This is a genomic window from Sphingomonas chlorellae (genome assembly GCF_056485145.1).
On sequence record NZ_JBQXXM010000002.1, the window covers coordinates 438,174 to 495,844 of the forward strand.

The following is a 57,671-nucleotide window of genomic DNA, read 5'->3' on the forward strand; positions in this document are numbered from 1 at the left end:
GACGCCGGCCGCGCCGACCGTGGCGAATGTCAGCGCCGACGTGCCCTATAACAGTGCGGGCCAGGCGATCACGCTGCTGCCGAGCGGCGTCTACACGACGCTCGCCGTCGGGACCGCGCCGAGCAAGGGGACGGTGACGATCAGCGGGACGAGCGCGACCTATGTGCCGACCGCGGGCGCCTATGGCACAGACAGCTTCACCTATACCGCGACGGGCCCGGGCGGCACGTCCGCACCCGCGACCGTCAGCGTGACGATCGCGACGCCGGCCGCGCCGACCGTGGCGAATGTCAGCGCCGACGTGCCCTATAACAGTGCGGGCCAGGCGATCACGCTGCTGCCGAGCGGCGTCTACACGACGCTCGCCGTCGGGACCGCGCCGAGTAAGGGGACGGTGACGATCAGCGGGACGAGCGCGACCTATGTGCCGACCGCGGGTGCCTATGGCGCAGACAGCTTCACCTATACCGCGACGGGTCCGGGCGGCACGTCCGCACCCGCGACCGTCAGCGTGACGATCGCGACGCCGGCCGCGCCGACCGTGGCGAATGTCAGTGCCGACGTGCCCTATAACAGTGCGGGGCAGGCGATCACGCTGCTGCCGAGCGGCGTCTACACGACGCTTGCCGTCGGGACCGCGCCGAGCAAGGGGACGGTGACGATCAGCGGGACCAGCGCGACCTATGTGCCGACCGCGGGCGCCTATGGCACAGACAGCTTCACCTATACCGCGACGGGTCCGGGCGGCACGTCCGCGCCCGCGACCGTGAGCGTGATGATCGCGACGCCGCCGCCGCCCGCCGCTGCGCCGGTCAACGTCAACGCCGCCGGGACCACCGTCGAGGGCGGGGCCAGCGTCGGTATCGATCTCGGACGGCTTGTCTCGGGCAACTTCGACACCATCGAGGTGGTTTCGCCGCCGTCGAACGGAACGCTCACGCTGACCGGGCCGAACGGTGCGCGCGCTGCGGCGCGGCGGGCATTTGCTGCTGCGCAGCCGGAATCGGTCTCGGGCTGGACGGCGACCTATTCGCCGCGGCCCGGCTTTTCGGGCAAGGACAGCTTCCAGTTCGCCGCGGTGGGGCCGGGCGGGCGCTCGGCACCGGCGACGGTGGAGATTACCGTCACCGGGCAGGCGCCCACCGCACAGCCCAAGACCGCCAAGATCGGCGATGCCCAGACCGTCTCGGTCGACCTGACCGAAGGAGCGGTGGGCGGGCCGTTCACCGGAGCGGTGGTCGACAGCGTGACGCCCAGCGACGCGGCGACAACGCGGATCGTGCAGGGCGGAAGCGCCAACGATCCCAGCTATCGCCTCGACATCACGACCAAGGCGCATTTCGGCGGCACCGTCACCGTGCGCTACCGCCTGTCCAACGCCTTCGGCAACTCGGCACCGGCCGTGGTGACGGTCAGCGTCACGGCGCGGCCGGACCCCGCGTCGGATCCGGCCGTCCGCGCGATCTCTGACACTCAGGCCGAGACGGCACGCCGCTTCGCCAGGGCACAGGTCGCCAATTTCATGGCGCGCGCGCAGCAGCTTCATCACGGCGGCGGGGCGACCAATCCGCTCGGCATCTCGCTCAACCTGCGCGATGCCGTGGCGGTGCCGCGCACGCCGGACAATATCGGCCAGGATCCGGCACTATCGGGCGACGACCGCAATCGCGGTATCGCCGGGCGGGCGATGGGCAGGACGGGGGGGCTCACCGATCCGGCAATGCCCGGCCGTCCGATCGAAAGGGCAACCGATCGCGCAAACGCGGCGACGGCTGGTGACGGCGGGGCGGGGCGTCAGAAACAGGGCGCAGACGAAGACGACGGGCGCTCCGGCGCCCGGCCGATCGGATCGATCGCCTTGTGGAGCGGTGGATCGATCGAGATCGGGACGCTCGATCGGCGATCGGGCCGCGCCAAGATCACGCTGTCGAGCGGCGGCCTGTCGGGCGGTGCAGACCTGCGCATCGCCGAGTGGGCGACGATCGGCGTCGGCGGTGGCTATGGCAGCGACGTCAGCCGTATCGACGGCGATGCGGCACGTGTTCGCAGCGATACCAAGGTGTTCGCCGCCTATGGCAGCTTCACGCCTGTCGACGGATCGTTCGTCGACGCGATGATCGGGCACGGCAGTCTGGACTATCGGACGCGCCGCAACGTCGCGGCCACCGGCGCTGTCGCGCTGGGCAGCCGCGGCGGTGACATGACTTTCGGGGCACTGTCGGTCGGGATCGACCGGATCTCGGACGAGACGCGCTGGTCCGGCTATGGACGTTTCGAGTTCCTCGACGGTACGCTCAATGCCTATTCCGAAAGCGGTGCGGATCGCTACTCGCTGCGGTTCGATGCGCGCAATGTCCGGTCACTGACCGGGGTGCTCGGCGGGCGATTCGAGTTCACGCGCGACCTGGGCTTTGCCAAGGTCACCCCGCGCGTCGGGGCGGAGTGGCTGCACGAGTTCAGCGGCGCCGGCGTGCAGGGGCTCGACTATGCCGACTTCGCCGGCAGTTCGACCTATCGCATCCGGAGCGTCGGCTGGGAGCGTGAACAGTATCAGCTGCTGTTCGGCAGCCGGCTGAGTCTGGTCACGCGCTGGATGATCGATATGGAACTCGGTCTGCGCGGCGCGGCGGGTGAGCGGACCGGGCAACTCCGGCTGCGCGTCAGCAAGCAGTTCTGACGTCGGACGGGGCCGCCCGCGCGGCCCATGAACGATCGGGCAGGTTCGCCTGCGGTCGCTGACGGCCACATTGAACCTGCCCCGACGGCGGGCGAAGCTTGCGCTCGCGGCTGAAGCCTTGCCGTGAATGAACTTGCCGGGCGTTCGTGCATTGCCGCGCTTTGACCCGATCGGCGATCCATGGTTGAAGGCTGACATGGCAATTTCCGCATTTTCCGTTTCGCGACGCCTGTTTATCGGTGCTTCGCTGGCCTTGGGAATCGATCCCGCCCTTGCGCGTCCGCGACCGGGTGGTGCGCGATTGATCGCCGGCACTTATGCCAGCGAGGGTGGTCCTGGGCTCGCCCTGCTGCACGCGGAGCGTGACGGATGGCGGGCGGGCAATGTGCTGCGCAGTATCCGCAATGCCTCTTTCGGCGTGCGTTCGAGCAGCCTGGGTGTGCGCTATCTGCTCGACGAGCAGCCGCAAGGCGGGCTTGGGATCTATGACCGGGGGCTGCGACAATTGGCGCGCTTTTCGACGCACGGCGCCGATCCTTGTCATGCCGCGCTGAGCCCGGATGGGCGGATGCTTGCCGTGGCCAACTATACGAGCGGTAGCGTAGCGCTATGGCAACTCGATGCGCGCACCGGCCTGCCGACCGGCGAGGCCAGGCGGATCGAGCACCGTGGCAGCGGCCCCAATCGCGAGCGCCAGGCGGGGCCGCATGCGCACTGGGTGGGATTTGCAGCCGAGGGACGACATCTTCACGCCGTCGATCTGGGTGCGGACGCGATTTTCCTGCATCATGTTACCCCCGGCACACGGAACATCGCCGAAAGTTCGATCGCCTATCAGGCCGAACCCGGCTCGGGACCGCGGCACCTCGCACGGCATCCGCGGCTGCCGATTGCCTATCTGGTGGCCGAACTGGCCAATACGGTGACCATACTCGTGGCCGAACCGGATGGCCGGTTCAACGCCAAGGCGACGGTGGCAACCTTGCCGACCGGATTCGCGGGTGAATCAGCGGCGGCGCATATTGCGCTGAACCGCACCGGCACGCGGCTTTATGTTTCCAATCGCGGACATGACAGCATCGCCGTTTTCGCGGTGGCGTTCGACGGGACGTTGACGCCGATCCAGCATGCCGCATGCGGCGGGCACTGGCCGCGGCTGTTCCTGCTGGACGAGGCGCGCGGCGAGATGCTGGTCGCCAACGAGCGGTCAGGCAACGTCGCCCGACTGCGCTTGCGCGCCGACGGCCGCCTGGCACCGGCGGAGCGTGGCGTGGCCCTGCCGGGCGTGGTGTTTCTGGCGCGCTGAACATTCCTTGCCAGGGCCGCCCTGGCCGGGCGTTCAGCGGCTTGGGCGGTCGAACGGGGTGGCCGGCGGCTCGAGCCCGCGCCAGAAATAGACCATGGCACGCACGGTCTTGCTGATCCAAGCGAGAAACGCACCGTCCTGTGCAGGGTCGCCGCGATCGACCCAGCGAACATAGGCGTCGAGCAGGAAGTTCGTCACCGATCCGGCCAGCACCGCGTTATCGCCCGGCGCCTGCCCCCGCGCCGGATCCATGATCGCAAGCTGCCGTTCGTCGACGCGCGCAATCAGCGCTGCGGTCAGCCGTTCGAGATGCACCCCGAATTCGGGGTCGTGCGCGGCGTGCCGGATCAGCAGCCGCATCGCCGCGGCATGTTCGCGCACGACCGGAAGCGTGTAGGCAAGCCGTTCGGTCCACCAATCGGCGTCCTGCTGATCGGCGAGGAGGATCGCCTCCACGACTTCCTCGAGCACCGCATGGACCAGCTTATCCTTCGATCCGAAATAGCGATAGAGGATCACCTTCGACACGCCTGCGCGCTGCGCGACATGATCCATGGTCGTGTTGCGGATGCCACGCGCGTCGAGCACTTCGGCCGCGGCCAGCAGCAGTTGCTCGCGCCGCCGCACCCGGTGTGCGTCGAGCATTTCCGCATAGCTGGCAGTCTCTTCCTGGTCGCTCACGCACTTGCCTTAACATCGTCGGGGGGGATGCCCAATGCCCCGCCGATAGCATGTTTACTCGAACGGAACACCCTGTTACGCTGAAGTTACAGCGAATCGGCCGCCAAAAGGCCGATCGTGACGGGAGAGAATGATGATGGGCATGATTGCGTGCCGCCACGCCCTGTGGGCGGGGGCAGCCGTTGCGGCATTGGCCTGTGGGATCGCCGGGCCGGCGCAGGCACAGACGACTTCAGCGGAAACCGGTCAGGACAGCACGTCGGCAGCGGCTGCACACGCCGAGCCGTCGTCGGTGACCGACGACATCATTGTCGTGGCGCGCAAACGCGCCGAGTCTATCGAGGATGTTCCGTCGTCGGTGAGCGCGTTGAGTTCGAACGACATCGAACGACTGGGTGTGCGCGATCTTGCCGATCTCACGCGTCAGGTGGCGGGTGCCATGCTGGTGGCGTCGGGGCCGGCCTATCTCAACGATATCACCCTGCGCGGTCAGGGCGGCGGCCGTCTCGGCTTTTCGGAATCGACGACGGGCATCTATCGCGACGGCGTCTATGTCGCCGGCGGCGGCTTCGGCGGTCGTGGATACGACCGTATGGACTTCTATGACATCAATCGGCTGGAGGTCTATCGCGGGCCGCAGGGGGCAATGTACGGCCGCAACGCCGTGGGGGGGGCGACCAACCTCATCACCAACCGCCCGGTGCTGGCGACGCAGGTGTCGGGCAAGATCGGCTATAATTCGGTCGACGAACTCGACGCCGAGGCGACGCTGAACCTGCCGGTTTCCAGCGCGGTGGCGCTGCGCGTCGGCGGCTATCGCGACAAGCAGAGCGGCGGCTTCTACACCGACCAGGTGACCGGCCAGACGATCGACAAGCAGCTCAACTGGGGTGTGCGCGGTACGCTGGGTGCGGGAATCGATACGGCGTCGACCGCGTATCTGACGATCGAGCATTCGCGCTCCGAAGCGCCCGGCTATACCTCGCTGGGGCGCAACAAGGTGCTTGATCCAGATCCGTTCGTCCGGACCGGGCTGAACGTCGTCGACCGGATCAATATCGACAAGACGCGCGCACTCGGCGAGTTCACGCACGATTTCGGTCCGTCGGCGCTGACCGTGCTTGCCGATTTCGAAAGTCGCGACGGCGCGCGAACCGCTGCGGATTTCGACCATTATCTCGGCATTCGCGTCCCCTTTGCCCAGCTTTATGACGCGCAGGGCGAGACGTTCGACCGCTATGGCGGCGAACTGCGCTGGGGTTCGACCGGCAAGGCGCGGTTGTCGTGGCTGGCGGGCGGCGACTTCATGACGTTCACGTCGGAAGTCTATTCGAACCGGACCGGCACGATCACCGGAACCAGCGCCACCGCCAACACGCTGCGCAAGCAATTGCGGTTGCAGCAATCGCGTCAGGAGACGACGTCCTATTCGGTCTATGGCCTGATCGGTTACGACCTGACCAGCCGCCTCAATCTTACCGCCGAGGCGCGGTTCCAGGTGGATCGGATCCATTTTACCTTCCAGCAGATCGACCTCGACCTCACCACCAACGAGGCGATCCCGCTCACCAATTTCGACCGGACCTGGCGGCGCTTCCTGCCGACGGTGTCGCTCAACTACCGGGCATCGGACCGGTTGAGCTTCTATGCCCGTGTCGCGACCGGTTATCGTGCCGGCGGTTTCAATCAGACCCCGGCACAGGGTTATTTCGATCGCGTTCCCTATAATCCCGAGGATATTGTTCAGGGTGAGCTGGGCACCAAATGGCGGGCCGCGCTCGGGCCGGTCGATTTCCGTGGCCAGTTGGCGCTTTATTACGGCGTCACGAAGAACGTGCAGCAGACCACACCGCTGACGGCGGTGAATCCCACCTTCACGCTCGAAAATGTCGGCGACAACCACATCTACGGCGCGGAACTCGAAATGAACGCGTCGACGCGGGTCGCGGGCGGGCGGTTCAGCCTCGGCTTCAACCTTTCCGGAGAGCGCGGTCGTTGGCATGACGGCGCGACGATCATCTATCAGGGCCGCGTCCTCGATCTTTCGGGTCGCTCGACCCCACGCACGCGGGACTACATCATCAACCTGACCGGCAACTATGATCACGAACTGGGCGGCGGGCTGAGTGCTGTATTCACTGCGAGCTATCAGACGGCAGCAGGCGGGTACGACAACGCCTCGCTTGAGCGGGAAAGCCAGAATTATTCGATGCTCGATCTTTCGGCCGGAATCCGGGCCGAACGCTGGTCGCTTCTCGGCTATGTCAAGAACGTTACCGACGACCTGTTCTATACCGTCGAGGTCAGCGGCAACGACTTCTACAACACGCCGCGCACCTACGGCGCGAAGTTCAGCTTCAACTGGTGATGGGGGAAGGCAAGGTGGCGACCGTGCCGCAACCCGTCCGCCCGGGCGTCGTCGATGCCCTGTTGCGGGCGACCGCGCAGCGGCTTCCCGGCGCTGCGGCGATCGGTCCGCGGGATGCGGCGATCGACTTCGCCACGCTTGACGCGCGCGTCACGCGGCTCGCCGAACGTCTGGGGATTGCGGGACGGCCTGGCGACCGTGTCGCGATCCTTGGCCGGAACTCGCGGGAGCAGGTCGAATTGCTGTTCGCCTGTTTCCGGGCGGGGCAGGTGGCGCTGCCGATCAACTGGCGACTGAGCGCGTCGGAGATCGGCTATATCGTGCGCCATGCGGGGGCGAGCAGGATCTTTGCCGATCGCCAGTTCGCCGCCGCATTGCAGGCGGCCGCGCCAGATCTTCCGGTCTGCTTTTTCGACGATCCCGGGGCTGATGGGTTCGCGGCGTGGCGCGATACGCCCGCAACCGCGCGCGCACCGGAACTGCCGACGCCGCAACCGGACGATGTGGTGCTGCAGATGTACACCAGCGGGACCACCGGCCTCCCCAAAGGCGTGATGCTGACCAACGCCAACGTGATGGCGTCGATTGCGGCGTTCAGTGAGGGGGTGATGGCGCTCGATGCCAGCGACGTGATCTATGCCCCTGCGCCGATGTTCCACATTACCGGGATCGGCCCGGTGTTGCGAAGCGCCCAATCCGGCGCACGGCTGGTCTTCGATTCCGGGTTCGATCCCGATCGTGCCGTGCGGCTGATGGCCGATGAGCGCGTAAGCTATACCACACTTGCGCCCGCCATGATCCAGGCATGCCTGGCAGCCCCTGCGATGGCGGATGCCGACCTGTCGGCACTGCGGCTGATCGTGTATGGCGGTTCACCGATCGCGCCCGCAGTGCTGATTGCAGCGCAGACGCGGATGGGCTGCGACTTCGCGCAATGCTATGGCCTGACCGAAGCGACCGGTCCGGTGACGTTGCTCGATCCCGACGATCATCGCGGCGACGAGGCGTTGCTGCTGTCGTGCGGTCGCGCCGCAGCAGGGATCGAGATCCGGATCGTCGACCCCGATGGAGCGCCGCTCGGCGCCGGGGAAACGGGCGAGATCGTGATCAGAAGCGCCGTCGTCATGCCCGGTTATGCAGCCGATGCGGACGCCACCCGCACCACCATCCGCGACGGCTGGCTCTACACCGGCGATGCCGGCTATCTCGACGCGGACGGCTATCTCTACATCCGCGACCGCGTGAAGGACATGATCGTCACGGGAGGCGAGAATGTCTATCCCGTCGAGGTCGAGAATGCGCTGCACGATCACCCCGAGATACGCGACGTCGCCGTGATCGGCATTCCCGATCCGCATTGGGGCGAGGCGGTGACGGCGCTGGTCGTGCCCGCGCCTGGCTCTGCATCGGTGGACGGCGCGGCGATCATCGCCTTTTGCCATCAGCGGATCGCAGGGTTCAAATGCCCGAAATCGGTGCGCTTCGTCGACGCGATCCCGCGCAACGCGGCGGGAAAGATCATGCGGCGCGAATTGCGGGCGCCGTTTTGGGAAGGGCAGGCGCGCGGCGTCGGCTGAACGGTCTCGCATGGATCGCACCCGGGCGATGGGGCTGGTGCGATCCGTGCGAGACCGCCAGTCTGGCGCCGCCGGGAGATGCTGGAATCGAAAGCGCGCCGCGAAGGCGCGTGCGACGGGAGAGAGGGATGATCGAACTGGAATCGGAGCGCCCGTTGGCGCTGGCACGTCGCCGCGAGTTGCTGATGGGACTGGCCGCCGCCCCCCTGTTGATGAGTGGGGCCGCGAGCGCTGCCGCACGTCGGTTCGGGACCGCCGAGGACGAGGGCGACCCGGCGATGCGTGCCGCATTCTTCTATGCCTTCACCCTGTACGAGTTCGCGCGGACCGAGCAGACATTGGCCCGATGCTTGCGACAGTCGGGCGTAATCAATCAGATCACTGCGCGCACGGCGCTTTCCGATCCCACCAAACGGGTGGTGACGGCACCCAACAATGATACCATCTATTCCTCCGCATTCCTTGATGTGTCGTCGGGGCCGGTGGAGGTCGTGGCGCCGGACGTGCCGTCCCGCTATTTCTCGATCCAGTTCATGGACGCCTTCACCGACAATTTCGCCTATGTCGGCACCCGGGCGACGGGCGGCCGTGGCGGCCGTTTCTGGGTGGTCGGGCCGCAGTGGCGCGGCAGCGCGCCGGCGGGCGTGACATTGTTCCGCTCAACGACCAACGACGTGTGGATGCTGGTACGGATCCTGGTCGATGGCCCCGACGACCTGGCGGCCGCGGTGGCGATCCAGCGCCAGTTTGCGGTCGTGGTGCCCGCCGACCGGGCGCCGCCGCGCGGCTTTGTGAACGAGGCGGTGCGTGAGGTCAGCGATCCGCGCAACTTCCTGGCCGTGGTGAACGAGATGCTGGCGCGTTCGCCTGGCGCGCAAGGGCATCTGGCGCGGGCAAAGCGGTTTGCCGCGCTGGGTATCGGTACCGAACGCGAGCCGGATGCAGCGGTGCTCGCGCGCTGGGCTGCCTATTTCCCGATCGGGCTCAAGACGCTGCGCGATGCCTTCCTCTTTCGCGACCTGGTTGTCGGCGGCTGGACGTACCAGCCGCGCGGCGTCGGCAATTTCGGTGACAATGACCGGCTTCGCGCCGCGATTGCACTGGGCGGCATCGCCGCACTGGGTGAGGAAGAAGCGATGTACTTCCACGCCAGCTTCGATCCTGCCGGCCAGCGATTGTCCGGACGCGACGCCTATCGCTGGCGGATCCCCGCGGCGGGGATTCCGGTGCGGGGATTCTGGTCGTTGACGATGTACGATGTCGAGCCGGACGGCCGCTATTTCCTCGTCGAAAACCCCATCCACCGCTATTCGATCGGCGATCGCACGCCGGGGCTGGTGCGCGGCGCCGATGGCAGCCTGGAGATCGTGATCCAGCACACCCAACCCAAGGGACCGCTCGCGGCGAACTGGTTGCCGGCACCGGACGGACCGATGCGGCTCGCCTTGCGTGCCTATTATCCCGACCGGTCGCTGATCGACCGGCGCTGGAAGGTGCCGCCGCTTGTTCGCGCCCAGCCCCTGTAACGATATGGTGAAGCCGGGAGCGCAAGGAGAACGGTGATGGCCGGATCGGGCGGAACGACCCGACGCGAAATGCTCGGCGGCGCGGTGGTGTCCGCCGCGCTGCTGGGGCCTGCAGCGCAGGCGGCGGCGACGACGCCAACGACAACTGCAACGGCCGGGGATCGGGTCGCAGCCGATCTTGACCGCTATCTTGGCTTCGGCAGCATGGCCTCGGGCGGGCCGGGCGATCGTGCGTGCGGCGAATGGATCGAGGCGGAGGTGCAAGCGGCGGGGTATCGTACCCTGCGCCAGCCCTTCGATGCGCCCTATTTCGAGGCGACGCGTGCCGAACTGGCGATGCCGGGTACCCGCACGCCGGTGCTTCCGCAGGCGATTGTCGTGCCCACCGGAGCGGCAGGGACAAGCGGACGGCTGATCCGGATCGACCCGCGCGTGCCGGTTGGCCGTGATCTCACCGGATGCATCGCCCTGATCGACCTGCCCCATGCGCGTTGGTCGAGCCTGCTCGCGCGACCGATCGCGACGACGCTGGCGGCGCTGCGGACGCGCGGCGCCGCGGCGGCGGTGCTGATTCCCAACGGGCCGACCGGCAAGGCGATCGCGTTCAACGCGCGGGCGGACGCGCCGATTTTCGATCGCCCGCTCGCGGTGCTCGCACCCGAGGCGGCAGGTCTCTGGCTGGCGGCCGCCGAGCAGGGCGTCGTCGCCACGCTGACCGTCGACGGGACTGGCGGGCGTCGGCCCGCGTTCAACGTCATCGGGCGGCTCGAGCGCGGCGCGGCATCATGGCTGGTGCTGTCGACGCCGCGTTCGGGCTGGTATGGCTGTGCGGGAGAACGCGGACCGGGCGTCGCGGCATGGCTGGCGCTCACGCGCTGGGCCGCGCGTGCCTTGACCGGCGTAAACGTGATAACGCTGTGCAATAGCGGTCACGAATATGAGTATCTGGGCGCCGAGCATGCGCTGTCGCTCGTCCCGCCGCCGACGCAGACGCGACTCTGGTTTCACCTGGGCGCCGCCGTGGCGGCGCGCGATTGGCATGAACTGGGTGGGGGCCGCCTGCTGGCGCTGCCGACCGCAGATCCCCAGCGTTACCTGATGGCGAGCGCGCCGCTGGTTGCCGCTGCGCGTATGGCATTTGCCGGCCTGCCCGGGTTGGAGGCTGCTTATCCGGCCAACGGCAATGCCGCAGGCGAATTGGCGAACATCGTGGCGGCAGGCTATTCGGCCGCCGGCATCGTCGGTGCGCACCGTTATCATCACACGGTCGAGGATGACCGGCGCTGCGTCGATCCGGCATGGGTGCGGCCGGTGATCGCGGCAGCGCAGCGTTTTCTGGCGGAATAGCGTAATCGCGTCGCGCGACTGGTCTGTGGACGGACCGGGCCGAGGTGATGACGCGCCCCCGCTGCGCGGTCGCACGGCGGGGGCGCATGTTCCGATCAGCGCTCGATCACGTCCTTGACGAACTGGTCGAGCAGCCGGACACCGTAACCGGTGGCACCCTTGTCGTAGAGCGTCCCCGCCTTGTCGGCCCAGGCGGTGCCGGCAATGTCCAGATGCGCCCAACGGACGCCGTCCTGGATGAAGCGGCCGATGAACTGCGCGGCGGTGGTCGATCCGCCTTCACGCGGACCGACATTCTTCATGTCGGCGATCGGCGAATCGATCAGCTTGTCGAACGCCGGACCCATCGGCATCCGCCACAGCTTCTCGCCCACCTTGTCGCCTGCGGCCGCGAGCGCCGTGGCCAGTCCGTCGTCGTTCGCGAACAGACCGGCATATTCGTGGCCCAGGCTGATGAGGATCGCCCCGGTCAGCGTCGCCAGATCCACGATCGTGCGGACCTTGTACGTCTGCTGGACCCACCAGATCGCGTCGCACAGCACCAGCCGGCCCTCGGCGTCGGTGTTGATCACCTCGATCGTCTGTCCCGACATTGAGGTGACGACGTCGCCGGGGCGCTGGGCGTTGCCGTCGGGCATGTTCTCGACCAGTCCGCAGACGCCGATGACGTGCGCGCGCGCCTTGCGCAGGGCGAGTGCCTTGATCGCGCCGGCGACCGCACCGGCGCCGCCCATGTCCCACTTCATCGACTCCATGCCGGCGGCAGGCTTGATCGAGATGCCGCCGGTGTCGAAGGTGACGCCCTTGCCGACAAAGGCGACCGGCTCGGCAGTGCCGCCCGTACCGTCCCATTTGAGGCAAAGCAGCCGGGGCGGGCGGGCCGAACCCTGCGCGACCCCGAGCAGGGCACCCATGCCGAGCTTGTGCATCGCGGCCTCGTCGAGCACCTCCACCTCGACGCCGAGTTCGGTGAGCGCCCGGCAGCGCTCGACGAAGCTCTCGGGGTAGAGAATGTTCGCAGGCTCCGCGACCAACTCGCGCGTGAAGGCCGCGCCCTCGGCGGCGGCACGAAGCGGCGCCCATGCTGCCTCGGCGGCAGCGATCGCCGCCTCATCGACGACGATCTCGACCGTGGTGAGCGTCGCGCGCTCCCGCTCGGGCATGCGCGTGCGATAACGGTCATGGCGCCAGCTGCGGATCACCGCCCCTTGCGCGAAGCGGGCGGCGGTTTCGCCCTGAAGCGCCGCATCAAGGCCGCGCAGGTCGATGACCAGCCCGGCTTCGCCCGACGTCAGCAGCCGCCCGACCAGCGCCGCACCGGCGGCTTCGGCTGCGTTGTCGCTGCCCGTGCCGACAATGAGCAGACGACGCAGCGTGCCGTCGAGCGTGGCAAGGACGTCGATCAGGCTGCCGGGCTTGTCTTCCAGACGTTCGGCGGCAGCTTCGACCACGGCCCGCGCCGTGTCGTCGGCGACCAGTGCGGCGAGCGGCTGTCCGGCCGCACGCGGCAGCGCGCGCGCGCGGATATCGGCCGTCGGCGTGGCGGTGAAGTGGATGGTGAGCAAGCGGGAACCTTTCCAAACTGGGCCGGCATCGTGCCTGCGCCTGGCGCAGGGGGAGGTCGGCCAGAACCGAGGATCGGGCGCGCGGCGGATCGATGCCGACACACCCCATGGCCGATCAGCATAGTCGCGCAACGGGGCGGAGGGAAAGCACCGATCGCCCGACGCGGCGTGCTGTGGTTCGCCGCGTCGGGGAAGCTAAGGGTTGCCGCAGGGCCGGTTGAGCCTCAGCGGGCCGGGGATCCGCGCCAGACAAGCGTCACCGCGGCGTGGCGCGGCAGCTGGTGCTGAAACGCTGACGCGCCCTGCGCGACGGTGAACGTCTGCGACCGATCAGCGGCATTATAGACGAGCAGGACCAGGCTGCCGTCGCGATTGGCAAAGGCGACGCTCGACAGGTCGGCGGTGCTCGTCGATTCGATCCGGACCGCCCCCGGGCGGACGAAACGGCTCAGATGTCCCAGCGCATAATATTCGGGCTCACGGACCACGGTGCCCTTTGCCGGATCGATCGTGACCACGCCGCGGCAGTTGCCGCAGCCGCCCTTGTGCGGGCCGGAATCCGGATCGAGTGCGAGATTCCACAACAGCACGCCGCGGGCCCAACCCCGCGTCGATCCGATCATCAGGTTCTTCACCACGTCGCCGAAGCCGGTATCCCAGCCGGGACGCCAGCCCCCGCCCGAACATTCGGTGAAGAAGGTTTCCTTGTCGGGATATTTTTCGTGCACGCGTGTCTGGGCGCTCACGTCTCCGCCATAGCAATGCCAGGCGATGCCGTGGACATAGCGCGCCGCCCGCGGGTCGCCGAGCACGGTTTCGGGCTGCTGCGGCTGATCCCAGTTATGGTCCCATTCAAGGATCCGGGTGTCGAGCCGTGCGGCGGCGAGCGCAGGGCCGAGATGGCCGCCGACGAAGCGGGCGCGGTCCGTGGCGGGCCAGCGCATTCCCGGATAGTCGCCGGGCGAGAAATCGGGTTCGTTCTGGATCGTCAGATAACGGATCCGTACCCCCTCGGCTGCATAGGCCTGGAGATAACGGACGAAATAGCGCGCATAGACGTCATAGGCGTCGTCGCGCAGCGTTCCGCCGATCATCGAACCGCCGGTTTTCATCCAGCCGGGCGGACTCCAGGGGCTTGCCATCACGACCAGTCCCGGGTTGATCCGCAATGCATGGCGCACGGTCGGCAGCACCGTGGTGCGATTGGGGGCGATCGAGAAATGACGCAGCTCCGGATCGCGTGCGCCCGGCGGCATGTCGTTGAAGCTGTAGTGCGTCGGCGAGAAGTCCGACGCACCGATCGTCAGCCGGGTGAAGTTGAGGCCCAGCCGGCCCCGGCCGACGCCGAACAATTCGTCGAGCAGCGCAGCGCGCCGTGCCGGCGGAAGTTGCTGGATCAGGATCGCCGACGCGTCGGTGATCGACGCCCCGAAGCCCACGATGCTCTGGAAACGGCGCGACGGGTCCACCGTGATCCGCGGGCCGGCGGCCGGGCCCCGCGTCACCGTGACGGGCGCCAGGCGCTGTTCGGTCGCCGGGTCGGTCTGCCACGCGGTGACGCTGGGCCGCGGCGCCGGCGGGCGCGCCTGGGCGACGCCGCCCAGCGCGCCCGCGGCGGCGAGCACCGCCCCGATCAGGCGGCGGGCGTTCACGGCTGCATCTCGACGGCATCGAGCGCGACGGTGCCGCTCAGCGCAGCATCGCCCGCATGGTGCCCGACGGCGACCGGATAACGTCCAGCAGCCACGCGCCAGCGCTGGGCCTTCGTGTCGAAGTCGGCGATCACGCGGGGGTCGACCGTGACCGTGACGCGGCGCGTCTCGCCCGGCGCGAGTTCAACCCGCTGGAAGCCAGCCAGGCGCACCGTCGGCCCGTCGCGGCGGCCCGCCGTCGCATAGACCTGGGGCGTATCCGCGCCCGCCACCTTGCCGGTGTTGGTGACGGTGAAGCTGACGCGGAGCTGGCGCCCGCCTTCGAGCTTGAGCGCACCATAGCGGAACTGGGTGTAGGACAGGCCATAGCCGAACGGGAAGAGCGGCTTGATTCCGCGCTTCAGATAGCTGCGATACCCGACGGCCGCGCCTTCGGCATAGGGAACGTCGGGCGACAGGTCGCGCTCGACCATGCCATAGGTGCTGCCGGCCTTCTGCGCGGCATCGGCCGCCTTCATCGCTGCGAGGCCGGGAATGGTCGGCCGGGGCGCCTGCGCCTCGCTTGCCGGGAAGGTCATCGGCAGGTGGCCCGAGGGATTGACGGCGCCGAACAGGATGTTGGCGATCGCCTCACCCCCGCGTTGGCCCGGATACCAGGCCTGCAGCACGGCGGGGACGCGCGCCAGCCAGGGCATCAGCACCGGGCCGCCGGTTTCGAGCACGACCGCAGTCCGGCGATTGGCCGCCGCGACCGCCTCGATCAGCGCATCCTGGTTGTCGGGCAGCGCCAGCGTCTCGATATCCTGCGCCTCGGTGCGCCATTGCCAGGCAAAGACGATCGCGAGGTCGGCGTCACGGGCCGCGGCGGCGGCGGCCTTGGCGTCGAGCCCGTCGAGATAGGTAACGGTCGCGCCCGGCGCCATCGCACGGATCGCGGCCAGCGGCGACGAGGCGTGCCAGGTGACGCGCGCGAACGACGCGGCGGCACCTTCCTTGAGCGGGATTTCGACCGGCGCACCACCCACCGAGCGAACCTGGCTCGACCCGCCGCCCGACAGCACGCCGACATCGGCATGGGCGCCGATCACCACGATGCGCCGCGCGGTGCGGGCGAGGGGAAGCAGGTTCCCTTCGTTCTTCAGCAGAACGCTGCCCTTTTCTGCCGCTTCCTGCGCAACGCGCGCATGGCTGTCATAATCGATCGGCTGCGCCGTCAGCGGCACCGGGTTGTTGATGAGGCCGGTGCTGACCACGCCCCACAGGATCCGACGGTTCATGTCCGCCAGCCGCTCGGCCGGGACGCTGCCCTGCGCGATCGCGTCGGCAAGCGGCTGGCCGAAATACATGGCCTTGTCGAGTTCGCGACCCGATTGCTGGTCGAGACCGGCATTTGCCGCCTTGACCGTCGAATGCACCGCCCCCCAGTCGCTCATCACCCAGCCGCGATAGCCCCAGTCGCGCTTGAGCACCTGGTTGAGCAGCCAGTCATTCTCGCACGCCCAATGGGTGTTGATCTTGTTGTACGAGCACATCACCGAGCCCGGCTGACCGCGCTCGATCGCGATCTGGAAGGCAAGCAGGTCGCTTTCGCGCAGGCTTGCCTCGTCGATCTGGGCATTCATCGTCGTACGCAGCGTTTCCTGCGGGTTGAGCGCGAAATGCTTCACAGTCGACACGATATGGTTCGATTGGACGCCGCGGATCGATTCACCGGCCAGGATGCCGGCAAGCAGCGGATCCTCACCCAGATATTCGAAAGTACGACCACCCCAGGGATCGCGCGTCAGGTTGACGCCCCCGGCGAGCAGGACGTTGAAGGTCTTGGCGCGTGCCTCGGCGCCGATCATCGCACCCGAGCGATAGGCGAGATCGGGATCGAAGCTGGCGGCAAGCGCGAGGCTGGCGGGCAGGGCGGTCGCGGTATCGCCCTTGCGCTGTTCGACCTGATTGGCGACGCCGAGGCTCGCGTCGCTTTCGCGCAGCGTCGGGATGCCCAGCCGCGGGATACCGGGAACATAGCCCGCCGAGGGGATCATGTCCGCCGGGCGATCCTTGCTCATCGGCGGGAAATAGCCGAAGACGTAGCGAAGCTGTTCCTCGCGCGTCATCTGCTGGACGAGGGCATCGGCCCGGCGGCCGGCCTCGTCAGCGACCGGGGCGGATGCGCCGGGAGCCTGCTGGGCGACGGCGGGCAGTGCGGCGGCAAGCGCCATCGCCGAAGCCGCGAAAAACGACAGCCGGATATGGTTGGACGGCATCATGATCCTCCCCATTCTTATTGATTCTTCGATATTGGAAGCGCTTCCAACGCTTCAATCATCCCCGGTGGGACGTTGAATGTCAACGCTGGACAGGCTGGGCCACCGATGCGCGCTCGACGATCGAGAAGGGCAGTTGCTCGCACGATCCCGTCGACGCGGGGGGCGCAGTGCCGGTGCGGAGCCCGGCGATGATCTGCATCGCGCGCGCGCTCATTTCCTGGATGGGCTGATGCACGGTGGTAAGCGGCGGCCAGACCAGTGCCGAAACCGGCGTGTCGTCAAAACTGGCGATCGAAAGGTCGCGGGGAACCTGGAGCCCGTCGCGATGGGCGGCGAACAGCGCGCCGACGGCGGTATCGTCGTTGGCACAGAGGATGGCCGTCGGCCGCGGACGGGTGGCGATCAGCACCGGCAGCAATTCGGTCCCCGACCGAAAGGTGAAGTTGCCGCGGCACGATACGACAGCGTCGCTTTCCAGTCCCGCTTCCTTCAACGCGCGCCATGCGCCGGCGAAACGCCGTTCGGCGGCAAGATGTGCCGCCAAGCCCCGGATGAAGCCGAAGCGGTGGTGGCCGAGCCCGATCAGGTGACGGGTCAGCGCAAAGCCTGCGGCCTCGTCGTCCATGCCGACCGCCGGGACGCTGCAACTGGCAGGCTCGCCGGGGGAGATGCACACGACGGCACGACCGTCGACCGCCAGCGTCTTGACGAGCCGGGGCCAGTCCGAGAAGGGCGGGGTCAGGATCGCGCCCGAACAGCGGCTTTCCTCGACCAGGTGGCGGATGCGCGCCTCGACGTCCGCGCCGGTCTGGACGACCGAATGGGTGACGAGTTCGAACCCCGTCTGCGCGCAGACGCGCAGCGCGCCGATCTCGAGCGCGGCGTGGTAATAGGAATTGGGTTCGTTCTCCGTGTCGCAGGAGGTGATGAGGAGCACCGTGCGGTTGGCGCCGCCCGCCAGAAAGCGCGCCTGGAGGTTGACCTGATAGCCGAGGGTCTGCACCGCCTCGAGCACACGTTCGCGCATCCGCGCGCTGACGTTGGGACCGTCGTTGAGCACGCGCGACACCGTCGCCCGCGCGACGCCCGAAAGGCGCGCGACATCGTCGATCGTTGGCCTGCGTTGCGTCAAATCCGCCTTCCCCCACCCGACCTTAGCGTCGCAAAGCGGCGGTGCGAAAGTCCTTTGACGCGTATCAATGTGTGTCAGGCCGAAGGGGCCGCGGCGGGGCAGCAATCGGCGACGAAATCGGCGTGCGCCGGCATGACGGCGACGCAACGTTCGATCACGTCGGCGATGTTGGCCAGATAGCGTTCGATTTCGGGAAGCGGCGTCACATCGACCAGCGGATCGGGCGCGCGCGGGATCACGCCCTGGCCGATCAGCACCTGAATCCAGCTTTCCTCCGCAAACAGTTCCTCGTCCTCGCGGAAGATGCGGCCGTTGGCGGCGAACAGCGCCATCTTGCGCGCCAGTGTTTCGGGGACGTCCATCGTGCGGACATGGCGCCAGAACGGCGTGTCGTCGCGTTCGGTAGCCTTGTAGTGCAGGATGATGAAGTCGCGGATCCGCTCGAACTCGAACTGGGTCTGGCGATTGAACTCGGCGATATTGGCCGGATCGAAACCGGCGTCGGGAAGCAGGCGGACCAGCCGCAGAATCCCCGACTGGATCAGGTGGAGCCCCGTGGATTCGAGCGGTTCGAGAAATCCCGCCGACAGGCCGATCGCGACGCAGTTCTTGACCCAGGCGGCGCGACGGCGGCCGGGGACGAAGCGCAGCCGCCGGGGTTCGCCGGCGATCGGCGCATCGAGATGGTCGAGCAGGATCGTCTCGGCCGTCGCGTCGTCCATGTAGCGGCTCGAATAGACATGGCCGTTGCCGGTGCGATGCTGGAGCGGGATCCGCCACTGCCACCCGGCGGGCCGGGCGCTGGACCGGGTATAGGGCGTGAAGTCCGCCGACCGCGCACTCGGCACGGCGATGGCGCGGTCGCAGGGTAGCCAGTGGCTCCAGTCCTCGTAACCCGCGCCGAGCGCCTGTTCGATCAGCAATCCGCGAAAGCCGGAGCAGTCGATGAACAGATCCGCCTCAAGCCGGCTGCCGTCGGCGAGCGTGACCGATTTCAGAAATCCGCTGTCGCCGTCGACCGCAACGTCAACGATCCGGCCCTGGCGCCGTTCGACGCCGCGCGCCTGTGCATATTCGGCCAGATATTCCGCATAAAGGCCGGCGTCGAAATGGAAAGCATAAGCGATCTGGCCGATCGGGCTTTTCGGCATGTCGGGTCGCGGCCGCATGAAGCGATTGGCAAGCGCGGCCGAACAGTTGATCGAATAACGATCAAACGGCGCGACGCGCCCTTCGGCGCGGAGACGAAGCCAATAATGATGGCAGCGGAGCCACTCCAGATCCTGCCCGATCGGGCCGAAGCCGTGGACATAGCTGCTGCCCGGGCGCAGCCAGTCGTTGAACTGAATGCCCAGCTTGAAGCTGCCCTGCGTGCGGCGGAGGAAAGCGTTCTCGTCGAGGCCCAGCAGATCGTTGAAGATCTTGATCGCCGGAATCGTCGCCTCGCCGACCCCGACGGTGCCGATTTCGTCCGATTCGACCAGCGTGATCGCGTACAGGCCCTTGAACAGCCGGGCGAACATCGCGGCTGTCATCCAGCCCGCCGAGCCCCCGCCCGCAATGAGGATGCGCTGCATCTGCTTCATGGCCTGCAGACCTAATGGAAAAGAGGATCAAAAGGCCAGGGGCGACGATCGCCGCCGCCCCCGCAGGAGGAGACTATTAGAAGCGGTAGTTGAGCCCAAGCAGGAACTGCCGCCCGTACTTTTCATAGGTTTCGAGCAGCGACCCGCCATTCTGGGTCTTGGTGCCGCCGCCATCGAGGCCGATGCGCGTGCGATAGGGCGAGTCGGTCAGGTTGTTCACCTGGAACAGCACGCCCAGTCCGTTGAGCGCGCCGCTCTGGAAGGTATAGCCGATCTGGGCGTCGACCTGCTTGTCCGCCAGAATCTCGGTAAACCCGCGCGTGGCGAACAACTGCACCACCTCGCCCTTGAAGCCCGAACGGTAACGCTGGCTGATCCGCGCCTGGAAACCGTCGCGCTCGAAATAGGCGGTGAGGTTATAGACGGTGCCCGACAGCCCCGGAATCCGCACGGCCTGCGTCGGATCGGGGTTCGACGTCGGGTTGAGGTCGGAGTCGGTGAGCGACAGGCTGCCCTGCAGCCCCAGCCCGTCGAGCGCGTGCGTCAGCGTGCCGAAGTTGAAGGCGCCGCTGAATTCGAGCCCCTTGACCGTGCCGCCCTTGCCGTTCGCCGGCAGCGTGATCTGGCCGATATTGCTGATGATCACGCCCGGCGGGATCGACGAGGCGTTGGTCGGCAGCGGAATACCGGTGAAGTCGAACGTCCCCGACTGGTTGTAGATGTAGGTCTTGATGTCCTTGTAGAAGCCCGCGATCGAAATATAGGTCGTGGGCGTCACATACCATTCATAGGCGACGTCGAGCGCGTTGGCCCGCCACGGCTTGAGCTTGGCGTTGCCGCCCGATGCCGACCACGGGTTGACGGTCGTGCCGGGGGCGCAGGGCTGGCCCGAGCAGACAAGCGCATTGAACCCGGGCGAGACGTTGGCGCGGAGATCGTCCATGCGCGGACGCGCCATCGTCTTCGACGCCGCAAAGCGCAGCCGGTGCCCGCCGCCAAGATCATAGATCAGGTTCAGGCTCGGCAGCACGTCGGTATAATCGGCACCGTCGCGCGTGGGCGTCGGCACCACCGGCTTGCCGGCCTCCAGGGCGTTGATGATCATGCCCTCGGAACGCTGGCTCTGGTTGACGACCTGAACGCCGACATTGCCGCGCAGCCGGCCCCAGTCGATGTTCGCCTTGGCGTGCCAGGTGATCACGTCCTCGCGGATCGACCAGCTCTTGTCGTAATAATTGGCATCGCGGATCGGGCTGACATTGTAATAGGTGCCGATCAGGTCGGTCGGATTGAACGACAGCACCGGACCCAGCCCGACAAAGTCGAGATTGGTCGGCTTGATGAGCATCGACGGGTCGACATAAACCTGCTGGCGGCCGTTCTTGAGGAACAGGTCATTGTCGTCGACGGTCTTGTTCTTGTCGCGGTGCGTCCAGTTGACGCCGATTTCGAACCCGCTGAAAAAGCCCTCGACCTCGTGGCTGAGGCGCAGGTCGAGCGAATAGACCTTTTCCTCGACCTTCGGGAAACGGATCGCGCCGTCATGGCCCCAGCCGCTCCACGGCGCGCGGTCGCCCAGCGTCATCTTGGCGGCATCGGCATAGTCGAGCCCCGCGGCATAGGTCGGGAAACCTTCGTCGGGGGTGCGGAACTTCATGTTGTCAAAGGTGCGCCCGACGTCGGGCGTGGCCTGGCTCACGAAGCCGATGCCGCGGCCATAGCCGGCATAGGTTTCGAGAATCTGCTCGTCGCGCTTGTTGCGCGAATAGGACAGGTCGGCGACGAAACGCGTGCGATCGTCGAGCTTGAACTCGTTGTTGAGGCCGATCGAGAACAGCTCGTCGTTGCGCTTGTTGTTGTCGTTGCGGATGATCGGCGCGACGCCGACCTGCGTGCCGCTGACGCCCAGCTTGGAGCCGCCGCGATCCTCGGTCGTGACATCGGTGAAGATGAGATTGTCCGCCCAGGGGTTCGAGAACCACTGCGCGCCGCGCGTCACTTCGTTCTGCTTGAACTTGGAATAATAGACGTCGACGGTGCCGTGATAGGCCTCGCTCGGCTGCCATTCGAGGATGCCGATGAACGCGTCGCGCTGGTTCGAGCGCGAGGTGACAAAGGCTTCCTGGCCGTTGAGCATCAGCGCGCCGTCAGCGCTGTCTGGCAAAATCACGTTGCGGTCGGGCTTGCCGTCGCCGTTGGTGTCCTGATCGGCGAAGGCTTCATAGCCATAGGCCTTGAAGTGACGGTTGCCCGACGGGGAATCGAGCCGGGCATAGCCGAGCGCGATCCCGAGCGTGCCGTTGGCGAACTGGTCGATATAGCTCGCGCTCGCGCGATAACCCCAGTTGCGGACGTCGTCGTTGAGCTTCTTGCCCTCGGTGCGCTCGCCGCGCAGGTTGAGCGCGATCGCACGCTTGCCGAAGCTGAGCGGGCGCACCGTGCGCAGGTCGGCGGTACCCGACAGGCCCATGCCCGAAATCTGCGCGTCGGGCGTCTTGTAGATGACGACGCTCGACAGCAGCTCCGACGGATACTGGTCGAACTCGACGGCGCGGTTGTCGCCCGAGCTGGCCTGCTGGCGGCCGTTGAGCAGCGTGGTGGTGAAATCGGGCGCGAGGCCGCGGATCGAGATCACCTGGGCGCGGCCGGCGACACGCTGGGCGGCGAGGCCCGGCAGGCGCGCGATCGATTCGGCGATCGACACGTCGGGCAGCTTGCCGATGTCCTCGGCCGAAACCGCCTCGACGATCGAGGTCTCGTTGCGCTTGAGGCTGATCGAATCGGCGATGCCGCGGCGGATGCCGGTGACGACGATTTCATCGCCCGCAGGGGCATCGGCCTGGGCGACGGCCTGTCCGTCGTCGGCAGGCGTCTCCTGAGCCGCCGCAGCGACGGGGAAAGCAAGCGCGGAAGATGCGAGATAGAGCGAAAACAGCGTCGTAAAACGACGCGCGGACGCGGTGCGGATCATTGTCTCTCCCCTGCCCGGCGCTGGAGCCGGTGTTCTGTTGCGACGCCAATTGGAAGCGCTTCCAATGTCGCTACGCAGAAACAATGCGACACGCAACGGTTTTTAGTCAGACGCACGCGGGCGGGGATGACGTCGCGCAAAATCGAGGATGACGAGGTAACAGAGCGCAGGCAGCGCGAGCGCGGCGACAAGCCCGAAGCGATCTGCGGCGAACCCGGTCAGCGGCGGTATGACCGCACCGCCGACCACTGCCATGCACAGCAGCGTCGCGCCGGGCGTTGCCTGTTCGGGACGTGCCGGCAGCGCAAGCACATAGATTGTCGGGTACATGATCGAATTGGCAAGGCCGACCGCAATCAGCGCCGCGGCGGCGGCGATGCCGTGTCCTGCGACTGCCGCGCCGGTCAGCAAGACCGCCAGCGCAGTCGCCGCTGCGAGCAGCCGGCCAGGCGCGATCCGTCGCAGCAGCGCGGCACCCGCGAAACGCCCCAGCATCGCTGCCCCCCAGTAGAGTGCGACCAGCCGCGCCGCCGGAACGGGCGCAAGAGCAAGCGCATGCGGCAGCATCAGGAAATCGGTGAGCAGCGCGCCGATCGCTACCTCTGCGCCGACATAGGCAAAGATCGCCACCGCACCGTGGCGTAGCCGGGTGTCACGCAGCGCGGCGATCCAATCGGCACGGCGGGCGCGCGAGCCGGCGGGGGCAAGGCCGCGCAAGAGATCCCGATCGCGGAAAAAGGCAAGGGCCAGCCCGGCGAGTACGAGCCCGGCGAGCCCGAACGGAACCACCAGTGCCGGCAGTCCGGCCCCGCCGATCCGATCCGCGGCGCCCGCCGCGAGCACGAACGGCGCGCCGACCAGCGGTCCGGCGACGGTGCCGATCGCGTTGAAACCCTGAAGCAGGTTCAGGCGGAAGGCGGCACGCGCCGGATCGCCCACCAGCGTGACGGCGGTATTGCTCGCGATCTGCAGAAAGCTGCTTCCCGCGGACAGGACGAGCAGCGCGGCGAGCACGCCGGCAAAGCTGCGAAAGGCAAACCCCGCGACGATGAGGCCGCAGCCGACCGCCATCAAACCAAGGCCGATGGCGTGCGCGCGCATATAGCCGCGTGCCGCGACGACTGCCGCGATCGGGAGCGCGAGGAGCAGATAGCTGGAATGCGATCCCAGCTGGATGGCGGTCGCCCCGGCATAATCGAGCCCGAGCGTCAGCCGAACGCGGGGCACCAGCAGACTGATGAGCGCCGCGACGAACCCGCCGATGAAGAAGACGCCGATCGATAGCCGGAACAATCGGGCCGCGACCCGTTCGGGAGAATGCGCAACCATGACCGACCCCGGCGTGGCCGGGGCGTCCGCCCGGCGTCGTCGCGGGGCTAGCAGATCGGCACCGCGCTCGCCACTGCCGGCGGGCGTCCGGTCAACTTCCGCGGGCATTGCCGCCCCGTTTCCCCCCGGGGCAGGCAGTGCGCGGTGCCGATCCACCGCTCCGGCGGCCGGCGCATCGGGGTGGAGCGATGCGGCCGGTGCCGGAGGGGGCGGGCGGGGCAGGCCTTGGTTGCTGTACCTGTCCCGCGCCGACTTCGCTCAACGACCCGAGGAGCGAAGGGGGGGCGCCCGGGCCGTCCCGGGCGCGATCTCGATCCCGATCCTGCTATTTGCGATAGTCGAGCGCAGGCTTGCGGTCGCCCAGCAGCGGTGCATAGCGGAAATCGGGGCCGCGCCGCTGGAGCAGTTCGGCACGCGCCGCCGCCAGCGTTTCGGGCGAACCGAACAGTTCGGCGGCGGTCAGCGCGATGGTCTTGGCGGCGACCACACCGCCCTTGGCACCGATGCTGTTGCCCGAGGCGGCCACGGCCTGCCAGCTATGCGCGGGGGTGCCGGGCACCCAGGTCGCGGCACCGAGCCCGACTGTCGGCACGACCCAGCTGATGTCGGCGACATCGGTCGATCCGCCGCCGTCGCCATTCTCGATCGGACGCACCTCGGCAGCGCGTTCGAGCGGCACCCGGCTGGGCAGGCTCGCCTGGAGGCGGGTCGCCCAGGCGCGTTCGGCATCGTTCCACTGCGCGCCGCCGACCGTGCTCAGATTCTGGTGCATCACCCGTGCGAGCGTTTCGTTTGCGAGCATCGAATAGACGCCGCCCGTCGCCTCGAACTCGACGCTGGTCCCCGTCGCGATCGCCGCGCCCTCGGCCGCCTTGCGTACGCGATCCATCACCGATCGCACCACGTCCGGATTGGTGTGGCGGACATAGTAATAGCTTTCCGCGAACGCCGGAACGACGTTGGGTGCCTCGCCGCCCTGGGTGATGACATAGTGGATGCGCGTGCCGATCGGGACATGCTCGCGCAGGAAGTTGACCGCGACGTCCATCACCTCGACGCCGTCGAGGGCCGAGCGGCCCTTGTCGGGCGAGGCGGAGGCGTGCGCGGCGACGCCATGGAAGCGGAACTTGCCCGAAATGTTCGCCTGGCTCTTCCCCAGCGACACTGCGTTCGAATCGCCCGGATGCCAGTGCAGCACCGCCGACACGTCGTCGAACAGGCCGGCGCGCACCATATAGACCTTGCCCGATCCGCCCTCCTCGGCCGGCGTGCCATAGATGCGGATCTCGCCCGATACCTTGTGGGCGATCATCCAGTCGCGCACCGCGATCGCCGCGGTGACTGATGCCGCGCCGAACAGATTGTGGCCGCAGCCATGGCCGGCGGCGCGGCCCGGGATCGCCTCGCGCTCGGGCGCGGCGGTCTGGGCAAGGCCGGGAAGCGCGTCGAATTCGGCGAGGACGCCGATGACGGGCCCGCCGGTGCCCTGACGAAAGCGTGCGACGAACGCAGTCGGCATGCCGGCGACGCCCGCCTCGACGGTGAAACCGGCCTTGCGAAGCTGGGCCTGAAGCAGCGCCGAGCTGCGCGTTTCCTGGAAACCGACCTCGGCAAAGTCCCAGATCGCCTTCGCGGTTTCGGCGAGCGCGGGCGCCCGCTGGTCGACATCGGCAAGGATCGCCTGCCGTGCGGCGGGGTCGAGCGGCTCCGCCGCAGCAGGAAGAGCGGTGACGAGCGCAAGTCCGGAGACGGCGGCGGCGAGCAACGGGCGGATCATCGGCAGCTCCAATCGGGCAGGAAGGGTATCAACGGGCAGGGACGGCTTCGGCATCGGGGCGCCGCGTGTCCGCGCTGCCCAGGAAGCGCTCCCCGACGATCTGGATCGACTGGACGCTCCCCATCGTGTTCGAACGCTGAACCTTGTGCCCGCGCGCCTCGAGCAGCGGCACGAGGTCGGGCGAGAAGCCTTCCTCAAGCTCCAGCGGCGCGTCGCCGCCGCCCTGGTTGATGCGGGGCCGCTCTGCCGCCTCGGCGACGTTCAGGCGGTGATCGATCACGTTGACGAGCATCTGGACCATCGTGGCGATGATATAGCCGCCGCCCGGCGTGCCGGTCACCAGCCACGGCTTGTCCTGATCGAACACGATGATCGGGGTGATCGTCGACCCGACGCGCTTGCCGGGAACCGGCCGCGTCGCCGCTCCCGAGGGTCCGCGGCGGCCCCAGGCGAGGTTGCCGAGCGAGTTGTTGAGCAGCACGCCCGTTCCCTCGGCGACGACGTGCGCGCCGTAGGACGCCGACAGCGTATAGGTGTTGCTGACGGCATTGCCGTCGGCATCGGCGACCGAGAAGTGCGTCGTGTCCTTGCTCTCGAACGGATAGGGGTTGCCGTCGGGCACATCGTCGGCGCCGAGCGACCGGTCGGCGCGGATCAGCTTGGCGCGTTCGGCGGCGAAACCCTTGCTTGCAAGCCCCAGCGTCGGCGTGCGCCAGTCGGGGCCGCCGCCGACCAGTCGCCGATCGGCCGACACGATCTTCATCGTTTCCGACAGCAGGTGGAGGTTCGCGACGCTGCCCCAGCCTGCCTGCGCCACCGGGAAATGCTCGAGGATGTTGAGCGCCTCGGCCACGCTGACCCCCGAGGCGGTGGGCGGCATGAACGCGATGCGGTGGCCGCGATAGCTCGACCAGAGCGGCTCGCTGACGATCGCGCGATAATCGGCAAGATCCTGCGCATCGATGATGCCGCCGCCCGCCCGGATCGACGCGACGAGCCGCCCTGCGACCTCGCCCTTGTAAAAGCCGTCCGCGCCGCGCGCGGCGATCGCCTTGAGCGTCGATGCGAGGTCGAGCGCGCGGAAGCGCTCGCCGGGGGCATAGGCGGTGCCGTCGGGCTTGAAGAACATCTTCATCGCCGCGGCGTCGTGCGCCATCGTCTTGCGCTGCGCCGCGGTGGCGCCGGCCTCGTCATCGGACAGGATGACGCCCTGCTCGGCCATTGCAATCGCGGGCGCGAGCAGCGTGCCCCAGGGCAGCTTGCCGAAGCGGCGGTGCGCCTCCCACAGCCCCGCGACGGTGCCGGGGATCGCGACCCCCTTCATCGAATAGCCCTTGGCGGGATCGGGGCGGCCGTTGGCGTCGAGCAGCAGGTCCGGCGTGGTGTGGCGCGATGCCTGGCCATAATAGTCGATGGCGATGTCCTGCGCCGGCTTGCCGTCGCGCGCGGCGATGTGGACGAGCATGTAGCCGCCGCCGCCGATATTGCCCGCGCGCGGCAGCGTCACCGCCAGGGCAAAGCCCGTGGCGACCGCCGCGTCGACGGCGTTGCCGCCCTGGCGGAGGATCGCGGCACCGACTTCCGACGCCAGCCGGTTCTGGCTGACGACCATGCCGCCGCGGCCGACCCGCGGCTTGTGGATCGAGTCATAGGCGACGATGTCGCCGCCGCTCGGCGTGCGGCGCTGGCCTTCCTCCTCCTGCGCGAAGGCGGGCTGGGCGAGCGCGAGCAGCGCAAGTGCGATCACGGCGCCGCGCATCAGAACGCCACCCGCAGATTGGCGTACCAGTAGCGCGAATAGGGGTTGTAGAGCGAACCCAGGAAGCCGTTCGAGCTGAGCGGGGGCTTTTCGTTGGTCAGGTTGCGCACGCCGAAGCGCAGGCGGTAATCGCCCTGGCCCTGCGTCTTGAACCCGATCTGGGCATAGAGATTGTAGGTCGTCTGGCTATCGATCAGCCACGGCGCGCCCGCCGAGTCGATCAGCCCGGTATCGTCGACGTCGCTCGTATAGGCGGTGAAGGCGCCCAGTTCGAAGAGGCCGTAGGTCCAGGTGACGGTGCCGCTTGCCTTCCAGCGCGGCTTGCCGTTCTGGCGGATCAGGCTGCCGGCGTCGGCGATGCTGGTGCCCGGATTGATCGTTCCCGCCGCGCGCGCGTCGATCAGCGTCTGGATCGGCTTCGACGGCTGGAGGTAGAACTTGTCGAGATAGGCGGCGTTGGCGCTCACGCGGAAACGGCCGAGCCCGAAGTCGGGAAGGCGCCACGACAAGCTGAGGTCGATGCCAGCGGCTTCCTGCGGCAGCAGGTTCACATACTGGTCCTTGACGTAGAGCACGCGGCCCGCCGGCGCGAGCCCGGTGCCCGTGAACAGCGCCTCGTCGTCGGCGGTCGGCGCCGCGCGAATGACGTTGGGATCGCTCGATCCCTGCACGCGCAGCAGATAGTCGTTGATGAGCGCGTTGCCTTCGCCGAACAGGCCGACGATTCCCTTCTGATTGACGTGCCAATAGTCGGCGGTGAGCGTGATGCGACCGATCACGTCGTCAAAGAAATGCGGTTCGAGCACGACGCCCGCCGACCAGGTCTCCGAGGTTTCGGGCTTGAGGTCGGGGTTGCCCGAGCGCTGCGCCGAGGTGGCGAAGGACTGGCTGCAGTTCGAGAAGCTGGCGATCGCCTTGGCGCGCAACTGCGCCTCGCAGCGGACCCAGTCGGTGCGCGTGTTCGACCGGGTGACGACGCGCGCGTTGATCTGTTCGAGGTTGGGCGCCTTGAACCCCTGAGCGAACGACGCACGCAGCCGCAGACCGTCGACGACGTCCCACGCCGCGGCGATCTTGGGCTTCGCGACGCTGCCGACGTCCGAATAATGTTCGAACCGCCCCGCGAGCTGAAGGTCGAGCCGGCGGACCAGCGGCACCTCCATTTCGGGGCTGATCAGCGGCACCGCGAGTTCGGCATAGGCCGACGCGACCGTCCGCCGCCCGCTGGTGTCGGGCGAGGGGCTGGTGCCGATCAGGTCCGAACCGTTGACCGCGCCGTTGACCAGGTCGGTGAAGACGATCGTGCCGTCGACGCGCGGATCGCGGTCGTCGCGCTGGGTCTCGCGACGGATTTCGCCGCCGATCGCCAGCCCGACATCGCCGCCGGGCAGCGTGATGAGGTGCGTGGTCGAGCCCTTCAGATCGGCGAGCGCCAGCGTCGCGGTGCTGACGCGCGTCGTCTTGATGCGGATCGCGTCGATCGCGGCGGCGCTGCTGGGCGTGGTGTCGGCGCCCGACGGAAGCGCGAGATTGGCGCCGTTGAACGGGTTGTAGGCATCGGGCGTCGACAGCGCGAGCTGGCGCTGGAGCAGCGTCATGCTGATGCCGTCGGAGCGGTCGCGGACGCGCGCCTGCGAATAGAGCGCGGCGCTTTCCCAGCGCAGCCCCAGCGCCTCGAACCGCACGCCGGCGAGCAGGCGATACTGGGTATTGCGCACCTCGACCACGTTGGGGCCGACATCGGCGAAGTTATAGCTGCTGAGCGTCACGCCGAGCCCCTGGGCGGGGGCGTTGATGCCGGGAAGCCGGTTGGGGTTGGTGCGCCCATCGGCAAAGGTCACCGGGCCGAACGGGTTCCAGTAGTTCGACGCCGGGATGACGAGCGGGCCGGAGGAGAGCGTGCCGGTCGACGCCTGGATGCTCCTGGTGTCGGCGCGGTAATAGCCCGCCTCGCCGAACAGCTCGAGGCCGTCGGTCAGGTCGTAATGCCCCGTCGCGAACAGGTTGTAGCGGTCCGTTTCGGGAACGACGGTGGTGTTGAACGCGAGCGGCGCGTCGAAGCGCAGGTCGCGCAGCGCCGCCGCGCTGTTGGTGCCGCTGGCGACGCACAGCCCGCCCGCGGCATTGCCCGCGCCGCCCGCCGGGCAGCCCGCATAGCCGGTCGGCTGGACGTGGAACTGGCCCGAGGCGTTGGTGAGGCTGGTGGTGCCGCGCTTGACGACGACGTTGCCGAGCGTCTGGAACGAGCCCCAGGGCGTGATCGTGCTGCGGTTGTCGATCGAGGTCGAACCGGCGAAGCGCGTGTCCGCGAACAGCGGCGTCTTGTTGGCCGATGCGGTATAGGCCTGGTCGCCCGCGCGCTGCGGATCGCGATGGTCGTAGCTGGCATAGAGCGTGATGTTGCCGCGCGAGCCCAGATTGTGCCCGGCGAGCAGCGACAGGTTCGATTCGGCGAGGTTGGTGCTTTCGGCAAAGCCGGTCTGCGCCTGGAGCTGCACGCCCTGGTAATCGGTCTTGAGCACGGTGTTGATCACGCCCGCGACCGCGTCGGAACCATAGATGGCGGCGGCGCCGTCGCGCAGGATTTCGAGCCGCTCGATCCCGAACACCGGGATCGCGTTGGTGTTGTAGGTGAGCACCGGCACCAGATTGTCGTCGGCGCGGCTGGTGGGGTGGTTGACCACGCGGCGGCCGTTGAGCAGCACCAGCGTGTTGCCGACGCCGAGGTTGCGCAGGTTGACCGAGCCGACGTCGCCGCGCGCGGCGTTCGAGCTGTTGGGCAGGTAGCTGGCGTTGAAGCTGACGTCGCCGAGCTGCGGGATCGAGCGCAGCAGCTCGTCGCCCGAGGTGGCGCCGGTCGCTTCGACCTGGGCCGCATCGACGAGCGTGACGGGCAGCGCCGCGGTCGTCTTGGCGCCGCGGATCTGCGAGCCGACGACGACGATCTCGGACTTGGCGCCGCCTTCGCCCTGGCCCTCGAGCGCCTGTTCGACGGCTTCGGTGCTGGGCGCGATGCGTTCGTCGGCTTCGGCGGCGGGCGCCGACTGGACGAGGGCCGCGGGCTTCAGATGCGCTTCGTGGCGCGGGACGATCCGCACGCTGCGCGGGCCGGTGACGCGGAAGGTATAGTCGGTGCGCTGGAGCAGCGCGGCGAGCGCCTGTTGCGGGGTGTAGCGCCCGGCGAGCCGCGGCGCGGTCGAGCGGGCGATGGCGGGATCGGTGAAGACGAGCTGGAGCCCGGTCTGGCGCGCGACCTGGAACAGCGCCTGATCGAGCGGCCCGGCCGCGATGTTGACGTCGACCGGCGGCTGCCCCTGCGCCAGCGCGACCCCAGGTGCCGCGAGCGCGACCACGCACGCAGAGGCCAGCAAGATCCCATGCTTCATTTTCGATTACCCCCGATTACGGCGCGTCCCCCGCGCTCTGTCATCGAATTGACGCGCGAGCGGCCCCAATGCGAACCCGACCCGTTCAAAAATGACGTCGCCAACGCAAAGATTTTGTCGTTCGTTCGCATTTTCCCGCATTCGGCGTCATATTCGTGCCGTTCAGGGGAACGCGATGACGGGGGGCAACGGGTGAAGGCGATTTCGCGCAGCGCAGCGCAGACGGGGGGAGCGGCGGGGGGCGCCATCGACCCCGCCGCGTTCGAAACCTATCGCGCCGCGCTGCGCGCCTTCGTCGCGCGCCGGGTCCAGGAACCGCAGGAGATCGACGACCTGGTGCAGGAGGCGTGCGCCCGGCTGCTCGCCGCCGAACAGACGCGCGCGCTTGACGAGCCGCTCGCCTACCTGTTCCGCATCGCGGGCAACCTGATCGCCGACCGGCACCGCCGCGCGCGCCCGGTCGAGCCGCTGATCGAGGCGCACCACCCGGCCGTCGGCCCCGCGCAGGAAGAGGCGCGCCGCGCCGCCGACCTGCAACGCGCGTTCGAGCGCGCGCTCGCCGAACTGAGCCCGCGGTGCCGCCAGGTGTTCGTGCTGCGCCGGTTCGACGAACGGCGCACCGGCGAGATCGCGCGCGAACTGGGCATGAGCCCGCGCATGGTGCAGAAGCATCTGAGCCACGCCATGGCGCATCTTTACGACCGGCTGGGCCATTTGATGGAGATCGACCGATGAGCCCGCGCGACCACCGGCTGGGCCGGCGTGCGGAGGCGGTGTTCGACGCGTTCCTGAACGGCCGCTCCGAAACGCTGCATCCCGGCGACCGCGACGAGGCCGCCGCCTTCTGGGACTGGCTGGGCCAGCGCGAGCGGCCCGCCGACGACCCGTCGCTGCCCGCCCGGCTGTGGCTGCGCTGGCCGCACCTGGCCGCCGCGGCGGCGGTGGTGCTGGCGCTGGGCGCGACGCTGGGGATCGGCTGGCATCTGGGCGGCGAGCCCGGCTATGCCCGCGAGCTGCGTACCGGCCATGGCGAGCGCGGGCTGGCGCGGCTGCCCGACGGATCGGTGGTGACGCTGGCCGCCGACACGCGCGTCCGCGTCGCCTTTTCGCGCGGCGTGCGCGACCTGCGGCTGGAACAGGGACAGGCGCTGTTCGAAGTGGCGCACAACCCCAAGCGCCCGTTCATCGTCCACACCCCGCACGGCGACGTGCGCGCGGTGGGCACCGCGTTCGACGTGACGCTCGCCCGCGACGAGGCCGAGGTGACCGTGGTCGACGGCGTCGTCCGCATCGCGCTGGAGCGCGGCCCCGGCACCCCGCGCGAGCCGATCGAGACGCTGGCGCGCAAGGGCGAGCGCGTCGCCTTCGGCCTGGCGCGCGGCGGCCAGGGCACCTTTGCCTTTATCCGCCCGTCGCGCGCGGTCGACATCGAGGGCGCGACCGCGTGGACGCAGGGCAAGCTGGTCTTCCACGGCGAGCCGCTGGCGCGCGTGATCGAGACGATCAACCGCTATTCGAGCGACCGCGTCGAGCTGGCCGACCCGAAGGCGGCGAACCTGCCCGTCTATGGCGTCATCAACCAGGGCGACACCGCCGCGATCCGCGACCTGATCGCGCACCCCGACGCGGTGGTGATCGAGCATCGCCGTCCCCCCGCGCCCGGCGCGAGCCCGGCGCCGCAACCGGCCGAATAGCGCCGCCGCGCCGCGCCGCACCGCGCCACGTCGCGCCGCACCATGTCGCACCGTGTCGCGCTGTCAGGGCGCGCTCATCCGTCGGCGGGCGCGGCGGGGACGACGCCGCGCGGGCTGGTCGCCAGCCGCCGGATCAGGTCGGTCTCCGCCCGGCGATAGGGGGTGCCGTCGGCGCGGAACACCTCGTGGAACCAGATCGTCGGCTCGTCATAGGTATAGGGCTTTTTCCAGCTGTCCCAGGGCAGGCGCGTCTGTGTCCGGCCGTCGACAAAGCCCCAGTTCATCATGCCGATGTTGAGCCGCTTGCCGATCGGCAGCGTGTTGTCGAAGGTCGAGCCGTTGCCGCGCGCCATATATTCGGTGCACAGCACCGGCCGCCCATAGCCGAGCATCTGGCGCGCGCGGCGTTCGAAGGTTTCGGGCCAGCTATAGTCGTGGAAGCTGAGGATGTCGGATTCGGCGAGCTGGACCTTTTCGATCGCGTCGAGCGCGCGCGGGTCGTCCCAGCGATCGCCGGTCCACAGGCCCGCGGTGAGCGGCTGGACCGGATCGGCCGCGCGCGCCCAGGCGAACACGCGCGGCAGCAGCAGCGCGACATAGCGGTTCTTGTCGGGGGTGGGGGCATAGTTGCCGCCGCCGGGATTGTTCGGTTCGTTCCACACGTCCCAGCCGAGCACGCGCGGATCGCGCGCGAAACGGCCGACCACGTCCTTCACATAGGCCTCGAGCTTGCCATATTGCCGCGCATCCTTGAGCCGCGCCGCGCCCGGCGCCTGGACCCAGCCCGAATTGTGGACGCCGGGGATCGGCGGGTGTTGCGGGCCGGCGACGGGATCGGGATCCCAGCAACTGTCGAACAGCACGAACATCGGCCGGATATGGTGGCGCGCGGCGATGGCGAGGAACTGGTCCATCCGCGCCTTCAGCCCTTCGGCATCCTGTTCCCACAGCAGGTTGTGCAGGAAGACGCGCATCGTGTTCATCCCGATCGCCTCGGCCCAGCCGAGCTCGCGGTCGATCCGCCGGGGATCGAAGCTGTCGGCCTGCCACATCTCGAACTGGTTGATCGCGCCGGCGGGGGTGTAGTTGGCGCCGACGAGCCAGGGCTGGGCGTCGTACCAGCGATTGGCCTGGGGCTTGCTCCACGGGTCGCGCGCATCGGCGGGCGCGGGGCCGAACAGCAGGGCGGCCCCGCTGGCGGCGAGCAGCAGGCGGCGGCGGATCATCATGCGGCATTCTCCCCTGAACATGTCGTTATGGCCGACCGCCGGGAAAGCGGCGCTCCGCGTCACCCGCAGCCGGTCCCGCCGCAACGCATCGGGGCGGGTTATGGGCGCATGGGGGGGAAGGACTCGCACTTGGGATGTGGCTTTCAGAGCCCCAAGGCGGCTGTCGAACAGCGCGGACGGCCGCTTGCGCGCGCTGACGCGCACGGGCCAGCGGCTGAGAACGGAAGCGCGGAAACGGCGCCGCCGGATCAGGCCGGGCTTCGAGCCTCGTCGATCTCGCCGACACCGGTGAGCGTGAACGGACCCGTGCCGGGAAGTTCGACCCGCAACTCGAGGGTGCCCCCGGCTGCTTCCACGAACCGGCGCAGGGTGGAGAGATACAGGTCGGCCTGGCGCTCGATCTTGACAACCGCCGGCTGCGTGACGCCCAGGCTCTGGGCGATCTGTTCCTGACTGCGCCGCGCGAGCTTGCGCAGCGCCTTGAGGCCTTCGACCTCGGCCTGGAGCTGAGCGGTGCGGGCGGCAATACGGGCCTGGCTGTCAGCCGGCATGGCGGCGATCACCTCGTCAAGCGTGCGGCCCAGAACGCTGACCTTCTTTTCGGTTGCCATGGTCCTATCCTTTCAACGTCTCAAGATGCTCGGCGAACCGGGTGTCGGCTTTGGCAATCAGCGCCTTGTAAAACCGCTTCTGCGCGATGCCGGCCTTGTCGCCTGCGACCAGCAGGATGGCCTTGCGTTCGGGATCGAACGCGAATGCCACGCGCCAGATCCCATCCCCGGCATCGAACCGCAGTTCCTTCATGTTCGCATAGGCCGAGCCCGCCAGCGTATCGGCGTGCGGTCGCCCCAGAAGCGGCCCCTGCAACTGCAACAGTCCAGCACTTGCGGCCAGGGCTTCGCGCACTTCCAAGGGCATCAACGCGAACTCGGCCTCGAACGCCTGGTGGAAGACGACCGTTCATGTCATGCGGCTATATAACCATAAGGTTATTATTTGTCTAGATCGCCCTCATCACCGACGTCGAGCAGGGCGATCATGGCCGACGTGGATGGCGTGCGCGTCGCGCACCCGGACCCGGGCGGCTGGTCCGCCGATCCGGCAACCGATCCGGGGATTGCGGTTTCCGCATTGCACGAAGCGTTTTTCCGCCGGCAGCGGGCCGATGTCGTCAACGGACGCGCCGCGCGGCGCGCTCGCCCGGCGCCTGCGCGACCGTTGCGATGCGATGCATTATGCCGCATGCCGCGGCCCCGGGCTGTTCCATGCCCGATCGCGCCTTTTCCCATGCCGCCGAAGCCGCGGCGGGCCTGCGGCCGGAAGCAGCCTTCTTCATCGACCACCGGGGCGACAACATCACCGCGGCCCAAAATTGCGGCCGGACGGCGGCGTTATCGACGGGCCGCCGCACGGTGCGCGATCTGATGCAAGCCGCGCAGCGGGGCGGGGCGGCGCGATGAGCGACGTTGGTGGGGAGCGGCCTTCAGCGTTGGCTCGGAACGTCGGAGCTGGATGCTCGACGTGTCCAGATACGCCAAACGAACTGGGCGAGATTACCTACCGCCGCGATGCCTACCATCGGCCACAATGCCCAGCTCGGAATCCAGTCGAGAGCGTGGAAGTGGAGTCCCGCCCACAACAGAGCGAAAACGGCGATTGTGCTACCTCACAGATGAATCGAATTTCGTGCGTCTGCTGTCATGGCTTGCCCCGTTCGAGTGACAAGGCTGCGCGATCTTCGGAACGTCCGCAACTGGACGGCTTCAGTCATTCCGGCGTTATGAATACAGGTCGTGAGCCCCTGATCCCGAAGGGTCGAGATTGATCGAGGCTTGCGTTGCTATGGTCCCCATTGATCCCAGGCTTTGCGTTCGGCGTCGGGGTCAAAGACAATGGCGACCGAACCGGGCGGCAGGCGCATCGTGCTTTGATAGCTATTGAAAAAAGCAAGGAAAAGGGAGGCGTATGTTTCCAGCCCGACCGCCGTTTCTCCTGCCTTACGCGACGCTCCGAGTTGCCAGTTGTACCGGGGGCCGCCCGGCCCGGGCGCCTGTTCGAGCGATGCGAAGAACGATGCTTCGCGCCGACCGTTCAGAAAGAGGGTGAAGCGCTGACCGACGCGCAGGCTCTCGCGGCGCATCGCGTATTTGCCGTCGCACGCAGACCAGCCATCTTGCGATTGTTCGAAGCAGATCGACATGCGTGGCGGCATACCCGCCATTCGTAAAGGTCGGCTATCGGATCCGGAATGCTCCGGCCGCTTTCGTGGCTCGCCGAAGGCTGAACCGGCATCGGCAGGTGCCGATATGCGCCGACCGACTTTGCGTGGCGCGGGATCGTCGTCGCGCTGGGCGGCAATCTCCTGCGCCGAAACGCCCCCCGGGTTTCCGAACGGACCCGGCGGCGTTGACGGTAGAGGCGCCGGCTTGCGCCTGCGTTCCGGCGCGTGATGCCCGCGCGGGCGGGGAAGAGGGGAGAGACCCCGCCCGCGCGAACCCCGTCAGAAGCTGGCCCAGCCGTCGGCATGCGCCGGCGCGCGCCGCCGCACCGGCACCGGCTCCGGCGCGGCGGGCGCGGGGCGTGGGGCGGCGGGGGTGCGGGCGGCGGCCGCGGCGCGGGGCGGATCGACCGTGAAGCGTGCCGCCTGTTCGACCAGCACGCTGATTTCGGCATTGAGGCTGCGCGCGGCGGCCGAGGTCTGTTCGACCATCGCGGCATTCTGTTGCGTGGCCTGGTCCATCACGCCGACCGCGACGGCGATCTGGGTGATCGCCGAGGACTGGGCGTCGTTGTCGTGCGCCATCTGTGCGGTGAGCGTGCGCGCATTGGCCCCGGCCGACGCGATGCCGGCAAGCGCGGTGTCGACGCGGCCGACGGCGCCGACGGCGTTGCCGATCTCTTCCTGCGTGACGGTGAGCTGGTCGCGCGCCGCCTTGGCCTCTTCCTCGGCGCGCATCGCGAGCGCCGAGACGAGGTCGGCGACGACCGCGAAGCCGCGACCGGCATCGCCGGCGCGCCCCGCCTCGACCGCCGCGTTCATCGCGAGCACGCGCGTCTGGAACGCGATCTTGTCGAGCCCCTCGATCACATTGTCGATGCCCTTGGCGCTATCGGATACGCGCGCCATCGCCTGCACCGCCTGATCGGTGCAGTTGCGGCCGTCGGTCACGGCGGTCATCGCCTGGGACGAGCCGGCGGCGGATTCGTTTGCCGCCTCGGCGGTCGCCTTGGCACGACCCTCCATCTGCGCGATCGCGGCCGAGGTCTGTTCGAGGCTGGCGGCATTCGATTCGGTGCGGCGGGCGAGATCCTCCGACGCGACGGCGATCTCCTGCGCGCCGGTGCGGATCGCCGCGGCGCCGGTGAGGACCGCGCCGATCAGATCGCGCAGCGCGCCGACGGCGGCGTTGAAGTTGGTCTTCACCGTCTGGTACGCGGCGCCGAAATCGGCGGTGATCGTGCTGGTGAGATCGCCCGCGGCGAGGCGGCGGAGATTGGCGTCGAGCGTGTCGACGACCGCCCGTTGCTCGGCCTCGGCCTGCGCCTGGGCCTCGCGTTCGCGCGCCTGCGCCTGGGCATTGTCACGGAAGACGAGCACGGTGTGCGCCATCGCGCCGAGTTCGTCGGTGCGTCCGGTCCCCGGCACCTCGACCGCGAGCCGCCCCTCGGCAAGCGCGCGCATCGCCGCCATCAGCCGGTCGATCGGACGCGTGATGCCGTAGCGCGCGACCGCCCAGCCGAGCGCGAGCGCGCCGAGGATCGCGATGGCGTTGAAGCCGAGCACGGTGCGCTGCGCGGTGATCGTGGCGGCGCTGAGTTCGGCCGCGCGCGCGGTGGTCGCGTCGATCCGCGACTGGTTGTAGGCGAGGAGATTGGCGGTCATCGCCTGGATGCCGCGATCGGCCTCGGCGAGCTGGGCCTTGGCGCCGGCATCGTCGTTGCGCAGCCCGGCGTCGGTCGCACGCGCGACATTGCCGTGGATTGCCTCGAGCGCAGCGCGGAGTTCGGCGGTCTTGGGCGCGGCATCGGGGTCGAGCGTCGCCACCTCGGCGAAATTGGCCTGCGCGCTTTCGTAGGCCTTGGCGCTTTCGGCGGCGGCGGCGCGTGCTTCGGCCGAGTTGCCGTCATAGGCGAGCGTGCGATAGCCCGCATAGATCATCATCGCGACGTAACGGTTGGCGCGGACAAGCTTGACCGTGGCAGGAAGCTTGCTGTTGGTCAGCTGCGAATAATTGGCATCGGTGGTGCTGAGCGCGCTGGTCGCCACCAGCGCGGCAGCAAGGCTGGCCAGCCCCAATAATAACAATACCGAAACGATCTTGGCCGGAATCGTAATTCGGCCGAGCAGGCTTTCCATGGTCTTGCCCTTTAAATGTTCAGACAAGCTATTTTAGAACGCTGAAATCGTCGTCGATCGAGGTAAACGTCATACCTTTGGACATTGCGGATTGGGGTGCGTTTTATTACGATAGCAGCCGCGTAACGAATATGATTTACGGCGCGTATCGTCGCTACAACGGGGATCTTGTCCGGAAAAACGCAGAACGCCCGCCGGCAGTGTGCCGGCGGGCGTTCCCGCTTGGTTACCGTTGCTGGTCGCTGTTGCCGGGCCGCGTCAGCGCGCGCGGCGCCAGGTCTGGGTGCGGCACAGGAACATGGCGAGGCAGCCCTGGACCTTGAGCGTGTCGCGATCGACGAGCGTCAGCGTGCCGCTGCGCGCGCCGTCACCGGTTTCGGGATCGTAGAGCGGGCCGCCCTTCCACCGATCCGGCCCGCCGGTGAAGCCGTCGAGCACGCGCAGCCCCATCACCTTGCGGCTGCGCAAGCCCGTGCTGGGGTTGCGCTGATCGCGCAGATCGGGGTTGGCGCGCAGCCGGGTGCCGTCGACGACGCGCCCGCACAGCGCGTTGCCGCAACGATGGATTTCGACCACGCCGCCCTCGCGCTCGGTGCGCCAGCGGCCGAGCAGCGCGGCACCGTCATCGGCGCGCGCGATGTCGGGCAGCAGCGCAACGAGCACCGCAGCGAGCAGCGCGGTGCCCGCCAGCCCCACCGCCGCCAGCGGGCGGTGGGGCGGCACGGCGCGGTGGGGACGCGCCGGCGTTCGGGTTTCGGGCGTTGCCATCAGAACTTCTTCGACAGCCGGAGGCCGAAGATCCGGGGGTCGAGCGTGAAGACGTTGGTCGTCAGGCCCGTATCGTCCGAATTGGTAAAGGTATCGGTGATCGGCGATTTGTCGAACAGGTTCTTGACGTAGAATTGCGCGGTCATCCCGAGCGCGCTGTTTTCGACCGTGAGCGCGACGTTGACATTGTCCCACCCGTGCAGCCGGTCATAGGCGGTGTTGTAGACGCGGGCATAGCTGGGCCCCTGACGATAATAGTCGCCGCGCAGCGTCGCCTTCCAGTTGCCCGAATAGACGCTGTACTGCGCGCCGATATTGACGGTGATGTGCGGCGAGTTGGGCAGCTCGTGGCCGCCCAGCGGCATCGCAAAGCCGCGGCCGCCATTGGGCGCGCCGCTGCGCGGCGCGGTGCTGCCCACCGGTGCGATGGGGCTCAGATTCGGATCATAGGCGAGCAGCGGATTGTAGAGAAAGCCGTATTTGGACGAGAAATCCTGAGTGCCGTTGGGCGGTGTCGGATCGAAATCGCCCAACCGGCCCGAACTGAGGCATAGCGCGGGCAGCGACAGCGGGAGCAGCGCTTGTCCGAGGAAGCCGCTGTTCAGCATTTTCTCCACCGCCGCGCGCGGAGCGATGCAGCTCGACGGCGCCTGAATCCATGGGCGGACGAGAACCCAGTCGGGATTGCCCTGCGTTCGGTTCATCACGTCGATCGATTCGGCGCCGTCGGCGATGCGCGTGTGCAGATAACCGACATTGGCGTCGATGCGGAAGGCGCGGCTCGGCTGCCACCAGGTTTCGAGTTCGAGCCCGTAGCTATGGGCGTCGAAATTCTCGTTGAGCGAGATCCGGTCGACGATCTGCGAGACCTGATACCCCTTATAGTCGTAATAGAAGCCGGTCAGGTTGAGGCCGGCCTTGCCGTGCGCGAAGACGTTCTTGGTGCCGATTTCAAAGGCGTTGACATATTCGGGCTTGAAGGTCTGAGCGAGCGGCAGATACGGAACGATCGAAGGATCGAAATCCACGCGCGGCGGATTGGTGCCGCCGCCCTTGTAGCCGTGAGAGAACGACCCATAGATCATCGTTTCGTCGGTAAAGCTGAGGCGCGGTTTCCAGTCGATGACGGCCCGCCCGGTAAAGCGTTTCCAGTTCAGGTTGATATCGGGCTGAGCGGGATAGCCGATCGTGACGCGGCCGCCCGTGACATCGGCCAGGCGGGTACTGCCGGCCAGCAGAAGCTGGCTGGGGTAGGGCGTCGCCGTCTTGCTGTCGTCGGTGTAGCGAATGCCGGTCGTCAGGCGAAGGTTGCTCGCGATCTTGAAATACCCTTCGCCAAACAAGGCGAAAGATTCGGTTTTGACGACATTCTTGCTGCGGAAATAATTGTGCCCCTCGCCGTTGATCGAGCCGAGCGGGTTGGGGTCGATGTAGAGGCAATCAGCGGAAGGGTCGTTCGGACTCGTTGGGTTACAGGTCACAGCCCGAGTAATAAATTGGCCCTTTTCCGGATCGTAAGATTCAACCTTATTATACACCCATTGCCCATAGAATGTAAACAAATTGTTAAAGACGTAATAGTCGTCCTGGGATTTGAATTTTAGATAGTTGGCGCCAATATTGAAATTAAACGGTCCGCTCCAGGCGGACTGGAGGCGGATTTCCTGCGTCCATTGTTCGTTTCGTGACTTGCTGAGGTCGACCGAAAGCATGCGATTGGAGGGGCCGAGCTGGGGGTCAGTGAAAATGCCGCCGGGCGTGGGTGGATTCTCGATAATATCGAGGAGCGGTTGTGCCGAGTCCGAAAATATTGGTTGCGAAACGAAACGATTATAATCTTGTGAAGAATAGTAATTATCCTTTGCGTATGCAGTTTGGGATGCAAAGGACATGTTCCCAGGCAGGTTAAAATCAAGATTGAACTGGAAAAGATCGTTCTTGGCGCGAAATACGGGGTCGTAGCTCGTGGAAATTTCGCGCAAATTGCGTGACTGGGTGATCCCGGTATAAGGACCAATATTCTTTTCCGGGTCTATTGTGAGGGCCGGGACGCTTGAGTAGTCCGTCGCGCTGGTGCCAAGAAAAGCGAAGCCATACGTAGCAAAGACGTGCGGAAAGCTGAGGGCGTTGGGGGTGCCATAGGCGTCGTCGGTGTACAGCGATGCCGATTTGCAGCCCTGGCTGAAGCGCGCCTGGTACAGCGCGGGCACCGCCGCCGAGCCGATCGTCGTCGGGCCGGGATCGGTCGTGCATAGCTGCTTGCCCGTCCGCGAGCGATTGTCGTCTTCCTCGAAATGCTGCCAGTAGGCAGTCACGCGAAAGCCGTCGACAGGTTCCCATTTCGCCGAGACGCGGGTCGACCACAGGTCGCGTCCGTTCACGCGATTGCGCGTGAAGCTGTTGTAATCGAAGCCGTCGCGCTTGGTGTAGGCGCCCGCCGCGCGAACGGCGAAATTGTCGCCGATCGGGATGTTGATCATACCCGATGCGCGCTTCGATTCGTAATTGCCGCCCTCGATTTCGGCCAGCGCCTCGAAACGATAGACGGGCGGGGCGGGGAGGATGTTGACGACGCCGCCGGTGGCGTTCCGGCCATAGAGCGTGCCCTGCGGCCCGCGCAGCACCTCGATCCGCTGAACGTCGAAAAGCTCCTGTTCGAACAGCCGGTTGCGGATAAGGGCGGTGTTGTTGAAGCTGACCGCGACGGCGGGATCGCTGCTCGCCGATATCGCCTTGGTGCCGATACCGCGGATCGAGAAGTTATACCCCGAGAAGTTCGATTTCGAGAAGTTGACGTTGGGGACCGCGCGCAGCAGTTCGCCGCCCGTTTCGATCTTCTGGCTGTTCAGCGCCGCCTGGCTGAGCGCGGTGACGGCGATCGGCACGCTGGTGATCGATTCCTCGATCTTCTGCGCGGTCACGATGATGTCGTTTTCGTTGTGCTCCGCCTGCGCCGTCTGCGCCGCGGGTGCATCCTGGGCGGCAGCGGGCGTGCCCTGAAAGGCGGCGGGCTCGAGCGCCTCCAGCCGGCCCGAGACGACGACATAGAGATCGCCGCGGCGGCGATAGGTGAGGCCCGTGCCGCGCAGGAGCGTCGCCAGCGCCGATTCGACGTTGCTGGTCGCGACATAGCGCGGCGCGCTCTTGCCCTGCGTCAGCGCGGCATCGGCCATGATCGACACGCCGCTTTGCATCGCCAGGTCGCGCAGCGCGGCGGCGAGCGGCTGGGCATCGATGCGGAAGGCGGTTTCGGCCGGCGCGGCCTGGGCCGGCGCGGCGGCGATTCCCAGTGGTGTGACTCCCAACAGCAGAAAACAACGCAACATCGACACACGATTGCGCATGATCATCCCCTCTTTACACGGGCAGTTGCTGCCTCGTTCCGGTGCCGTGATATGCCACGGTCGATAAGTCATGACGCCGCGCGCCGCCGAACGGGGGGATCGCCACAAAAATAATCACCCAAAAAAGCCGCTCGATGCGGTGTCGAACCTTCGCGTTCGCAGCACGAATGATGACGCTGCAGTGCAAAAACATCGTCGATTCTGTCGTCGGCGTGCATAATTCTGCCGTTCGGCGTCTCTTGACAACCGCTTGTCAAACCCCTCCTTTCTGCGGCGAGAGAGGATCGCGCGCCGATGCAGACGGGGGGCAGCAGCACCAAGCGGGACCGGATCGCAGGCGCCGTGCGCCCCGCCATGCCCGCGCCGTGCGAAAATTGCCCCCCGCGATCCCCCCACTTGCCCGCCCGCCGCGTCCTGTGGAGCATGGGGGGGGATGACGCCCGCACAGGCATGGCGGGCAAATGGGAGCTGGCACGGCGATGTTCGCGCAATCCGGGGTCGCGCAGACCGGGCCGCAGACAGGCCCTTACGACGCGGAGGCGGGGATGACGGGCGCATCCCGCGCCCAGCCCGAGCTGGCCGGATGGGTGAGCCGCCACGGCCCGGCGCTGCGCAACTATTTCGCCCGGCGCGTGAACGAGCACGAGGCCGACGACCTGGTGCAGGAGGTGTTCCTGCGGCTGCACGCGATGCGGCGCGACGGCCCGATCGAGAATATCGAGGGATTCATCTTCACCGTCGCGCACAACATCCTGATTTCGCGCCACCGTTACATGAAAGTCCGCCAGGCCGCGGCGCACGAGGCGCTCAACGAGGCGAACGACCCCGTCGACACGCTCTCGCCCGAGCGGATCGCGATCGGCGCGGAGGAATATGAACGCACCGTCCGCGCGATCCTGGCGCTGCCGCCGCGCGCGCGGATGGCGTTCCAGCTCCATCGGTTCGAGCGGATGACCTATCAGGACATTGCCGAGCGGATGGGGATTTCGCGCGAATCGGTGAAGGAGCTGATCCACCGCGCGCTGCTGCGGCTGGCCGAGCGGCTGGAGGCCGAGGCATGATCCGGCTGGTCCGCACGCGCCGCGGCGAAGGGCCGCGCGACCGCGCCGCGCGACGGCTGATGACGCGGCACGAGGCGGCGCTGCACGCCGGCGATGTCGAGGGGGCGGACGCCGGCTGGAGCGCAAGCGACGGCGCAACGTGGCCGGCTGCCCCGGGCGCGGCGCACGACCCGGCCGCCCCCGACGCGGCGGCGGAGGCCGCGGCGGAAGCGGCGATGGCGCGGCTGTGGGAACTGACCGACGCCGTCGCGGGCGATCCGCGGCTGCGCGCGGCGCTCGAGGCCGATCTGGCCGCGCTGCCCCCGCCGCCCCCGCCCGCTTTGCGCGAACCGCCGCGCCGGCGGCTGCCCGCGATCGCCGCCGGGCTGGCGCTGATGCTCGCGGGCGCGGGCGGCGGCGCGACCTGGTGGGCGATGCGCCACGCGCCTGCCCCGGTCGCCGAGGCGGGGCGCAGCGTCGCGACCAGCGTGGGGCAGCGCGCGCGCATGGTGCTGGCCGACAGTTCGAGCGTCGCGCTCGACACCGACAGCGCGGTCGCGGTGCGGATGGACGAGCGCGCGCGATCGGTGACGCTCCAGCGCGGGCGCGCCTTTTTCCGTGTCGCCAAGGACCCGCGCCGGCCGTTCATCGTCACCGCGGGCGACAAGCGCGTGCGCGCGGTGGGCACCGAGTTCGAGGTGCGGCTGGCGGGCGACGAGGTGATCGTCACCGTGGTCGAGGGCACGGTGGAAGTCACCGGGCGGAGCGGCGGCCCGGTGCAGATGACGCGCGCGCCGGTGCATGCCGGCAACCAGCTGGTCGCGCGCGACGACGCACGCTGGGCGACGCGCGCGATCGACCCGCGCCAGTCGACGAGCTGGCTGGCCGGGCGGCTTTCGTTCATGGGCGAGCCGCTGGGCGAGGCGGTGCGCGAGATGAACCGTTATTCGCACCAGAAGCTGGTGTTCCGGGGCGGGCAGGTGCCCGACCAGCGCATCGTCGGCGTGTTCCGATCGGGCGACACGCTGGCGCTGGCGCAGGCGATCGAGCTCAACGGTTTCGGCCGCATCGTCGCGACCGAGCCCGACCGGATCGAGGTCGAGCCGCGATAGCGCCTCAGCCCGCGCGCGCGGCCCCCGCGCGGCGATGCAGCCGGGCGTTGAGCGCGAACATGCACAGCGCCCAGCTGCTGCCGAAACACCAGCCGGCGAGCACGTCGGACGGCCAGTGGACGCCCAGATAGACGCGGCTGCACCCGATCAGCAGCACGAGCAACGTGGCGAAGCCGAGCAGATAGGCGCGCGCCCACCGGCTGGGCTGGGCCTGGGCGAGCATGACGCCGAGCGTCAGATAGACCGCGGCGGCGGTCATCGCATGGCCGCTGGGGAAGCTGGCGCTCGATACCTGGGCGAGATGCGGGACGATGTCGGGGCGCGGGCGCTGGAGCACCAGCTTGAGCAGCGCGTTGAGCGTCGAGGCGCCGATCAGCGACCCCGCGAGCAGCATCGCCTCGGCCCGGCGCCCGAAGGCGAAGAGAAAGACGAGCGCCGCCGTGCCGAACAGCCACAGCAGCGTGAAGCCGCCGAGCGCACTGATGTCGATCGCCGACTGGAGCAGCCAGGCCGGGCCGACCGGCACCGCAGGCGTTCCGGCGTTGCGCAGCCCGCGCAGGATCGCCGCGTCGAACGCGAAGGCGTCGCCGATATGCGTGATCCGGAACGCGACGAACAGCGCGATGCCGGTCAGCGACACGCCGAGCAGCGCGAGTGCCGGCCAGAGCCAGCGCGAATTGGCGGTTTCGAGCGGATTGGGCTGGGCCATGATACTCCCGGGGTTTCGCGACGCCTGGTGCCAGCGTGCCCGCCTGCGGGCAAGGGCGGAGGGCGCGTTAATGCGGAACGGCAGGAACCGCACGGTTGCGCACGTTCGTTGGGTGTCTCACGCTCTCGCCTATGCGGACGCCAATCGCATTGGCCCCGTTCTGGGGAGGCGTTGGTTTAACCGATCCGGAGCCGGTCGTCCTCTTCTCTTCCGATGCGATCAAGGTCGCACGAGACGCGGCCACAGATTGGAACAGCTGCCCCCTTCCGAAAGGGGGCAACTCTCGACCTTCCCGAAAGGCCAAACAGCCTGATGCCGTGATACTTCGTCGCTCACTGATCAGCGCAGCCGGTGTCCCTCGGCGTCCCAGACCTCGACCGGGCCGAGCGACAGCGCGCGGACCTTGTCCTCGATCCGCGCCAGGTCGCCGACGACGACCCAGGTCATCGCATCGGGGTTGAGGATTCGGGCGGTCGACGTGATCGTCGCGGGGGTGAGCCGCGCATAGGCGTCGGGCAGCGTGGTGATCCAGTCATAGGGCCGCGCGAACCGCGCGACATATTGCAGATAGCCGACCATCGCCTGGCTGGTTTCGAACCGCCCCGGCAGTCCCAGCACCTCGCCCTTGACGAGCAGTTCGAGCTCGCGCGGGGTCGCGGGCCGCGCGCCGCGGATGTCGCGCAGCTCGCGGTCGATCTCGTGCAGCGCCTCGGCGGTCTTGTCGGTCTGGACGCTGGTGGCGACGCCGAATGCCTGCGGCCCCTGCGCCTCGGCGACATAGGAATTGGCGCCGTAGGACCAGCCCTTGTCCTCGCGCAGATTCATGTTGAGCCGCGCGGTGAAGTTGCCGCCGAGGACGTCGTTCATCGCGCCGATGTCGAAATCGCGCGGGTCGGTTCCCGGCGGCAGGATCTGGCCGACGCGGATCACCGACTGGATCGCGCCCGGCTTGTCGACGAGCACGACGCGCGGCGCGCGCGCGGGCGCGACCGGATCGACATGCTTGACGCCGCGCGGCCGGGCGGGCGCCTTCCAGTCGCCGAAGCCGCGTTCGAGCGCCGCCTTGAGCGTGGCGAGATCGGTGCCGCCTGCGGCATAGATGACGGCATTGTCGGGCCGCAGCCAGCTTTCGTAAAAGGCGGTCACGTCGTCGCGCGTGATCGTGCGCAGCGCGTCCGCCCGGCCCGCCAGCGCGGCGCCATAGGCATGGTCGGCGCCGTAGAGCAGGTTGGTGAAGGTGCGATGCGCCACCTGTTCGGGCTCGGCCAGCGACTGCGCCAGCCCCGAGAGCTGAAGCGCGCGGTCGCGTTCGAGATCGGCCGCGCGGAAGGCGGGGTTGCGGATCTGGTCGGCCCAGAGCGCGATCGTTTCGGGCAGCGTGCGCGGCATCGCCGAAAGCGAGAAGTCGGTCGTGTCGACATCCGCCGAGGCATAGATGCGCGCGCCGAGCAGCGCTTGGCGCTCGGCAAGCTGCCGGGCGGTGCGCGTCGTGGTGCCTTCGTCCATCAGCCCCAGCGTGAAGCCGCCCAGCCCGGGCTTGCTCCCGCGTTCGGCGGCCTGGCCGGCATCGAACACCATCGTCATGTCGACCGTCGGCGCCCCCGGGCGTTCGGCGAACAGCACGCGGATGCCGTTGGCGAGCCGCGTTTCCTGCAGCGCCGGCAGCTTGAGCGCGGGCGAGGGGCCGAGCGGGGGAAGCCGGCTGCGATCGGCGCCGTCGGCAAGGACGCTGTGATCGTCGAACGGAAGCACGGTGAGCTTGTAGCTGGGGTGCGTCAGCCATGCGCCGGCGGCGCTGCGCACCTGGGGTGCGGTGAGCGCCTGAAAGCGTTGCTGTTCGACGGCATATTGGCCGGGATTGTCGGCGAAGAGCGTGCCGTCGGCGAGCGCCATCGCCTTGACGTAGAGCGATTCCATCGCGCGCGCATTGTCGGCATAGGCGCTGGCCTTGACGCGTGCCAGCTCGTCGGCGGTCGGCCCCTGGGCCACGAACCCGGCGAGCACGTCCTTGACCGCCGCCTCGGCCGCGGCGCGATCGACGCCGGGGCGGAGCCGCAGCTCGACCGAGAAGATGCCCGCGACGGCATAGCCGGCGTAGCTGGCCGAGGCATAGGTGGCGAGCTGACGTTCCTCGACCAGCGCGCGATAGAGGCGCGAGGTCTTGCCGCGGCCCAGCGCCTGCGCGGCGAGCTGGAGCGCGGGCGCCTCGGCGGTGCCGCGACCGGGCACCGCCCAGTTCCACGCGATCGCCGCCTGGGGCACCTTGTCCTGCATCGTCTCGCTGCGGTCGCGGTCGAGCACCGGCACCCAGGCGGTGGTGCGGCTGATCGGGGTGCCCGCGGGTACGCTGCCGAAATATTTGCGCATCAGAGTCCTGGCCTGATCGACCGTGACGTCGCCGGACAGCACGACCACGGCGTTGGTGGCGCCGTAATAATCGGCGAACCAGCGCTTCACATCGTCGAGCGCGGCGCCGTTCAGATCCTCCATCGAGCCGATCGTCGGGTGATGATAGGGATGGCCGAGCGGGAAGAGCGCCGCGGCCTCGCGCGGGTCCATCAGCGCATAGGGCGTGTTTTCGCGCGTGCGCTTCTCGTTCTGGACGACCTTGCGCTGCTCGTCGAGCTTGGCCTGGCTGATCGCGCCGGCGAGATAGCCCATGCGGTCCGATTCGAGCCACAGCACCCGTTCGAGCCCGCCGGTGGGGACGATCTCGTAATAATAGGTCTGGTCGAGCGAGGTGGCGCCGTTGACGCCGGAGACGCCGATCTCCTGAAGCGGCGGCATATATTCCTTGTCGTGATGTTCGGAGCCGTTGAACATCAGATGCTCGAACAGATGCGCGAAACCCGACTTGCCCGCGGGCTCGTTCATCGAGCCGACATGATACCAGACGGCGACGGCGACCTTGGGCGTCGCATGATCCTCATGGACGACGACGCGCAGGCCGTTGGGCAGCGTGAACTGCTGATAGGCGACCGGCGCCTGCGCGCGCGCCGGCAGCGCGGCGACGAGCGCGAGTGCCGCCGCCGCGAGGCACAGCTTGGGGGACTTCATCGGGGATTTCCTTGTGCGAAAGAAAGCGCCGGCGCCCGCATCGTGCGAACGCCGGCCGAGGTTGCGAGCGATCAGAACGTGGCGCCGGCGCCGATCTTGAACTTGCGGCCGCCGAGATAGGTGGCGCCGGTGTAATAGCCGCCGACGATCTCCTGGAGATCGGGGGTGCGGGTGCCCTTGAGCAGGTCCGACCCCTCGAGATAGATGCGGTATTTGCGCGCGCGGTCGAAATAATATTCGGCGCGCAGGTCGAGCGTCCGGACGCTCTGGTCATAGACCGACAGCCCGCGCGGCGAGAAGTTGACGAGCTTGCGCGACTGGAAACCATAGGTCAGCGTGCCGTCGAAGCCGTATTTGTTATAGGTGAGCGCCACCGTGCCGGTGTGCTTCGGCTGCTGGTTGAACGGCACGCCGGAGAATTCGTAGAGGCCGTTGCTGCCCGACGGCGCATAGGCCCAACTGTACCGCTGCCACCGGCTCGAATGGGTGAAGGTGTAGTTGGCGATGATGCCGAGCCCGCCGAGCGCGCCGGGGAGGAAGTCGAACTGGCGTTCGAAGCGGCCCTCGAGGCCCCAGAGCGTCGCGGCGTGCGGGCTGTTGATCGGCGAGGTGCCGGTGATGAAATAGTTTTCGAGATGCGCCGGGTCGAAATAGGGCGCGCCCTGGAAATAGGGGCTGTTCGGCAGCGTCACGCCGGCGAGATTGGCGGGGCCGTTTGCCTCGTTCGCCTGGAGCAGGTTTTCGATCCGCTTGTAGAAGCCGCCGAACTTGATGATGCCGATCTTGTCGTAATATTCGACGTTGAGATCGAAATTGTGCGTCGTCGCCTGCTTGAGGTTCGGGTTGCCCGAGTTGAGCTGAAGGATCGGCTTGACCCCCTGCGGCCCCGGGATGGGGATGTTGATGAAGGTGATCCGCGTCTGTTGCGACAGGTCGTTGATCCGCGGGCGCGCGACCGAGAGGAAATAGCCGCCGCGGAAGATCAGCTTGTCGCTCTGACGGAAGTTGAACAGGACGCGCGGCAGGAAATCCTCGGACTTCGCCTTTTCGGTGACGAGCTTGCTGAACGCGTTCTGGAACAGCACGTCGGTGCCGAAGCCGCCGCCATTTTCCGGCAGGATCGGGCCGATATAGTTGGGGAAGGCGAGGTTGGTCGCCGACAGGTCGGTGCGGTTGTAGCGCACGCCGCCGATCACCTCGAGCTTGCCGAACTGGAGCCGGCTCTGGACATAGGCGGCGTAATTGTCCTCGCGCGTCCGCTGCTTGTCCTGCCCCGGAACCGGCGCGAGCGGCGACAGCGCGAATTGCGGGTAGCGCGCGAGATAGTCGCCCATATGGTCGAAGAAGCCGATCACGGTGTCTTCGCTCATCGCGGTGAAATTGGCGCCGGTGACGCCGACGCGGGTGAGGTCGGTGGGCGAGAAGGGCAGGCCGAGATCGGCGATCGACGCCTTGCCCGCGAACTGGGTGCGGCGCAGGTCGTTGCGGAATTCGGCGCGTTCGAAGCGCGCGCCGACCTGGACATATTTGAGGAAACCCCAGTCCATGTCCCAGCGCAGGCTGGTTTCGGCGGTGTAGCGGTCGTTGCTGCCGCTGGTCCTGTCGATCCCGCCGGTGCCGTTTTCGATCGTGTAGAGGCGCGGGTTGTTGATCAGCGCCCAGCCCGCGTCGCTGAGCTGCGGGATCGGAATGCCGTCGCCGCTGCGCCGGCCGAACGGCGTGATGATATAGCCGAGCTTCGGATCGGTCGCCCCCGGCTGGAACAGCGCGGCGGTGGCGTCGCTGTCGGGCATGCGCAGGTCGAGCACGGTGTTGCGGCCATGCTTTTCGCCGCCATGGGCATAGCCGGCCATGTAGTTGAAGGTGAGCTTGCCCGCCGTGCTCTTGCCGGTGAAGCTGTAGGTGTCGGTGACGTTCTTGACGTCCGGATCATAGGCATAGGCCTGTTCGCGCTGGATCGCGAGATTGTCCGGATCGAGGCTGAGGTGCAGCGCCGAGACGGGATCGCCGCCCGGAACGTCCGAATATTTGCTGAGCGCCGTGAAGCTGTCGGTCATCGAATAGTTGGTGCGATTGACCTCGGCGTGCTGGAAATCGAACTTGAGGTTGGTGTGGTCGGCGATCTGCCATTCGGCCGACAGCGTCGCCGCGATCGTCGACTGCTTCACATGGTTGAAGCTGGCGGCAAGCGAGGTGACATAGGCGCCGTCGTCACCCGCCACGAAGGGAAAGCTGGTGCGCGGATCGACCGCGTCGTTGGCGGTCAGTGACGGCGTGCCGTCGGCGGCGTTGGGCAGGAAGGCGCCGAACCGGGTCACGGTGCCGTAGGAGATGTTGCGCACCGAATTGCGCCGGAACTGGACCGACGCGCTGAGGCCGAAATTGTCCTGCGCGCCGAAGCGGCCCGCGACCGTGCCCGAAACCAGGAAATCCTTGCTGAAATCCTTGCCGCTGAGCCCGCCTTCGAGCTGGAAGCTGGCATAGCGGCGCGGGCGGTTGAGCGGCGACAGCGTCTCGATCTCGATCAGACCGCCGGTGCCGGCGCTGTCCTGGCTGGGCAGCAGGCTCTTGCTGATCGTGATCTTGCTCACCGAATCCGCCAGCAGGTTGCTGAGATCGGCCGAACGCCCCATGCCGTTGCCGACGGGAAGCTGCAGCCCGTTGAGCTTGACGTTGTTCATGTCGGGATCGAGGCCGCGCACGATGACGTTGGTGCCGTCGCCGGTGACCGAATCGCGCTGGAACGAGATGCCCGGCGCCCGGCGCAGCGCGTCCGAGAAGGTGGTGCCGGTGAAGTTGCCGAGATCGTCGGCGGAGACGACGTCGGTGTTGTTTTCCGCCGCGCGCTGAAGGTTGAGCGCGTTGGCGCGGGCGCTGCGCGTCCCGTAGACGACGATCGACTGGCCGTCGTCATAGCCGCCGCCGAGCGCGAGCTCGACGCGCGCGGTGTCGTTGCCGACCGTCACCGTCTGGGTGCGCGTTTCGAAGCCGAGAAAGGCGATTTCGACGGTGTAGGTGCCGGGTGCGAGATCGGCGAAGCTGAAATCGCCGTCATCGTCGGCGGTCGTCGTCTGCCCCGTTTCGACGATCCGCACGAGCGCGCCCGCCAGCGAACGCCCGCCCTCGTCGCGCGTCAGATGGCCTGAAATCCCCCCTTTGCCGCTGCCACGCCCCTGGCCGACGGGCGGGACGACGATGAACGAGCCGCCCGCGGTGACGTTGAGCGACAGGCCCGACCCCTGAAGCAGCGCCTGATAGGCCTCGCGCGCGGCGAAGGCACCGTGGAGCGCGGGCGCCATGCGGCCGCGCAGCGACGGACCGTCGAACACGATGTTGGTCGCGGTGCGCGCCGCCACCGAGCGCAGCGCGGCTTCGAGCGGCTGGGCCGGCATGTCGAAATTGTACCGCGTCTGCGCCTGGGCAACCGGGATGGCGGACAGGCAGCAACCGGCTGCGAGGACGGCAAGCAACTTTCTGGACGGCATGGTCATTCCCCCGGGGAGCGCGACCCTCTTCGCTGTCTCCCTTACCCGCCTAGACGATGCTGCATTGCGAAACCGACATGGGTTCGACACATAAATGTCACTCGGAGCGTTTTCAGCGCATGATCCGGATAGTTTTGGCGCTTTCGTCGACGCGCAGGTGATGCAGTGCGGCGACGGCGCGGGCGAACTCGCCGGTATCGTTGGTCGCGAACACGCCCGAGATCTGAAGCCCGGCGAGCCCGGCATCGGCGACCACGAGCCGCGGGCCGCCATAACGGTTCATTTCCGCCACCGCGTCGGCGAGCGGCGTGTTGGCGAACACCGCCTGTCCGCGTCGCCAGGCGGTCGCGACCTCGACCGGCTGAACGTCGATCCGCGCCGGCCCCTGCGCCGCGGCGCGCAGCCGCTCGCCGGGGTTGAGGAAGGTGGGCGGCGCGGCGCGCGCGGCGGGATCGAGATCGGTCACCGCGACCTTGCCGTGAAGCAGCGTCACGCTGACCGAACCGCCCTGGCGGCGCACGACGAAGCTGGTCCCGACCGCGCGGATCTGACGATTGCCGGCGCGGACGAGGAAGGGGCGCGCGCTGTTGTGGGCGACCTCGAACATCGCCTCGCCGCGATCGAGCACGACCAGCCGCGTGTCGGCGCGATAGCGGACCTGAACGCTGCTGTCGGTATTGAGCGCGATGCGGCTGCCGTCCTCGAGCGTCGCGACCTTCTGTTCGCCCACCGCGGTCGAATAGGCGGCGGGGCGCGCGAGCCACAGGAGCGTCGCGGTGGCGACGAGCGCGACGAGCATCGCCGCGAGCGCGAATGCGCGCGCGTGCCCGCCGATGCGCGGGATCAGACCCGTCGGTGCGCGGCGGGCGTCGCGCGGCCGGGCGATTTCGGGAAGATCGGCCCAGATGTCGGTCGCGCGTTCGAACGCCTGCTGATGCGCCGGATCGGCGCGCAGCCATTCGCGGAACGCCGCCTCGCGTTCGGGCGTGCGCGCGTCGCCCTGAAGCCGGGCGAGCCAGGTCGCCGCCTCGGCGGCGGCGCGGGCATGGCGTTGCGTCACCACCCCTCCATCCACTGCATCAGTTGCAGCGTGGCGCGCGCGACCTGCTTTTCGACCGCGGCGACGCTCATCCCCTCGTCGGCGGCGATTTCGGCATAGGTCGCGCCGTCGAGCCGGCGGCGCAGCAGGATGCGCCGCGTCCGTTCTGGCAGCCGCGCCAGCCCGGCGCGGGCATGGGCCAGCCGCGCCCGTTGTTCGAGAACCTGCGACGGGTCGGGGCGCGCATCGGCGATGTTGAGCAGGTCGTTCGCGGGCGCAAAGGGCGCGCGCGCCTCGCGGCGGCGCCGGTCGATCGACAGGTTGATCGCCGCGGTGACGAGCAGCGCCTCGCGCGAGCGCGCCTGCTGTTCGCGTTCATAGCGTTCGATCCTCAGGAACGCCTCCTGCACCAATTCGTCCGCATCCTGTTCCGCGAATCCACGGCGAAGCACGGCGCGCTTCGCCTTTGCCAGCATGTCCGCAAGATCGGCCACGCCGCCGTTCCCCTAGTTAGACGTGCGAGACGGGAAACCCGGACAATCGCGATCGAGAAAGGAGTTGGAGCCGCCCATGCGCGACCTTTGATCGACATCGCCGCGCTTGCCAAGGGGCAAGCGCGGGCGGCCAGTGCCGGGGTTGCGCCGGGGGCGGGCGCTATTCGGCAAAGGCGACGGGATCGCCGTCGGGAGCGCGGACGATCCGCGCCGCGGGCGCCGCGCGGCTAGATCCCCGGCGCGAAATGGCCGGCGGGGCGGGTCGGGCCGGGGAGATTCTTGCTCGCGCAGTGGCGTTCGGGGCCGCCGAGGCAGATCTGGCACCCGCGGCTGGTGGCGATGCCGTTCGAAAGCTGTGCGAAGATCTGCAGCGCTTGCGGGCTGGTGAGCGCGGTGCGCAGGTCGGGAAAGTCGGACAGCGCGCCGAAGGTCGCGGTGCTGTTGAGGTCGAGGCAGCAGATGCCGAGCCGCCCGGTGGCGAAGATCGCGAGCGACGGCGTCGCGGTGAAACCGCAGCTCTGTCCCGTCACCAGCTTGCGCTCGACCGACCAGCGCGGATCATATTCGAGCAGCAGATTGGCATAGGTGCCGACCGGGCGGGCCGACATGAACGCCTGTTGCAGCCCGCCATTGACGTCGCGCCAGGTGAGGATGGGCAGGTGCGTGCTGTCGCCCTGGGTCGACTCCCGGAATGCGCCGCGCAGGTCGGCGTCGCTCGTCCGGTGGGCCTGGGCGCCGCTTTCGGGCGGCGCCGCTGCGGCGATCGTTTCGGCAATCGCCTCCCATTTGCGGACATGCGCGATCAGCCGTTCGGGCGTGTCGGGAAAGGCGTGGCGCGTGACCGGGTCGACGCGCGGATCCTCGGCGCCGTTGGAGACCATCTGATAAAGGCGCAGATGCGACGGGGCGCGTTCGGCCACCATCTGCCGCAACAGCGCGGTGACGCGGGCGACCAGCGTGTCATAGTCGCCGATCTTGTGACTGCGCGTCGCCTCGTAAGACGCCTGGCTGTCGTTGTGGAGCGAGATGGCGATGCCGGCAGGATAGTTGTTCGAAAGCTGCTTGAGCTTCTTTTCGACCAGCGTCATCCCGTGCGAGGTGAAATAGGTGGGGAAGCGCACGTCGCGTTCGCGGATATAGGCGAGGATCTCGGCAATGTTCGGGTGCAGCAGCGGCTCGCCATAGGCGTTGAGCTGCATCGAGCCCACGCTGATCGTGTCGCAGAGCTGGTCGATCAGGTTCTTGACCTGATCGAGCGGGAGCCAGGTGCGCGCATCCTCGCGGAACATGTCCGGGCAGAAGGTGCACTTCTGGTTGCAGTGGTTGGTGATTTCGAGCCAGACGATGTCGACATGCGGCTTGCCGTTGCGCATCGGGTAGCCGGTGACGGCGGGGGTCGCGTCGGCGGGGGGGAGGCAATCGCGGAGGGTGGCGGCGGCGGTCCGGGCTTCGGCGGGGTCGAGGAAAGGTAGCGCTCCCGCGGCCATCCGCGCATCGAGCAGGTCGGCCGCCGCGGCGGTGACGCCGGCCGCCGCCGCGAGCGCCCAGCGCAGACGGTCGGCGCGCAGTCGGGCCGTGTCGCCGCAGGCGGCGTGCATCGCGGCGACAAGGGCGAGTTCGGGCGCGAGCAGACGCTTGTCGGCATCGCCCAGCGGCAGCGCGAGCGCGGCGCCGATCAGCGCATCGGTCGCCAGGACGTCGCCCGCGGCGAGCGCGAAGCGGATGCGGGCACGGTGCGCGGCGAGGTCGAGCGGCGCCGCGTCGATCCGCGCCTCGGCCGCGGCGGCATCGGGAAACGCAAGCGCCGCCTCGTCCAGATAGGCGTCGGGCGCGGGCGTGCAGCCGGCCCAGCGGCAGCGCGCCACCCATGCCGCGTGCCGCACGCCGGGGCCGATCAGATATTCGCGGACCTGCGCGACCAGCGCCGCGGCCTGTTCATGCGCGCCCGCCGCCGAGAGCAGACCGATCAGCGTGATCGAGCCCGTCTCGTTGACCGCGCGAATGTCGCGCGCACGGTCGCCGAAAATCCCGGCGAGCGTCTGATCGAACATCCGCGCCGCAAGCGCGGCGGGCAGCGCGGCAAGCGCCGCATAGGCCGCCGCCGAGCGCGTATCGGCCCGGAACGCCTCGATCACCAGCGCGACGCAACGTTCGAGCACGGCGTCCAGCCCGGCGATCCCGTCGGCCGCATCGTCGGCAAACGGCGCCAGCGCCGCGCCGATGCCGGCCAGCCCGGCGCCGTCGAGCAGCCGGTGCGCGCGTTCCACGGTGTCCCCGAAGCCGACGGCAGACGGGGCGGGCAGGATCGTCGATTCGAACAAGGCGTCGCTCCGGCATGGTTAACGGACGGGCACGGGCATCGGCGGCCATGCGATCAGCCGAGCAGGCTCATCATAGGACGGCGCAGGCGCGGGCGACCGCCGACGGCGCGATAATTCGTCCGGATCGGGCGCATTGCCGGCGGCCGGGCGGCCGGCCGCGCGGGCGGACCGCGCGGCGTTGCGCTGCGCCTATTCCGCCGTGCCGCCGGGCGTTTCGTCGCGGCGGAGCGTGAGGACTTCGACGCCGGTTTCGGTGACCGCGACGGTGTGTTCGAACTGGGCCGAGAGGCGGCCGTCGCACGTCACGACGGTCCAGCCGTCGTCGCGCGTGGCGACGCGGCGCGTCCCCTGGTTGAGCATCGGTTCGATCGTGAACACCATTCCCGGCTGGAGGCGCAGCCCGGTGCCGGGGCGACCGAAATGGAGGACTTGGGGCGCCTCGTGCATTTCGCGGCCGATGCCGTGGCCGCAAAAGTCGCGCACGACCGAATAGCCGTGGCGACGGGCACAGCGTTCGATCGCATGGCCGATGTCGCCCAGATAGCCGCCCGGGCGAACCGCGCCGATGCCGTGCCACATCGCCGCACGCGTCGTTTCGACCAGCCGGCGCGCGGCCGGCGCCACGTCGCCGACCAGATAGGTCTTGCTCGAATCGGCGATGAAGCCGTTCTTTTCGAGCGTAATGTCGAGATTGACGATGTCGCCGTCGCGGATCTGTTCGTCGTCGCTCGGCACGCCGTGGCAGACGACGTCGTTCACCGAGCTGTTGAGCACATATTTGAAGCCATATTGCCCCTTGCTCGCGGGGCGCGCGGCGAGATCGTGCGTGATGAAGCGCTCGACACGATCGTTGATCGCCATCGTCGTCATGCCGGCAAGGTCGAGGCCGTCGAGCATCTCGAACACCGAAGCGAGCAGCCGCCCCGAAATGCGCATCAGCGCCAGTTCGTCGGGCGACTTGATCAGCGCCGAAGCCGGGGTGCGCATGTCAGGCCGCCACGCGATCGGCAGCGGCAGGCTCGATAGCGGCAGGCTCGACGGCAGCGGGATCGAGCGCACGGAGCTGCACCGCGGCGAGCTGCATCCGCACGATGTCGTTGAACGACAGCGTGGGATTCGCCTCTGCCAGCATGCCGATCTTCATCCAGAACTCGGCCTGGGCGTTGATCGAACGGCACATCACCGCACTGGCGCGCCGCGCCTCCTCATGCAGCGAATCCTCGATCTTGACGATACCCATGCGCAATCCCGACCACCAAAAGATATATGGTTCGTATATGAACCATATTGCAATCGGTCAATCGGGCAATCGGCGCCGCGATCGCGACGTCAGCGCGGTTCGATCCCGAGCAGCTCGATCCGGAACAGGAGCGTCGCGCCGCCGGGGATCGGGCCCTTGCCCTCCGGCCCGTAGGCGAGGTCGGCGGGGGTGGCGATTTCGATCGTGTCGCCGACGCCCATCAGCGGCACCGCCATCTGCCACGCGGGGATGAGCGCGGCGAGCGGGAAGGTGGCGGGGGCGCCGCGCTTGAACGAGCTGTCGAATTCGGTGCCGTCGACGAGCGTGCCGGCATAATGGAGCGTCACCACGTCGCTGACGCTTGGGTGCGCGCCCTTGCCGTCGCCCTTGATCCGCCGCCAGCGCAGCCCCGAGGGCAGCGCCTGCCACCCCTGGGCCGAGCCGCGTTCGGCGAGCGCGAGCATCTGGCGGTTGTGCCACGCCGCATCCTGCGTCCGGTCGGTCTGCGCGGTCACGCGGACGGCGACGAAGCCCGAGGCGGCACAGACGAGCGCGGCGAGCGCCAGTTTGAAGCGGCGAGACATGGCGGTGCGGTTCTTCCCTGTAGTCATCGACCGCGCAGACACCCCAAAACGCGCCGCCGCGCAAGAGCCGCCGTGGCGCGTCAGCGCGCGCCGAGCGTGCGGCGGATCGCCGCGAGCGCGAGCGGACGCATCAGCGCATAGCCCGCGGCGTTGGGATGCACGCCGTCGCCCGCGAGCCCCGGCCGCATCGCCCCCTGCGCATCGGCAAGCGCGGCGTGATAGTCGACAAAGGCGAAGCCGTTGGCGGCGGCATAGCCGCGCAGCCAGCGGTTGAATTCGATGATCTGCGGCGCCGGTT

Annotated in this window: 39 protein-coding genes (1 of these 39 only partly in view); 11 read left to right on the forward strand and 28 right to left on the reverse strand. The window is 68.0% G+C overall.

Going from position 1 to position 57,671, the window contains the following annotated elements:
* Positions 1-2,677 (forward strand): autotransporter family protein (locus tag ACT3CF_RS08185; protein WP_478421756.1); only part of this gene is annotated, 2,677 nt, incomplete at its 5' end.
* Positions 2,678-2,804: 127 nt separating this feature from the next.
* Complete coding sequence (locus ACT3CF_RS08190) at positions 2,805-3,983, forward strand: lactonase family protein (protein WP_478421757.1); 1,179 nt, start codon at positions 2,805-2,807, stop codon at positions 3,981-3,983.
* Between the two features lie 33 nt (positions 3,984-4,016).
* On the opposite strand, the gene ACT3CF_RS08195 is transcribed toward ACT3CF_RS08190, so the two are convergent.
* Complete coding sequence (locus ACT3CF_RS08195; RefSeq protein ID WP_478421758.1) at positions 4,017-4,664, reverse strand: TetR/AcrR family transcriptional regulator; 648 nt, start codon at positions 4,662-4,664, stop codon at positions 4,017-4,019.
* A 133-nt stretch (positions 4,665-4,797) separates the two neighbouring features.
* On the opposite strand from ACT3CF_RS08195, the gene ACT3CF_RS08200 reads away from it, so the two are divergent.
* The 4 genes from ACT3CF_RS08200 (at position 4,798) to ACT3CF_RS08215 (ending at position 11,482) form a co-directional block, all read left to right on the forward strand.
* Positions 4,798-7,032, forward strand: a complete 2,235-nt coding sequence (locus ACT3CF_RS08200; protein ID WP_478421759.1) for a TonB-dependent receptor — start codon at positions 4,798-4,800, stop codon at positions 7,030-7,032.
* Positions 7,033-7,055: 23 nt separating this feature from the next.
* Positions 7,056-8,609, forward strand: a complete 1,554-nt coding sequence (locus ACT3CF_RS08205; RefSeq protein ID WP_478421760.1) for a long-chain-fatty-acid--CoA ligase — start codon at positions 7,056-7,058, stop codon at positions 8,607-8,609.
* A 128-nt stretch (positions 8,610-8,737) separates the two neighbouring features.
* Positions 8,738-10,135 (forward strand): DUF1254 domain-containing protein, encoded by a 1,398-nt coding sequence (locus tag ACT3CF_RS08210; protein WP_478421761.1) that lies wholly within the window; start codon positions 8,738-8,740, stop codon positions 10,133-10,135.
* Between the two features lie 36 nt (positions 10,136-10,171).
* Complete coding sequence (locus tag ACT3CF_RS08215) at positions 10,172-11,482, forward strand: hypothetical protein (protein WP_478421762.1); 1,311 nt, start codon at positions 10,172-10,174, stop codon at positions 11,480-11,482.
* 95 nt (positions 11,483-11,577) lie between these two features.
* Here the strand turns inward: ACT3CF_RS08215 and ACT3CF_RS08220 are convergent, their stop codons facing one another.
* The 10 genes from ACT3CF_RS08220 to ACT3CF_RS08265 all read right to left on the reverse strand — a co-directional run bounded on the left by ACT3CF_RS08220 (position 11,578) and on the right by ACT3CF_RS08265 (position 30,900).
* A complete protein-coding gene (locus tag ACT3CF_RS08220; protein ID WP_478421763.1) occupies positions 11,578-13,047 on the reverse strand; it encodes a leucyl aminopeptidase in 1,470 nt (489 codons plus the stop codon).
* Between the two features lie 224 nt (positions 13,048-13,271).
* A complete protein-coding gene (locus ACT3CF_RS08225) occupies positions 13,272-14,699 on the reverse strand; it encodes a glycoside hydrolase family 30 protein (protein ID WP_478421764.1) in 1,428 nt (475 codons plus the stop codon).
* Entirely contained in the window at positions 14,696-16,957 is a 2,262-nt protein-coding gene (locus ACT3CF_RS08230; protein WP_478421931.1) for a beta-glucosidase, read from the reverse strand. Before ACT3CF_RS08230 ends, ACT3CF_RS08225 begins: the two co-directional genes overlap by 4 nt.
* A gap of 82 nt (positions 16,958-17,039) precedes the next feature.
* Positions 17,040-18,092, reverse strand: a complete 1,053-nt coding sequence (locus ACT3CF_RS08235; RefSeq protein WP_478421765.1) for a LacI family DNA-binding transcriptional regulator — start codon at positions 18,090-18,092, stop codon at positions 17,040-17,042.
* Positions 18,093-18,166: 74 nt separating this feature from the next.
* On the reverse strand, positions 18,167-19,678 hold the full coding sequence (locus ACT3CF_RS08240) for a tryptophan halogenase family protein (protein WP_478421766.1): 1,512 nt from the start codon (positions 19,676-19,678) through the stop codon (positions 18,167-18,169).
* Between the two features lie 76 nt (positions 19,679-19,754).
* Complete coding sequence (locus ACT3CF_RS08245; protein WP_478421767.1) at positions 19,755-22,649, reverse strand: TonB-dependent receptor; 2,895 nt, start codon at positions 22,647-22,649, stop codon at positions 19,755-19,757.
* A 102-nt stretch (positions 22,650-22,751) separates the two neighbouring features.
* A complete protein-coding gene (locus ACT3CF_RS08250; RefSeq protein WP_478421768.1) occupies positions 22,752-23,942 on the reverse strand; it encodes an MFS transporter in 1,191 nt (396 codons plus the stop codon).
* A gap of 361 nt (positions 23,943-24,303) precedes the next feature.
* The gene (locus ACT3CF_RS08255) at positions 24,304-25,755 is read right to left on the reverse strand and encodes an amidohydrolase (RefSeq protein ID WP_478421769.1); all 1,452 of its coding nucleotides are present in this window, start codon (positions 25,753-25,755) and stop codon (positions 24,304-24,306) included.
* A 28-nt stretch (positions 25,756-25,783) separates the two neighbouring features.
* The gene (ggt, locus tag ACT3CF_RS08260; protein ID WP_478421770.1) at positions 25,784-27,514 is read right to left on the reverse strand and encodes a gamma-glutamyltransferase; all 1,731 of its coding nucleotides are present in this window, start codon (positions 27,512-27,514) and stop codon (positions 25,784-25,786) included.
* Positions 27,514-30,900 (reverse strand): TonB-dependent receptor, encoded by a 3,387-nt coding sequence (locus ACT3CF_RS08265; protein WP_478421771.1) that lies wholly within the window; start codon positions 30,898-30,900, stop codon positions 27,514-27,516. Before ACT3CF_RS08265 ends, ggt begins: the two co-directional genes overlap by 1 nt.
* Positions 30,901-31,092: 192 nt before the next feature.
* On the opposite strand from ACT3CF_RS08265, the gene ACT3CF_RS08270 reads away from it, so the two are divergent.
* Together ACT3CF_RS08270 and ACT3CF_RS08275 are read left to right on the forward strand one after the other, a co-directional pair.
* Entirely contained in the window at positions 31,093-31,635 is a 543-nt protein-coding gene (locus tag ACT3CF_RS08270; RefSeq protein ID WP_478421772.1) for an RNA polymerase sigma factor, read from the forward strand.
* The gene (locus tag ACT3CF_RS08275) at positions 31,632-32,594 is read left to right on the forward strand and encodes a FecR family protein (protein WP_478421773.1); all 963 of its coding nucleotides are present in this window, start codon (positions 31,632-31,634) and stop codon (positions 32,592-32,594) included. The genes ACT3CF_RS08270 and ACT3CF_RS08275 overlap by 4 nt, the downstream gene beginning before the upstream one ends.
* A gap of 74 nt (positions 32,595-32,668) precedes the next feature.
* Here the strand turns inward: ACT3CF_RS08275 and ACT3CF_RS08280 are convergent, their stop codons facing one another.
* The 3 genes from ACT3CF_RS08280 to ACT3CF_RS08290 all read right to left on the reverse strand — a co-directional run bounded on the left by ACT3CF_RS08280 (position 32,669) and on the right by ACT3CF_RS08290 (position 34,741).
* Positions 32,669-33,820, reverse strand: a complete 1,152-nt coding sequence (locus tag ACT3CF_RS08280) for a glycoside hydrolase 5 family protein (RefSeq protein WP_478421933.1) — start codon at positions 33,818-33,820, stop codon at positions 32,669-32,671.
* 251 nt (positions 33,821-34,071) lie between these two features.
* Positions 34,072-34,434 carry an XRE family transcriptional regulator gene (locus ACT3CF_RS08285; RefSeq protein ID WP_478421774.1) on the reverse strand — a complete coding sequence of 121 codons (363 nt, stop codon included), beginning with the start codon at positions 34,432-34,434 and terminating at the stop codon, positions 34,072-34,074.
* A gap of 4 nt (positions 34,435-34,438) precedes the next feature.
* Positions 34,439-34,741: a type II toxin-antitoxin system RelE/ParE family toxin gene (locus ACT3CF_RS08290; RefSeq protein ID WP_478421775.1), complete on the reverse strand. Its 303-nt coding sequence runs from the start codon at positions 34,739-34,741 to the stop codon at positions 34,439-34,441.
* A gap of 347 nt (positions 34,742-35,088) precedes the next feature.
* Here ACT3CF_RS08290 and ACT3CF_RS08295 point away from each other — a divergent pair, with 347 nt between their 5' ends.
* Positions 35,089-35,283: a hypothetical protein gene (locus tag ACT3CF_RS08295; RefSeq protein ID WP_478421776.1), complete on the forward strand. Its 195-nt coding sequence runs from the start codon at positions 35,089-35,091 to the stop codon at positions 35,281-35,283.
* 380 nt (positions 35,284-35,663) lie between these two features.
* Here the strand turns inward: ACT3CF_RS08295 and ACT3CF_RS08300 are convergent, their stop codons facing one another.
* The 4 genes from ACT3CF_RS08300 to ACT3CF_RS08315 form a co-directional block, all read right to left on the reverse strand.
* A complete protein-coding gene (locus tag ACT3CF_RS08300) occupies positions 35,664-36,023 on the reverse strand; it encodes a hypothetical protein (RefSeq protein ID WP_478421777.1) in 360 nt (119 codons plus the stop codon).
* 300 nt (positions 36,024-36,323) lie between these two features.
* On the reverse strand, positions 36,324-38,180 hold the full coding sequence (locus ACT3CF_RS08305) for a methyl-accepting chemotaxis protein (protein ID WP_478421778.1): 1,857 nt from the start codon (positions 38,178-38,180) through the stop codon (positions 36,324-36,326).
* A gap of 258 nt (positions 38,181-38,438) precedes the next feature.
* The gene (locus ACT3CF_RS08310; RefSeq protein WP_478421779.1) at positions 38,439-38,948 is read right to left on the reverse strand and encodes a DUF2147 domain-containing protein; all 510 of its coding nucleotides are present in this window, start codon (positions 38,946-38,948) and stop codon (positions 38,439-38,441) included.
* Entirely contained in the window at positions 38,948-42,292 is a 3,345-nt protein-coding gene (locus ACT3CF_RS08315) for a TonB-dependent receptor (protein WP_478421780.1), read from the reverse strand. Before ACT3CF_RS08315 ends, ACT3CF_RS08310 begins: the two co-directional genes overlap by 1 nt.
* A 545-nt stretch (positions 42,293-42,837) precedes the next feature.
* Here ACT3CF_RS08315 and ACT3CF_RS08320 point away from each other — a divergent pair.
* Both ACT3CF_RS08320 and ACT3CF_RS08325 read left to right on the forward strand, forming a co-directional pair.
* Positions 42,838-43,353, forward strand: a complete 516-nt coding sequence (locus ACT3CF_RS08320) for an RNA polymerase sigma factor (protein WP_478421781.1) — start codon at positions 42,838-42,840, stop codon at positions 43,351-43,353.
* A complete protein-coding gene (locus ACT3CF_RS08325; RefSeq protein WP_478421782.1) occupies positions 43,350-44,444 on the forward strand; it encodes a FecR family protein in 1,095 nt (364 codons plus the stop codon). Before ACT3CF_RS08320 ends, ACT3CF_RS08325 begins: the two co-directional genes overlap by 4 nt.
* 4 nt (positions 44,445-44,448) lie before the next feature.
* Here ACT3CF_RS08325 and ACT3CF_RS08330 read toward each other — a convergent pair whose 3' ends face one another.
* The 10 genes from ACT3CF_RS08330 to ACT3CF_RS08375 form a co-directional block, all read right to left on the reverse strand.
* A complete protein-coding gene (locus ACT3CF_RS08330; protein ID WP_478421783.1) occupies positions 44,449-45,153 on the reverse strand; it encodes a phosphatase PAP2 family protein in 705 nt (234 codons plus the stop codon).
* A gap of 339 nt (positions 45,154-45,492) precedes the next feature.
* Complete coding sequence (locus ACT3CF_RS08335; protein ID WP_478421784.1) at positions 45,493-48,210, reverse strand: M16 family metallopeptidase; 2,718 nt, start codon at positions 48,208-48,210, stop codon at positions 45,493-45,495.
* A gap of 71 nt (positions 48,211-48,281) precedes the next feature.
* Positions 48,282-51,695, reverse strand: a complete 3,414-nt coding sequence (locus tag ACT3CF_RS08340; protein WP_478421785.1) for a TonB-dependent receptor — start codon at positions 51,693-51,695, stop codon at positions 48,282-48,284.
* Positions 51,696-51,807: 112 nt separating this feature from the next.
* The gene (locus ACT3CF_RS08345; protein ID WP_478421786.1) at positions 51,808-52,755 is read right to left on the reverse strand and encodes a FecR family protein; all 948 of its coding nucleotides are present in this window, start codon (positions 52,753-52,755) and stop codon (positions 51,808-51,810) included.
* Positions 52,752-53,228 (reverse strand): RNA polymerase sigma factor, encoded by a 477-nt coding sequence (locus ACT3CF_RS08350; RefSeq protein WP_478421787.1) that lies wholly within the window; start codon positions 53,226-53,228, stop codon positions 52,752-52,754. The genes ACT3CF_RS08345 and ACT3CF_RS08350 overlap by 4 nt, the downstream gene beginning before the upstream one ends.
* A 227-nt stretch (positions 53,229-53,455) precedes the next feature.
* Positions 53,456-55,549, reverse strand: a complete 2,094-nt coding sequence (locus ACT3CF_RS08355; RefSeq protein ID WP_478421788.1) for a radical SAM/SPASM domain-containing protein — start codon at positions 55,547-55,549, stop codon at positions 53,456-53,458.
* A 189-nt stretch (positions 55,550-55,738) separates the two neighbouring features.
* The gene (gene map / locus ACT3CF_RS08360) at positions 55,739-56,515 is read right to left on the reverse strand and encodes a type I methionyl aminopeptidase (RefSeq protein ID WP_478421935.1); all 777 of its coding nucleotides are present in this window, start codon (positions 56,513-56,515) and stop codon (positions 55,739-55,741) included.
* Between the two features lie 22 nt (positions 56,516-56,537).
* The gene (locus ACT3CF_RS08365) at positions 56,538-56,789 is read right to left on the reverse strand and encodes a ParD-like family protein (protein WP_478421789.1); all 252 of its coding nucleotides are present in this window, start codon (positions 56,787-56,789) and stop codon (positions 56,538-56,540) included.
* Positions 56,790-56,878: 89 nt separating this feature from the next.
* The gene (locus tag ACT3CF_RS08370; RefSeq protein WP_478421790.1) at positions 56,879-57,373 is read right to left on the reverse strand and encodes an FKBP-type peptidyl-prolyl cis-trans isomerase; all 495 of its coding nucleotides are present in this window, start codon (positions 57,371-57,373) and stop codon (positions 56,879-56,881) included.
* 80 nt (positions 57,374-57,453) lie between these two features.
* Positions 57,454-57,671, reverse strand: partial view of an SGNH/GDSL hydrolase family protein gene (locus ACT3CF_RS08375; protein WP_478421791.1) — the final stretch only. Its footprint extends 607 nt past the window's final position; the window shows 218 of its 825 coding nt (coding positions 608-825); its start codon lies beyond the right edge, outside the window — the gene reads right to left on this strand; it ends in the stop codon at positions 57,454-57,456.

What these genes read in the sequence shown, in the direction of transcription:
- ACT3CF_RS08315 (WP_478421780.1), bottom strand. Translation starts at nt 42,292, where the DNA reads ATGCGCAATCGTGTGTCGATGTTGCGTTGTTTTCTGCTGTTGGGAGTC.
- ACT3CF_RS08310 (WP_478421779.1), bottom strand. Translation starts at nt 38,948, where the DNA reads ATGGCAACGCCCGAAACCCGAACGCCGGCGCGTCCCCACCGCGCCGTG.
- ACT3CF_RS08330 (WP_478421783.1), bottom strand. Translation starts at nt 45,153, where the DNA reads ATGGCCCAGCCCAATCCGCTCGAAACCGCCAATTCGCGCTGGCTCTGG.
- ACT3CF_RS08290 (WP_478421775.1), bottom strand. Translation starts at nt 34,741, where the DNA reads ATGCCCTTGGAAGTGCGCGAAGCCCTGGCCGCAAGTGCTGGACTGTTG.
- ACT3CF_RS08295 (WP_478421776.1), top strand. Translation starts at nt 35,089, where the DNA reads ATGCCCGATCGCGCCTTTTCCCATGCCGCCGAAGCCGCGGCGGGCCTG.
- ACT3CF_RS08300 (WP_478421777.1), bottom strand. Translation starts at nt 36,023, where the DNA reads ATGTCGATCTGCTTCGAACAATCGCAAGATGGCTGGTCTGCGTGCGAC.
- ACT3CF_RS08240 (WP_478421766.1), bottom strand. Translation starts at nt 19,678, where the DNA reads ATGAAGCAGATGCAGCGCATCCTCATTGCGGGCGGGGGCTCGGCGGGC.
- ACT3CF_RS08285 (WP_478421774.1), bottom strand. Translation starts at nt 34,434, where the DNA reads ATGGCAACCGAAAAGAAGGTCAGCGTTCTGGGCCGCACGCTTGACGAG.
- ACT3CF_RS08265 (WP_478421771.1), bottom strand. Translation starts at nt 30,900, where the DNA reads ATGAAGCATGGGATCTTGCTGGCCTCTGCGTGCGTGGTCGCGCTCGCG.
- ACT3CF_RS08215 (WP_478421762.1), top strand. Translation starts at nt 10,172, where the DNA reads ATGGCCGGATCGGGCGGAACGACCCGACGCGAAATGCTCGGCGGCGCG.
- ACT3CF_RS08325 (WP_478421782.1), top strand. Translation starts at nt 43,350, where the DNA reads ATGATCCGGCTGGTCCGCACGCGCCGCGGCGAAGGGCCGCGCGACCGC.
- ACT3CF_RS08340 (WP_478421785.1), bottom strand. Translation starts at nt 51,695, where the DNA reads ATGCCGTCCAGAAAGTTGCTTGCCGTCCTCGCAGCCGGTTGCTGCCTG.
- ACT3CF_RS08245 (WP_478421767.1), bottom strand. Translation starts at nt 22,649, where the DNA reads ATGATCCGCACCGCGTCCGCGCGTCGTTTTACGACGCTGTTTTCGCTC.
- ACT3CF_RS08365 (WP_478421789.1), bottom strand. Translation starts at nt 56,789, where the DNA reads ATGGGTATCGTCAAGATCGAGGATTCGCTGCATGAGGAGGCGCGGCGC.
- ACT3CF_RS08280 (WP_478421933.1), bottom strand. Translation starts at nt 33,820, where the DNA reads ATGATCCGCCGCCGCCTGCTGCTCGCCGCCAGCGGGGCCGCCCTGCTG.
- ACT3CF_RS08305 (WP_478421778.1), bottom strand. Translation starts at nt 38,180, where the DNA reads ATGGAAAGCCTGCTCGGCCGAATTACGATTCCGGCCAAGATCGTTTCG.
- ACT3CF_RS08320 (WP_478421781.1), top strand. Translation starts at nt 42,838, where the DNA reads ATGACGGGCGCATCCCGCGCCCAGCCCGAGCTGGCCGGATGGGTGAGC.
- ACT3CF_RS08275 (WP_478421773.1), top strand. Translation starts at nt 31,632, where the DNA reads ATGAGCCCGCGCGACCACCGGCTGGGCCGGCGTGCGGAGGCGGTGTTC.
- ACT3CF_RS08230 (WP_478421931.1), bottom strand. Translation starts at nt 16,957, where the DNA reads ATGCCGTCCAACCATATCCGGCTGTCGTTTTTCGCGGCTTCGGCGATG.
- ACT3CF_RS08190 (WP_478421757.1), top strand. Translation starts at nt 2,805, where the DNA reads ATGAACTTGCCGGGCGTTCGTGCATTGCCGCGCTTTGACCCGATCGGC.
- ACT3CF_RS08370 (WP_478421790.1), bottom strand. Translation starts at nt 57,373, where the DNA reads ATGTCTCGCCGCTTCAAACTGGCGCTCGCCGCGCTCGTCTGTGCCGCC.
- ggt (WP_478421770.1), bottom strand. Translation starts at nt 27,514, where the DNA reads ATGCGCGGCGCCGTGATCGCACTTGCGCTGCTCGCGCTCGCCCAGCCC.
- ACT3CF_RS08335 (WP_478421784.1), bottom strand. Translation starts at nt 48,210, where the DNA reads ATGAAGTCCCCCAAGCTGTGCCTCGCGGCGGCGGCACTCGCGCTCGTC.
- ACT3CF_RS08210 (WP_478421761.1), top strand. Translation starts at nt 8,738, where the DNA reads ATGATCGAACTGGAATCGGAGCGCCCGTTGGCGCTGGCACGTCGCCGC.
- ACT3CF_RS08255 (WP_478421769.1), bottom strand. Translation starts at nt 25,755, where the DNA reads ATGATCCGCCCGTTGCTCGCCGCCGCCGTCTCCGGACTTGCGCTCGTC.
- ACT3CF_RS08200 (WP_478421759.1), top strand. Translation starts at nt 4,798, where the DNA reads ATGATGGGCATGATTGCGTGCCGCCACGCCCTGTGGGCGGGGGCAGCC.